The 56,197-nt window shown below is 63.3% G+C and carries 56 protein-coding genes (2 of these 56 cut by a window edge); 23 read left to right on the forward strand and 33 right to left on the reverse strand.

The window, feature by feature from the left end:
- The 4 genes from LMJ30_RS08135 to leuA form a co-directional block, all read left to right on the forward strand.
- Positions 1 to 746, forward strand: partial view of a diguanylate cyclase gene (locus tag LMJ30_RS08135; RefSeq protein ID WP_229431842.1) — the 3' portion only. It extends 166 nt beyond the left edge of the window; the window shows 746 of its 912 coding nt (coding positions 167-912); its start codon lies beyond the left edge, outside the window; its stop codon occupies positions 744 to 746.
- A gap of 60 nt (positions 747 to 806) precedes the next feature.
- Positions 807 to 1,667: an EamA family transporter gene (locus LMJ30_RS08140; RefSeq protein WP_229431843.1), complete on the forward strand. Its 861-nt coding sequence runs from the start codon at positions 807 to 809 to the stop codon at positions 1,665 to 1,667.
- A 74-nt stretch (positions 1,668 to 1,741) separates the two neighbouring features.
- Complete coding sequence (locus LMJ30_RS08145; protein WP_229431844.1) at positions 1,742 to 2,269, forward strand: M23 family metallopeptidase; 528 nt, start codon at positions 1,742 to 1,744, stop codon at positions 2,267 to 2,269.
- Between the two features lie 370 nt (positions 2,270 to 2,639).
- A complete protein-coding gene (gene leuA / locus LMJ30_RS08150; protein WP_229431993.1) occupies positions 2,640 to 4,331 on the forward strand; it encodes a 2-isopropylmalate synthase in 1,692 nt (563 codons plus the stop codon).
- A 6-nt stretch (positions 4,332 to 4,337) separates the two neighbouring features.
- On the opposite strand, the gene LMJ30_RS08155 is transcribed toward leuA, so the two are convergent.
- Both LMJ30_RS08155 and LMJ30_RS08160 read right to left on the reverse strand, forming a co-directional pair.
- On the reverse strand, positions 4,338 to 5,465 hold the full coding sequence (locus LMJ30_RS08155) for a branched-chain amino acid ABC transporter substrate-binding protein (protein WP_229431845.1): 1,128 nt from the start codon (positions 5,463 to 5,465) through the stop codon (positions 4,338 to 4,340).
- The gene (locus tag LMJ30_RS08160; protein WP_229431846.1) at positions 5,462 to 6,682 is read right to left on the reverse strand and encodes an MFS transporter; all 1,221 of its coding nucleotides are present in this window, start codon (positions 6,680 to 6,682) and stop codon (positions 5,462 to 5,464) included. The genes LMJ30_RS08155 and LMJ30_RS08160 overlap by 4 nt, the downstream gene beginning before the upstream one ends.
- 187 nt (positions 6,683 to 6,869) lie before the next feature.
- Here LMJ30_RS08160 and LMJ30_RS08165 point away from each other — a divergent pair, with 187 nt between their 5' ends.
- The 3 genes from LMJ30_RS08165 (at position 6,870) to LMJ30_RS08175 (ending at position 9,919) form a co-directional block, all read left to right on the forward strand.
- Positions 6,870 to 7,847, forward strand: a complete 978-nt coding sequence (locus LMJ30_RS08165; RefSeq protein ID WP_229431847.1) for a tripartite tricarboxylate transporter substrate binding protein BugD — start codon at positions 6,870 to 6,872, stop codon at positions 7,845 to 7,847.
- Between the two features lie 97 nt (positions 7,848 to 7,944).
- Complete coding sequence (locus tag LMJ30_RS08170) at positions 7,945 to 8,406, forward strand: tripartite tricarboxylate transporter TctB family protein (protein WP_229431848.1); 462 nt, start codon at positions 7,945 to 7,947, stop codon at positions 8,404 to 8,406.
- Between the two features lie 10 nt (positions 8,407 to 8,416).
- Positions 8,417 to 9,919 carry a tripartite tricarboxylate transporter permease gene (locus LMJ30_RS08175; protein WP_229431849.1) on the forward strand — a complete coding sequence of 501 codons (1,503 nt, stop codon included), beginning with the start codon at positions 8,417 to 8,419 and terminating at the stop codon, positions 9,917 to 9,919.
- A gap of 16 nt (positions 9,920 to 9,935) precedes the next feature.
- Here the strand turns inward: LMJ30_RS08175 and LMJ30_RS08180 are convergent, their stop codons facing one another.
- Positions 9,936 to 10,685, reverse strand: coding sequence for a ferritin-like domain-containing protein (locus LMJ30_RS08180; RefSeq protein WP_229431994.1), 750 nt, complete (start codon positions 10,683 to 10,685; stop codon positions 9,936 to 9,938).
- A 203-nt stretch (positions 10,686 to 10,888) separates the two neighbouring features.
- On the opposite strand from LMJ30_RS08180, the gene LMJ30_RS08185 reads away from it, so the two are divergent.
- Complete coding sequence (locus LMJ30_RS08185) at positions 10,889 to 11,272, forward strand: hypothetical protein (RefSeq protein WP_229431850.1); 384 nt, start codon at positions 10,889 to 10,891, stop codon at positions 11,270 to 11,272.
- Between the two features lie 18 nt (positions 11,273 to 11,290).
- On the opposite strand, the gene LMJ30_RS08190 is transcribed toward LMJ30_RS08185, so the two are convergent.
- Positions 11,291 to 12,193, reverse strand: a complete 903-nt coding sequence (locus LMJ30_RS08190) for an alpha/beta fold hydrolase (protein ID WP_229431851.1) — start codon at positions 12,191 to 12,193, stop codon at positions 11,291 to 11,293.
- A 78-nt stretch (positions 12,194 to 12,271) separates the two neighbouring features.
- On the opposite strand from LMJ30_RS08190, the gene arfB reads away from it, so the two are divergent.
- On the forward strand, positions 12,272 to 12,670 hold the full coding sequence (gene arfB / locus LMJ30_RS08195; protein WP_229431852.1) for an alternative ribosome rescue aminoacyl-tRNA hydrolase ArfB: 399 nt from the start codon (positions 12,272 to 12,274) through the stop codon (positions 12,668 to 12,670).
- Between the two features lie 33 nt (positions 12,671 to 12,703).
- Here arfB and LMJ30_RS08200 read toward each other — a convergent pair whose 3' ends face one another.
- The 3 genes from LMJ30_RS08200 to LMJ30_RS08210 form a co-directional block, all read right to left on the reverse strand.
- A complete protein-coding gene (locus LMJ30_RS08200; RefSeq protein WP_229431853.1) occupies positions 12,704 to 14,671 on the reverse strand; it encodes an LTA synthase family protein in 1,968 nt (655 codons plus the stop codon).
- A gap of 128 nt (positions 14,672 to 14,799) precedes the next feature.
- Positions 14,800 to 15,204 (reverse strand): YkvA family protein, encoded by a 405-nt coding sequence (locus LMJ30_RS08205; protein ID WP_229431854.1) that lies wholly within the window; start codon positions 15,202 to 15,204, stop codon positions 14,800 to 14,802.
- 91 nt (positions 15,205 to 15,295) lie between these two features.
- Complete coding sequence (locus LMJ30_RS08210; RefSeq protein ID WP_229431855.1) at positions 15,296 to 16,435, reverse strand: DUF2382 domain-containing protein; 1,140 nt, start codon at positions 16,433 to 16,435, stop codon at positions 15,296 to 15,298.
- Positions 16,436 to 16,719: 284 nt separating this feature from the next.
- Between LMJ30_RS08210 and LMJ30_RS08215 the strand changes: the two genes are divergently transcribed.
- Positions 16,720 to 17,079, forward strand: coding sequence for a hypothetical protein (locus LMJ30_RS08215; protein ID WP_229431856.1), 360 nt, complete (start codon positions 16,720 to 16,722; stop codon positions 17,077 to 17,079).
- 29 nt (positions 17,080 to 17,108) lie between these two features.
- Here the strand turns inward: LMJ30_RS08215 and LMJ30_RS21860 are convergent, their stop codons facing one another.
- On the reverse strand, positions 17,109 to 17,852 hold the full coding sequence (locus tag LMJ30_RS21860) for a winged helix-turn-helix domain-containing protein (protein ID WP_371872988.1): 744 nt from the start codon (positions 17,850 to 17,852) through the stop codon (positions 17,109 to 17,111).
- Between the two features lie 404 nt (positions 17,853 to 18,256).
- Positions 18,257 to 18,616: a hypothetical protein gene (locus LMJ30_RS08225; protein ID WP_229431857.1), complete on the reverse strand. Its 360-nt coding sequence runs from the start codon at positions 18,614 to 18,616 to the stop codon at positions 18,257 to 18,259.
- Positions 18,617 to 18,991: 375 nt separating this feature from the next.
- Here LMJ30_RS08225 and LMJ30_RS08230 point away from each other — a divergent pair, with 375 nt between their 5' ends.
- Entirely contained in the window at positions 18,992 to 19,615 is a 624-nt protein-coding gene (locus tag LMJ30_RS08230; protein WP_229431858.1) for a head GIN domain-containing protein, read from the forward strand.
- An 83-nt stretch (positions 19,616 to 19,698) separates the two neighbouring features.
- Here the strand turns inward: LMJ30_RS08230 and LMJ30_RS08235 are convergent, their stop codons facing one another.
- Both LMJ30_RS08235 and LMJ30_RS08240 read right to left on the reverse strand, forming a co-directional pair.
- Positions 19,699 to 21,189: an alanine/glycine:cation symporter family protein gene (locus tag LMJ30_RS08235; RefSeq protein ID WP_229431859.1), complete on the reverse strand. Its 1,491-nt coding sequence runs from the start codon at positions 21,187 to 21,189 to the stop codon at positions 19,699 to 19,701.
- A gap of 88 nt (positions 21,190 to 21,277) precedes the next feature.
- Positions 21,278 to 21,634, reverse strand: a complete 357-nt coding sequence (locus tag LMJ30_RS08240) for a YybH family protein (protein WP_229431860.1) — start codon at positions 21,632 to 21,634, stop codon at positions 21,278 to 21,280.
- A gap of 133 nt (positions 21,635 to 21,767) precedes the next feature.
- On the opposite strand from LMJ30_RS08240, the gene yghU reads away from it, so the two are divergent.
- Positions 21,768 to 22,610 (forward strand): glutathione-dependent disulfide-bond oxidoreductase, encoded by an 843-nt coding sequence (gene yghU, locus LMJ30_RS08245; RefSeq protein WP_229431861.1) that lies wholly within the window; start codon positions 21,768 to 21,770, stop codon positions 22,608 to 22,610.
- Positions 22,611 to 22,619: 9 nt separating this feature from the next.
- Here the strand turns inward: yghU and LMJ30_RS08250 are convergent, their stop codons facing one another.
- Complete coding sequence (locus LMJ30_RS08250) at positions 22,620 to 24,866, reverse strand: heavy metal translocating P-type ATPase (RefSeq protein WP_229431862.1); 2,247 nt, start codon at positions 24,864 to 24,866, stop codon at positions 22,620 to 22,622.
- 86 nt (positions 24,867 to 24,952) lie between these two features.
- On the opposite strand from LMJ30_RS08250, the gene cadR reads away from it, so the two are divergent.
- Positions 24,953 to 25,405, forward strand: a complete 453-nt coding sequence (gene cadR / locus LMJ30_RS08255; protein ID WP_229431863.1) for a Cd(II)/Pb(II)-responsive transcriptional regulator — start codon at positions 24,953 to 24,955, stop codon at positions 25,403 to 25,405.
- 39 nt (positions 25,406 to 25,444) lie between these two features.
- On the opposite strand, the gene LMJ30_RS08260 is transcribed toward cadR, so the two are convergent.
- The 3 genes from LMJ30_RS08260 to LMJ30_RS08270 form a co-directional block, all read right to left on the reverse strand.
- Positions 25,445 to 25,951 carry a T6SS effector amidase Tae4 family protein gene (locus LMJ30_RS08260; RefSeq protein ID WP_229431864.1) on the reverse strand — a complete coding sequence of 169 codons (507 nt, stop codon included), beginning with the start codon at positions 25,949 to 25,951 and terminating at the stop codon, positions 25,445 to 25,447.
- Positions 25,948 to 26,322: a Rap1a/Tai family immunity protein gene (locus LMJ30_RS08265; RefSeq protein ID WP_229431865.1), complete on the reverse strand. Its 375-nt coding sequence runs from the start codon at positions 26,320 to 26,322 to the stop codon at positions 25,948 to 25,950. Before LMJ30_RS08265 ends, LMJ30_RS08260 begins: the two co-directional genes overlap by 4 nt.
- A 331-nt stretch (positions 26,323 to 26,653) precedes the next feature.
- Positions 26,654 to 27,223, reverse strand: a complete 570-nt coding sequence (locus LMJ30_RS08270) for a zinc-binding dehydrogenase (protein ID WP_229431866.1) — start codon at positions 27,221 to 27,223, stop codon at positions 26,654 to 26,656.
- A gap of 251 nt (positions 27,224 to 27,474) precedes the next feature.
- Between LMJ30_RS08270 and LMJ30_RS08275 the strand changes: the two genes are divergently transcribed.
- Positions 27,475 to 28,683: a hypothetical protein gene (locus LMJ30_RS08275; RefSeq protein WP_229431867.1), complete on the forward strand. Its 1,209-nt coding sequence runs from the start codon at positions 27,475 to 27,477 to the stop codon at positions 28,681 to 28,683.
- A 65-nt stretch (positions 28,684 to 28,748) separates the two neighbouring features.
- A complete protein-coding gene (locus LMJ30_RS08280; protein ID WP_229431868.1) occupies positions 28,749 to 29,171 on the forward strand; it encodes a hypothetical protein in 423 nt (140 codons plus the stop codon).
- Between the two features lie 313 nt (positions 29,172 to 29,484).
- Here LMJ30_RS08280 and LMJ30_RS08285 read toward each other — a convergent pair whose 3' ends face one another.
- The 15 genes from LMJ30_RS08285 to LMJ30_RS08355 form a co-directional block, all read right to left on the reverse strand.
- A complete protein-coding gene (locus LMJ30_RS08285) occupies positions 29,485 to 30,609 on the reverse strand; it encodes a zinc-dependent alcohol dehydrogenase family protein (protein WP_229431869.1) in 1,125 nt (374 codons plus the stop codon).
- 33 nt (positions 30,610 to 30,642) lie between these two features.
- Positions 30,643 to 31,395 (reverse strand): SDR family oxidoreductase, encoded by a 753-nt coding sequence (locus LMJ30_RS08290; RefSeq protein WP_229431870.1) that lies wholly within the window; start codon positions 31,393 to 31,395, stop codon positions 30,643 to 30,645.
- A gap of 10 nt (positions 31,396 to 31,405) precedes the next feature.
- The gene (locus LMJ30_RS08295) at positions 31,406 to 32,839 is read right to left on the reverse strand and encodes an aldehyde dehydrogenase family protein (protein ID WP_229431871.1); all 1,434 of its coding nucleotides are present in this window, start codon (positions 32,837 to 32,839) and stop codon (positions 31,406 to 31,408) included.
- Complete coding sequence (locus LMJ30_RS08300; RefSeq protein ID WP_229431872.1) at positions 32,836 to 33,534, reverse strand: ABC transporter ATP-binding protein; 699 nt, start codon at positions 33,532 to 33,534, stop codon at positions 32,836 to 32,838. The genes LMJ30_RS08295 and LMJ30_RS08300 overlap by 4 nt, the downstream gene beginning before the upstream one ends.
- Position 33,535: 1 nt before the next feature.
- Entirely contained in the window at positions 33,536 to 34,279 is a 744-nt protein-coding gene (locus LMJ30_RS08305; RefSeq protein WP_229431873.1) for an ABC transporter ATP-binding protein, read from the reverse strand.
- Complete coding sequence (locus tag LMJ30_RS08310) at positions 34,276 to 35,301, reverse strand: branched-chain amino acid ABC transporter permease (protein ID WP_229431874.1); 1,026 nt, start codon at positions 35,299 to 35,301, stop codon at positions 34,276 to 34,278. The genes LMJ30_RS08305 and LMJ30_RS08310 overlap by 4 nt, the downstream gene beginning before the upstream one ends.
- Positions 35,301 to 36,206: a branched-chain amino acid ABC transporter permease gene (locus tag LMJ30_RS08315; protein ID WP_229431875.1), complete on the reverse strand. Its 906-nt coding sequence runs from the start codon at positions 36,204 to 36,206 to the stop codon at positions 35,301 to 35,303. Before LMJ30_RS08315 ends, LMJ30_RS08310 begins: the two co-directional genes overlap by 1 nt.
- A 7-nt stretch (positions 36,207 to 36,213) precedes the next feature.
- A complete protein-coding gene (locus LMJ30_RS08320; protein WP_229431876.1) occupies positions 36,214 to 37,524 on the reverse strand; it encodes an ABC transporter substrate-binding protein in 1,311 nt (436 codons plus the stop codon).
- Positions 37,525 to 37,714: 190 nt separating this feature from the next.
- On the reverse strand, positions 37,715 to 39,127 hold the full coding sequence (gene citF / locus LMJ30_RS08325; RefSeq protein ID WP_229431877.1) for a citrate lyase subunit alpha: 1,413 nt from the start codon (positions 39,125 to 39,127) through the stop codon (positions 37,715 to 37,717).
- 110 nt (positions 39,128 to 39,237) lie between these two features.
- Positions 39,238 to 39,945, reverse strand: a complete 708-nt coding sequence (locus LMJ30_RS08330) for a class I SAM-dependent methyltransferase (protein ID WP_229431878.1) — start codon at positions 39,943 to 39,945, stop codon at positions 39,238 to 39,240.
- A complete protein-coding gene (locus LMJ30_RS08335; protein ID WP_229431879.1) occupies positions 39,942 to 40,766 on the reverse strand; it encodes an HpcH/HpaI aldolase/citrate lyase family protein in 825 nt (274 codons plus the stop codon). The genes LMJ30_RS08330 and LMJ30_RS08335 overlap by 4 nt, the downstream gene beginning before the upstream one ends.
- Before the next feature lies 1 nt (position 40,767).
- Positions 40,768 to 42,135, reverse strand: coding sequence for an MmgE/PrpD family protein (locus tag LMJ30_RS08340; protein ID WP_229431880.1), 1,368 nt, complete (start codon positions 42,133 to 42,135; stop codon positions 40,768 to 40,770).
- 21 nt (positions 42,136 to 42,156) lie between these two features.
- A complete protein-coding gene (locus tag LMJ30_RS08345) occupies positions 42,157 to 43,335 on the reverse strand; it encodes a CaiB/BaiF CoA transferase family protein (RefSeq protein ID WP_229431881.1) in 1,179 nt (392 codons plus the stop codon).
- Positions 43,336 to 43,344: 9 nt separating this feature from the next.
- Positions 43,345 to 44,505: an acyl-CoA dehydrogenase family protein gene (locus tag LMJ30_RS08350; protein WP_229431882.1), complete on the reverse strand. Its 1,161-nt coding sequence runs from the start codon at positions 44,503 to 44,505 to the stop codon at positions 43,345 to 43,347.
- Between the two features lie 18 nt (positions 44,506 to 44,523).
- Positions 44,524 to 45,390: an HTD2 family dehydratase gene (locus LMJ30_RS08355; protein ID WP_229431883.1), complete on the reverse strand. Its 867-nt coding sequence runs from the start codon at positions 45,388 to 45,390 to the stop codon at positions 44,524 to 44,526.
- Between the two features lie 143 nt (positions 45,391 to 45,533).
- Here LMJ30_RS08355 and LMJ30_RS08360 point away from each other — a divergent pair, with 143 nt between their 5' ends.
- On the forward strand, positions 45,534 to 46,442 hold the full coding sequence (locus tag LMJ30_RS08360) for a LysR family transcriptional regulator (protein ID WP_229431884.1): 909 nt from the start codon (positions 45,534 to 45,536) through the stop codon (positions 46,440 to 46,442).
- 24 nt (positions 46,443 to 46,466) lie between these two features.
- On the opposite strand, the gene LMJ30_RS08365 is transcribed toward LMJ30_RS08360, so the two are convergent.
- Positions 46,467 to 47,354 (reverse strand): CPBP family intramembrane glutamic endopeptidase, encoded by an 888-nt coding sequence (locus LMJ30_RS08365; protein ID WP_229431885.1) that lies wholly within the window; start codon positions 47,352 to 47,354, stop codon positions 46,467 to 46,469.
- Positions 47,351 to 47,845, reverse strand: coding sequence for a MarR family winged helix-turn-helix transcriptional regulator (locus LMJ30_RS08370; protein ID WP_229431886.1), 495 nt, complete (start codon positions 47,843 to 47,845; stop codon positions 47,351 to 47,353). The genes LMJ30_RS08365 and LMJ30_RS08370 overlap by 4 nt, the downstream gene beginning before the upstream one ends.
- 253 nt (positions 47,846 to 48,098) lie before the next feature.
- On the opposite strand from LMJ30_RS08370, the gene LMJ30_RS08375 reads away from it, so the two are divergent.
- The 7 genes from LMJ30_RS08375 to fahA all read left to right on the forward strand — a co-directional run bounded on the left by LMJ30_RS08375 (position 48,099) and on the right by fahA (position 55,502).
- A complete protein-coding gene (locus LMJ30_RS08375) occupies positions 48,099 to 48,572 on the forward strand; it encodes a hypothetical protein (protein WP_229431887.1) in 474 nt (157 codons plus the stop codon).
- 50 nt (positions 48,573 to 48,622) lie between these two features.
- The gene (locus LMJ30_RS08380; RefSeq protein ID WP_229431888.1) at positions 48,623 to 49,441 is read left to right on the forward strand and encodes a helix-turn-helix transcriptional regulator; all 819 of its coding nucleotides are present in this window, start codon (positions 48,623 to 48,625) and stop codon (positions 49,439 to 49,441) included.
- Positions 49,442 to 49,586: 145 nt separating this feature from the next.
- A complete protein-coding gene (locus LMJ30_RS08385) occupies positions 49,587 to 50,939 on the forward strand; it encodes an MFS transporter (RefSeq protein WP_229431889.1) in 1,353 nt (450 codons plus the stop codon).
- Positions 50,940 to 50,950: 11 nt separating this feature from the next.
- Positions 50,951 to 52,648 carry an FAD-dependent oxidoreductase gene (locus tag LMJ30_RS08390; protein ID WP_229431890.1) on the forward strand — a complete coding sequence of 566 codons (1,698 nt, stop codon included), beginning with the start codon at positions 50,951 to 50,953 and terminating at the stop codon, positions 52,646 to 52,648.
- Positions 52,649 to 52,666: 18 nt separating this feature from the next.
- Positions 52,667 to 52,846, forward strand: a complete 180-nt coding sequence (locus tag LMJ30_RS08395) for a hypothetical protein (RefSeq protein ID WP_229431891.1) — start codon at positions 52,667 to 52,669, stop codon at positions 52,844 to 52,846.
- Between the two features lie 23 nt (positions 52,847 to 52,869).
- A complete protein-coding gene (hmgA, locus tag LMJ30_RS08400) occupies positions 52,870 to 54,165 on the forward strand; it encodes a homogentisate 1,2-dioxygenase (protein ID WP_229431892.1) in 1,296 nt (431 codons plus the stop codon).
- 17 nt (positions 54,166 to 54,182) lie between these two features.
- The gene (gene fahA, locus LMJ30_RS08405) at positions 54,183 to 55,502 is read left to right on the forward strand and encodes a fumarylacetoacetase (RefSeq protein ID WP_229431893.1); all 1,320 of its coding nucleotides are present in this window, start codon (positions 54,183 to 54,185) and stop codon (positions 55,500 to 55,502) included.
- Between the two features lie 36 nt (positions 55,503 to 55,538).
- On the opposite strand, the gene LMJ30_RS08410 is transcribed toward fahA, so the two are convergent.
- A protein-coding gene (locus LMJ30_RS08410; protein ID WP_229431894.1) for a bifunctional diguanylate cyclase/phosphodiesterase crosses the window boundary here: on the reverse strand, positions 55,539 to 56,197 show its 3' end. 2,050 nt of this gene lie beyond the right edge of the window; 659 of the gene's 2,709 nt are visible here — the last part of the coding sequence; its start codon lies beyond the right edge, outside the window; its stop codon occupies positions 55,539 to 55,541.

Genomic DNA, 56,197 nt, shown 5'->3' on the forward strand with positions numbered 1-56,197 from the left:
ACGTGATGATGCCGGACATGGACGGCTACGAAACGCTGCGCCGGCTGCGCGAAGACCCGCAGACCGCGCACATCGCCGTGATCTTCATTTCCGGGCTGGACCGGCCGGAGGACGAGGCCAATGGCCTGAGGATGGGCGTGGCCGACTACATCGCCAAGCCGTTCAATTCGACGGTGGTGATGGCGCGCGTGGCCCTGCACCTGCAGGTGGTGCGCCAGCGGCGCATGCTGGAGCGGCTGGCGCACGTGGACGGGCTGACCGAACTGGCCAACCGCCGCCGCTTCGACGAAGTCTACGAGGCCGAATGGCTGCGCGCCTCGCGCAGCAAGCGCCCGCTGTCGCTGGCCCTGCTCGATATCGACGGCTTCAAGCTGTACAACGACCATTACGGCCACCCTGCCGGCGACCGCGCTTTGCGGGCGGTGGCGCGCACGGCGGCCAACGGCATGCGCCGCCCGGCCGACCTGGCCGCGCGCTACGGCGGCGAGGAACTGGTGCTGCTGATGCCCGATACCGACGCGGCCCAGGCGCAGCAGGTGGTGTGCGGGATTTGCAACGAGATCGGCCAGCTGATGATCGAGCACGCGGCCTCGACAGTGGCGCCGATGCTGACAGTCAGCGTGGGCGGCGCCACCCTCGTCGACCCCGGTGCGGAAACCGCGTCCGCGATGTTCGAGGCCGCCGACGAGCACCTGTACCAGGCCAAGCAGGCCGGCCGCAACCGGATCGTGTGGCGGCAGGGGTAGATGCCTTTATAATGTTTCTGAAGAAGCTGTTTTCAGACAATCTCCAGAAAGTTCCTCCCTTTGCTTCAATCAGACCGCGACGGCATCCTGCTGCCTTCCCTTGCGCTGCTCGGCGGCCATATCTCCGTCAATCTCGGCGCTGCGGTTGCCAAGAACCTGTTCCCGCTGATCGGCGTCGAAGGCATCACCGCTTACCGGGTCGGGGTTTCCGCCCTGCTGCTGCTGGCGATCTTCCGCCCATGGCGCTCGCCGATCACCAGGCGCGACGCTGGCAACCTGCTGATCTACGGCACCGTGCTCGGGCTGATGAACCTGTTGATCTACCGCGCCTTCGACCGCATTCCCATCGGCATCGCCGTGGCGATTGAAGTCACCGGGCCGCTCAGCGTGGCGCTGCTGTCGTCGCGCCGCCCGCGCGATTTCCTGGCCTGCGCGCTGGCCGCTTTCGGCCTCTACCTGCTGCTGCCGTTCGACGGCGGCCCCGGCCAGCTCGATCCGGCCGGCATCGCCTATGCGTTTGGCGCCGCGCTGTGCTGGGCGCTCTACATCGTGTTTGGCAAGCGCGCCTCAGCCTTGCGCGGCGGCCAGGGCGTGGCCTGGGGCATGCTGGTTGCGTCGCTGTTTACGGTACCGCTTGGCATTGCCTACGCGGGTGTATCGCTGCTCGCACCGGCCATTGTGCTGACCGGCATCGCCATCGCGGTGCTCTCCAGCGCCATTCCTTACTCGTTGGAAGTGCTGGCTCTGCGCGGCTTGTCGCAGGGACTGTTCGGCATGCTCAGCAGCGCGGCCCCGGCCATCAGCGCGCTGGCCGGCTTTGTCATCCTTGGCGAGATCCTCAGCGCAACCCAGTGGCTTGCCATTGCCTGCATCGTGCTGGCCTCGGCAACCAGCGCCTGGTCGGCCCGTATCAGGAAGTAAATCATACTGGCGGCACAAGATTGCGCTACGGCTTATGATTCCGGTTCCTGAAGAGGTTCCGTATGCGTGCTGTGATGCGATTACTGCTGTTGGGCGTGCTGCTGGTGATCGCGTATGCGTTCGTCGGCCCCTACATTGACGACGCGATCTACGCGATCCGGCTGTCGTCCATGCCCGCGCCCGCGCTTGTCGAGGTCCCCGTGCGCGGCGTCAGCCGCAAGCAGCTGCGCGACACCTGGCAAGCAGCCCGCAGCGGCGGGCGCAAGCATGAAGGCATCGACATCTTCGCGCCGCGCGGCACGCCGGTGCATGCGGCCACCGAAGGCATTGTGATGCGGGTAGGCACCAACCGGCTGGGCGGACAGGTGGTGTGGGTGCTCGGCCCGGGCGGCCAGCGCCACTACTACGCGCACCTCGACCGGTTTGCCGACCTTGCGCGCGGGGCGCGGGTCAGGCCTGGGACCGTGCTGGGCTATGTCGGCAATACCGGCAATGCTGCGGGAACGCCGCCGCACCTCCATTATGGTATCTACGGCCCGGGTGGCGCGATCAATCCCTACCCGGTGCTTCGTCCTGTGGACGAAGGGCAACTGAAAGCTTGACAGGAACGCCGCCATTCCTTAAAGTCAAAGCAATGTCATCCCAACTGCACCTGTCGACTTCCCTGCCGCATGCCAGCGCCCTAGCGCTGGCAGCACGACTACTACGCGCTTAATTGCCGCCGTTTGCGTCCGGCCCTGCCGGTCTCTCAGTAGTTTCAGGAAAGTTGTACCGATGTCTGCCACCTTCAAATCCACTCCGTCGTTTTGCTGCTCCGCCTCCTGCGCGGTTGCCGTCGTTCGCGCGCACTTCCTGCTGCTGCTAAAGCTACCGATCGGTTGCCGGGCCTAGCGTTACGTGGCCCGTCCGGCAGCCTTCGCCACCGCGCGCCGTCCCCGGCACTTCCGTACCGCACTACCCAGGAGCCACGCAATCATGTTGAGCAACCCCGCCGCCAAATACCGTCCCTTCCCTGCCGTCCAGATCAAAGACCGCACCTGGCCGTCCCACACCATCACCCGCCCGCCAATCTGGATGAGCACCGACCTGCGCGACGGCAACCAGGCGCTGATCGAGCCGATGAGCCCGGAGAAAAAGCTGCGTTTCTTTGAGATGCTGGTCAAGATCGGCCTCAAGGAAATCGAAGTCGGCTTCCCGTCGGCCTCGCAGACCGACTTCGATTTCGTGCGCATGCTGATCGATGAAAAACGCATCCCCGACGACGTCACCATCATCGTGCTGACCCAGGCGCGCGAGGAGCTGATCCGCCGCACGGTGGACTCGGCCGCTGGCGCCAGGCGCGCTGTCGTGCACATCTACAACTCGGTGGCGCCGGTGTTCCGCCGCGTGGTGTTCAACATGTCGCGCGAGGAAATCGTGCAAATCGCGGTCAACGGCACGAAACTGGTGAAGGAACTGGTCACAGCGCATCCGGAAACCGACTGGGGCCTTGAATATTCGCCGGAATCGTTCTCGACCACGGAACTGGACTTCTCCAAGCAGATCGTCGACGCGGTCAGCGCGGTGTGGCAGCCGACGCCGGCCAAACCGATGATCGTCAACCTTCCCTCGACAGTGGAAGCGAGCACGCCGAACGTCTACGCCGACCAGATCGAATGGATGTGCCGCCACCTGGAGCGGCGCGAGTCGCTGGTCATCAGCGTGCACCCGCACAATGACCGCGGCACCGCCGTCGCCGCCGCCGAGCTGGCCGTAATGGCCGGCGCCGACCGGGTCGAAGGCTGCCTGTTCGGCAACGGCGAGCGCACCGGCAACGTCGACCTGGTGACCCTGGCGATGAACCTGTACACCCAGGGCGTGCATCCGGGACTGGATTTTTCGGACATCGATTCGGTGCGCCAGCTGGTCGAGGAGTGCAATGAGCTGCCGGTGCACCCGCGCCACCCCTACGCCGGTGAACTGGTGTACACGGCATTCTCTGGTTCGCACCAGGACGCCATCAAGAAAGGTTTCGCGCGGCAAGAGGCCGATGCGATCTGGGAAGTGCCTTACCTGCCGATCGACCCGGCCGACCTCGGCCGTAATTATGATGCGGTGATCAGGGTGAACAGCCAGTCCGGCAAGGGCGGCATCGCTTACCTGCTGGAACAGGAATACGGCCTGGAATTGCCGCGCCGCCTGCAGATCGAGTTCTCACGGGTGGTGCAGGGCCAGGCCGACGCCAGCGGCCGCGAGATCGCCGCCGCCGACATCCACGCCCTGTTCGCGCGTGAATACCTGGAGCACGAGGCGCCTTACCGCTACCTGTCGCATTCGATGACGGAAAAAAGCAGCGGCGCCGGGCGGGTCCAGGTCAGCGTGGCGGTGGTGCACGAGCAGGTGACGCGCACCCTGCCGGGAACCGGCAACGGCCCGATCGATGCGTTTGTGAATGCCCTCGGCATCGACATCCAGCTGATGGATTACCACGAGCATGCCATCGGCTCGGGCGCGGACGCGCGGGCCGCGTGCTACGTCGAGCTGCGCGTCGCCAATGGCCCGACCTTGTTTGGCGCCGGCATCGACAGCAACATCGTCACCGCGTCGTTCAAGGCGGTGCTGTCGGCGGTGAACCGGCAACTGGCGGCATCGGAGCAGGCCGAGCCGCCAGCCATGGCTGCGTAAACCGTTTTACTTGGTCACCGCCAGCATCGTGCGGTGGCCGGACTTGAAGGTGTATAAGGTCAGCGTGCCGTCGCGGATGTCGCCGTGCTGGTCGAAGGCAACCGGGCCGGTGACGCCCTTGTAGCGGATCTTCGCCAGTTCCGGCAGGTACTTCGCCGGTGCGGTGGAACCTGCCTTGGTCATCGCGTCGGCAAAGGTCATCACCGCATCGTAGGCGTACGGCGCGTTGATCTGCACATCGATGCCAAAGCGCTTCTTGTAGTCGGCGCGGAACTTGTCCAGGGCCGGCTTGCCGGCCGCCTCGACGCCGCCCGCCTCGGCACAGACAACCTGGCCGTCGGCCATGGCGCCGCCCGACAGCTTGACGATCTCGTCCGAGCAGATGCCGTCGCCGCCCATCATTTTCGCGTTCAGTCCAAGCTGTTTCATCTGCCGCAGCATCGGCCCGGCCACGGCGTTCATGCCGCCGAAGAAGATGAGGTCGGGCTTGGTGGCGCGGATCTTGGTCAGGATGGCCGTGAAGTCGGTGGCCTTGTCGTGCGTGAACTCTTTCGCCACCACCGCCGCCCCGCCCTGCTGCTTCAGGCCCTTGACGAACTCGGTCGCCAGGCCCTGGCCGTAGGCGGTGCGGTCGTCGACCACGGCAATGCGGCGCGCGCCCATCTCCTTGACCGCATAGCGTCCCAATGCGCGGCCCAGCTGCATGTCATTGCTCACCACGCGGAAAGTCGTATTGAAGCCCTGCTGGGTGTACTTCGGGCTGGTGCTGGAATGCGAAATCTGCGGAATGCCGGCCGAGTAGTAGATCTTTGACGCAGGAATGGTGGTTCCCGAGGTCTGGTGGCCGACGATGGCGTTGACTTTGGCGTCGACCAGGCGGTGCGCCACGGCGGTGGCCTGCTTCGGATCGCCGGCGTCGTCTTCCGCGACGAGCTCGAAGCGCACCTTCTTGCCGCCGATGACGGGCTTGCGCGCGTTCAGCGCTTCGATCGCCATGCGGGCGCCGTTTTCGGTGTCCTTGCCGAAGTAGGCAACCGGCCCGGTGGTGGCGCCGACGTGGGCGATTTTAACGACTTCCTGTGCCGACGCCACACTGGCGACAGACAGGGCAACAACAGTGGTGAGCTTCTTCATTCTGTCCTCTTTAATAAATTCGTGCGTGACTGCAGCAGTTCAAGCGAAAAATACCCCAGGCTCGCGAGCGGGAAACACAGGCCGGCGACCAGCACGCCGCGCCAGCCCCAGGCCGCAAACACCCAGCCGCCCAGCGCCGAGCCGAGCGCGCCGCCGGCGAAAAACAGCGCCATGTACAGGCCGTTCAGGCGGCTGCGCACCTCGGCGCCAAGCGCAAAAATCGTCCGCTGTCCCAGTACCAGGTTGGCCGCCACGCCCATATCGAGGATGATCGAGGCCAGCGCCAGCACGCCAATGGTCAGCACCTTGCCGCCGCTAATGGCCAGCGGCAAGATAAACGCCAGCACCGCCAGCGACAGCGCGGCCGCGGTGGCCACGCGGGTATGCCCCTGGTCGGCCAGGCGGCCGGCAATCGGCGAGGCAACGGCGCCCGCCATGCCAACCAGCGCAAAAATCGCAATGCCGGTTTGCGACACCTCCAGCCCCGGTCCGGCCAGGGCCATCGGCACCGTGGTCCAGAACAGGCTGAACGCGCCGAACATGCCGGCCTGGTAGAACGCGCGGCGGCGCAAGGCAGGCGTGGCCGCCAGCAGCCGCACCATGGACCGCAGCAGCGCCAGGTAGGCGATGGGCGCGGCCGGCATGCGCCTTGGCAGGCGCCGGCTCAGCACCAGCGCCAGGGCGGCCATCGCCAGCGCGCCCGCCACGAAAATCGCTTGCCAGGCAAAGTGGTCGGCGACCAGGCTGGCGGCCGGGCGCGCCAGCATAATGCCGATCAACAGGCCGCTCATCACCTTGCCCACGACCTGGCCGCGGGTTTCCTCGCGCGACAGGTGGGCGGCGTAGGGCACCAGTACCTGGGCGGCAACCGAGCCCAGCCCGATGCACAGCGACGCGGCCAGGAACACCGCGCCGCTGGAGGTGGCCGCGGCAGTGGCCAGGGCCAGCGCGCTGGCTGCCAGGGCCAGCACCACCAGGCGGCGGTTTTCCAGCAGGTCGCCAAGCGGAACGATGAACAGCAGGCCCAGGCAATAGCCGGCCTGGGTCAGCGTGACGATCAGGCCGGCCGCTCCCGGCGACAGGCCGGTGGCCGCACTGATCGGCCCCACCAGGGTCTGCGCGTAATATAGGTTGGCAACAATCAGCCCGCAAGCGAACGCCAGCAAACGAACCATGCCGGCAGAAATGTCCGGCTGGCCGGCAGGCGCGTCGCGCATGGAAACTCCGATAATGTGCAATGCAACATGATATCGCAACAAAAGAATGCAAGTTGAGCGCCGACGTAATCTGGCCAAACTGCGGTTTTCCACAGTTGCACATGTATCTATTAGCTGGTACAACAACCCCTGCGTCCGGCAGCGCCGAACGCCCATACTTAAAACAGAGCTTAGAGGAAGACACCCGATGAAACTTACACTTTTGCGCGCGGCCGCTTGCCTGGCGTTATTCGGCAGCGCCGCACTGGCCCACGCCCAGACCTATCCGACCAAGACCATCACGATGATCGTGCCGTTCGCCGCAGGCGGACCGACCGATACGGTGGCGCGCCTGGTGGCCCAGTCGATGGGTACCAAGCTCAAGCAACAGATCATTATCGAAAACGTCGGCGGCGCCGGCGGCACCATCGGCGCGGCGCGCGTGGCCAAGGCGGCGCCGGATGGCTACACGCTGTTCCTGCACCACATCGGCCAGTCCACCGCGCCCGGCCTGTACCGCAAGCTGAGCTACAACGCGATCGACAGCTTCGAGCCGATCGGCCTGATTACCGACGTGCCGATGACCCTGGTGGCGCGCAAGGACTTCCCGGCCAAGGACATGAAAGAGTTCCTGGCCTATGTGAAGGCCAACAAGGCCAAGGTCACCTACGCCAACGCTGGCGTCGGCTCCGCCTCGCACCTGTGCGGCATGCTGTTCATGACGGCTATCGGCACCGACCTGACCACCGTTCCTTACAAGGGCACCGGCCCGGCGATGAACGACCTGCTGGGCGGCCAGGTGGACTTCATGTGCGACCAGACCACCAACACCACCAGCCAGATCAAGAGCGGCAAGATCAAGGCCTACGGCGTCACGACCAAGACGCGCCTGGCCTCCATGCCTGACCTGCCGACCCTGAACGAGTCCGGCCTGGCGGGCTTTGACGTGGCGGTGTGGCACGGCCTGTACGCGCCAAAGGGCACGCCGAAGCCGGTCATCGACGCCCTGGCCGGCGCCCTGCAGGTGGCGCTGAAAGACCCGGTCGTCAAGCAGCGTTTTGCCGACCTGGGCACCGAGCCGGTACCGGAAGCCAAGGCCCGTCCTGAAGCCCTGCGCGCGCACCTGAAGTCGGAAATCGACCGCTGGGGCGCGATCATCAACAAGGCAGGCGTGTACGCGGACTAAACTGGTTTCCCGCACAAGAAACAAGCGGCCCATGGCGCCGGCCCTGTTCAAGGGGCCTGCGCCATGGGTGACTACAAAAAGCAATAAGGGGACTGCAGTGCCATCATTCATTCGCCATCCAAAGGACTTTTGGACCGGCATCATCTTTCTATTCTTCGGCCTTGGCGCGATCATCATCGGCCAGGATTACGAAATGGGCACCGCGGGCCGCATGGGCCCTGCCTATTTCCCGAGCGTGCTCGGCGGCCTGCTCGCCTTCGTCGGCGTCATCGCCGTGGTGCGTTCCTTCCTGCGCCCCGGTGAAGCGATCGGCAAGTTCTACATCAAGGAACTGGTCATCATCCTGTCGGCGGTGCTGCTGTTCGGCTTCCTGATGCGCGGCGCCGGCCTGGTGCCTGCGGTGCTGGTGATTGTGCTGCTGAGCGCATTTGCGAGCGCCAAGTTCCGCCTCGCCGAGGCGGCGATGCTGGCCGGCGGCCTGGCGATTTTCGCGGTGGTGGTCTTCGTCAAGCTGCTTGGCTTGCCGATGCAGGCCATCGGTCCCTGGTTTGGTGGATAAGTAGAAAAACATGGAAATTTTAGCTAACCTTGGCCTTGGCCTCGAAACCGCATTCACCCTGACCAACCTGATGTACTGCCTGATCGGCGTGTTCGTCGGCACCGCCGTCGGCGTGCTGCCCGGCCTCGGCCCGATCGCCACCATCGCGATGCTGTTGCCGGCCACCTTCGGCCTGCCGCCGATTTCGGCGCTGATCATGCTCTCAGGTATCTACTACGGCGCCCAGTACGGCGGGTCGACCACCGCCATCCTGGTCAACCTGCCCGGAGAGTCCTCCTCGGTGGTGACAGCGATCGACGGCTACCAGATGGCGCGCAACGGCAATGCCGGCAAGGCGCTGGCCACGGCCGCGCTGGCCTCGTTCTTTGCCGGCACCGTCGCCACCATCCTGCTGGCGCTGTTCGCGCCGCCGCTGGCTGACCTGGCGCTCAAGTTCGGCCCGGCGGAATACTTTTCGCTGATGGTGCTTGGCCTGGTCGCCTCGGTCGTGCTGGCCAGCGGCTCGCTGCTGCACGCGATCGGCATGGTCATCCTCGGCCTGCTGCTCGGCCTGGTCGGCACCGACGTCAATTCCGGCGCCCAGCGCTACACCTTCGACATGCCGCAGCTGGCCGACGGCATCAACTTCGTGATCGTGGCGATGGGCATGTTCGGCATCGGCGAGATCATCCGCAACCTGGAGCATGACGAAACCCGCAACCTGGTGATGAAGAAGGTGTCCGGGCTCATGCTCAACAAGGACGACTTCAAGCGCATCATCGCACCGGTGCTGCGCGGCACCGGCCTCGGTTCGGCCCTCGGCATCCTGCCGGGCGGCGGCGCCATGCTGGCGTCGTTTGCCTCGTACTCGCTGGAAAAGAAAGTGTCGAAGAACTCGGCGCAGTTCGGCAAGGGCGCGATCGAAGGCGTTGCCGCGCCGGAGGCGGCCAACAACGCCGGCGCCCAGACCTCGTTCATCCCGATGCTGACCCTTGGCATTCCGTCGAATCCTGTGATGGCCCTGATGATTGGCGCCATGATCATCCAGGGCATCCAGCCAGGACCGGCAGTGATGACCGAGCAGCCTGCGCTGTTCTGGGGCCTGATCGTCTCGATGTGGTTCGGCAACCTGTTCCTGGTGGTGCTGAACCTGCCGATGATCGGCCTGTGGGTCAAGATGATCATGGTGCCTTACCACCGCCTGTATCCGGCCATCCTGATGTTCTGCGCGATCGGCGTGTTTAGCCTGAACAATGCGGAATTCGACGTCGGCCTGATGGCCTTGTTCGGCCTGTTCGGCTACATCTGCGCCAAGCTCGATGCGGAGCCGGCCCCGATGCTGCTCGGCTTCATTATCGGGCCGATGATGGAGGAATACCTGCGCCGCGCGCTGCTGCTGTCGCACAGCGACCCGATGGTATTCGTGCAGCGTCCGATCAGCGCGACCATGCTGGGCATGGCCGTGGTGGCACTGGCGGTAGTGATGCTGCCTGCGCTGCGCAAGAAGCGCGAAGAAGCCTTCCACGAAGAGTAAGACCGCGCTGGCCAGCTCAGTCCAGGCTGGCCAGTTCCGATTCGGTAAAGCCGGCAAGGCGGCGCGCCGCGATGTTGAACGGTCCCTTCAGCGCCGGGGCGCGATAGCGCGCCGCCAGGACATCGTAGGTGGCGCGCGGTTCCAGCGCGCGCTGGCCGCACAGGTAGACATACCAGTGATTGCCGATCGCAACATGGCCGATTTCATCTTCCAGGATCCGGTCAAGTATCCTGGCAGCCGCCATGTCGCCCGCCTGCGCCAGCTTGGCGCGCAGCGGCGGAATGGCGTCAAGGCCACGCGCTTCCAGGGTGCGCGGCACCAGCGCCATGCGCGCAACGATGTCGCCGCTGGTCTTCTCGACCATTTCCCACAAGCTGTCGTGCGCGCAAAAATCGCCGTAGCCGTAGCCAAGCCCCTGCAGGTGCGCCGATAGCATCGAAAAGTGGATTGCCTCTTCGCGCGATACCCGTAGCCAGTCCGTATAGTAGCCAGCGGGCATGCCAGCGAAGCGCCAGAGCGCATCGAGGGCGAGGTTGGTTGCATTGAATTCGATGTGGGCCAGCGCGTGGATCAGCATTGCCCGCCCTTCCAGGGTTGCCATGGAACGGCGCCCCACCAGGCGCGGCGGCACCAGTTCGGGCCTTGCCGGGCGCCCGGGAATGGTGGCGCCAGCCTCGATGGCTGCGTCGGGATCGAGCGCCAGCGCTCCCGCTTTCCACGCCGCGGCCATGGCCGCCACCTTGTCGGCCTTGACGGCCGGATCCATTTCGAGCAAGCACTGCAGCGCACAGGCGCGAAGTTCACTACCAGACATTATTTATATTCAAGAGTTGCGCACACGGGATTATCGGCTACATTGCCCGTTTCGGGTAAGACGCCGTGTTCTTTGCCATAATGGCAGGACACACTTCGGCCCACCCAAGGCCGTCAAGGGCACCTGAACCAACCACGACTGCGAAAAGGGAAAGTATGCCTAAGAACACCTTACACGCGCTGACCAGGGCCTTGCGCGACCTGCACCGCAGCCTGGTTGAAGTGGAGCGGAACAATTACGAACGCGAATGGGGGCCCGTCGGCGACGGCGGCCAGTTGCTCCAGCTCTTGACCAGGCACCCTCAGTTCGACTGGCTGCGCCAGCTCAGCGAATTCATCGTCGAGATCGATGAGCTGGCAGACCAGCAGGTCGTGACGGACAGCGACGTGCGCGCCATCGCCAGGCAGGCGAACGCCCTGCTGTCCGTATCGGAGGACGACGGCAGCGTTTTCGCGCGCCGTTATGTGGCCCTGCTGCAGGATCATCCGGCGCTGGTGATGGCCCATGCCACTGTCCGCCGGGTGCTGGCGGCGCCGTAAGCGGCTGGCGCGCGCCGCTCAACCTGCATCTCCTGCAAGGAATGGCAAGGCGCGGGCCAGCAGGCGGTCTGGGGCTTCCTCCGGGATATAGTGGCCGCACGGCAGCGCCTCGCCAGACACATCGCTTGCCACCTGGCGCCATTCCGCCAGCGGGTCGAAGCAGCGCTGCACCACGCCCTGCGCGCCCCACAGCACCAGCAGCGGCATCGGCAGGCGCTGGCCGCGCTCCAGGTCCGCCCTGTCATGTTCGAGGTCGATGGTGGCCGAGGCCCGGTAGTCTTCACACAAGCCATGCGCCGCGCCAGGCAAGGCCAGGCAGCGCTGGTATTCCAGCAACGCACGCGGGTCGAACGGCGCCAGGCCGGCGCTGCGGCTGCCCATCACATCGCGCACGTAAGCAGCCGGGTCGGCCTCGATCAGGCGTTCCGGCAACGGCGCCGGCTGGATCAGGAAGAACCAGTGCCAATAGGCGCGTGCGAATGCTTCGTTCGTCTTGCCGTACATGGCGAGGGTCGGCGCGATGTCGAGCAGCACCAGGCGCTGCACGGCGTGGGGATGGTCGGCCGCGAGCCGGTGCGCAACCCGCGCGCCGCGGTCGTGCGCCAGCACGCGGAACTGCGCGAAGCCGAGCGACCGCATTACCTTGAGCATGTCCGCAGCCATGGTGCGCTTGCTGTAGCTGGCGTGCGCGGGGTCGCCGCCGGGCTTGGACGAGTCGCCATAGCCGCGCAGGTCGCAGGCGACGACGGTAAACCGTTCGCACAGCGCGGGCGCTACCTTGTGCCAGATGACATGGGTTTGCGGATGGCCGTGCAACAGCAGCAGCGGTGGTCCGTTGCCGCCAATGGCGGCATGAATGTGCACGCCAGGCGCGACCGGCACCAGCGACGTGCGGAATCCGGGAAACAGTTGGGTTGTCACGTGCGTGGCTCCGCAGGGTTTATGATGCGTGCACCAAGGCTCCAATACACACAGGTAAGTTTAATTCTATCAGGCATGATGACTGTCACGATCAACCCAGCAGAAGTCGAATTTAGCGCCATCCGCGCGCAGGGGCCGGGCGGGCAGAACGTCAACAAAGTGTCGTGCGCCGTGCACGTTCGCTTTGACATCAATGCCTCTTCGCTGCCGCCCGCGGTCAAGGCGCGCCTGCTGGAGCTGCGCGACGGGCGGATTACCCAGGGCGGCGTGGTGGTGCTGAAGGCCCAGCAGTCGCGCAGCCTGGAGCAGAACAAGGAAGATGCGCTGCGCCGGCTGCAGGCGCTGGTCGACAGCGCCGCCGAGGCGCCGCTGGTGCGCAGGCCGACGCGGCCGACGCGCGGATCGCAGCGCCGCCGTCTCGACGAGAAAACCCGCAGCGGGCAGGTGAAGGCCTTGCGGGGCAAGGTCAACGAGTAAATCATTGCCGCAGCATCGCAGCGCCAGGCCCGGCTATTTAGCCAGCTTGTAGCGCTGCTCCCGGTACAGTAGCGATGGCAGGATCACGTGCGCCATGGCGGTATCGACCTGGGCGGCGGAGGGCTTGCCGGGCGCCATCGCCAGCCTTCCGCTGGCCGCGTCGTAGCTGGCTAGCAAGGCGCCCTTCCCTGGCTGCAGGATGGTTGCTGCGGTTCCTTCCAGCCAGGCGAAGTAGTTGCCGAACTGGAGCAGCGCGCGGCCCGGCGTGGTACTGTCGCGCGCAAAATCGCGGCCGATCATCGGATGCTGGCTTGACACGCCGATCAGCGACAGCAGCGTGGGCGCCAGGTCGATCTGGCTTGCGATGGTCGAAATGCGTTTTGGCGTGATGTCTGCGCCGAGAATCAGCCCGGGAATGTGGAACTTCTTGATCGGGACCAGGCTGTTTCCATACACGCGGGTGTCATGGTCGGACACAATCAGGAAGATCGTATCCTTCCAGTAGTCCTGCTTCTTCGCCTCGCGGATGAACTTGCCCAACGCGAAGTCGGCATATTTAACGGCATTGTTGACCGTCGCTTTCTGCGTATCGTGCAAGGCAATGCGCCCGTCCGGGAACTCGAAGGGCTGGTGATTCGACGAGGTAAAAATCAGGCTGAAAAAGGGCTTGCCGCCCTGGTGAAGGCTGTTCAGGCGTTCGAGTGACTTGTCGAACAGGTCCTCGTCCGACGCGCCCCAGCTGCCCTCGAACGCCGGCGACATGTCGCTGCGGTCGACCACCCGCTGGAAACCGTTACCGGTGAAGAAGCTGCGCATATTGTCGAAATGCGCCTCGCCGCCGTAGACAAATTCGGTCGCATAGCCTTCCTTGCCAAGGCCGAGCGCCAGCGTGTAGAAGTTTTGCTGGGCCATCGACAGCTTGACCACGCTGCGCGCCGGGGTTGGCGGGTATCCGGCCACTACCGCTTCGATGCCCCGCACCGAGCGGGTGCCGGTGGCGTACAGCTGCTCGAACCACCAGCCGTCGTGCTTGAGCTTCTCGAGTTCCGGGGTGACGCCGATGCCGCCGAGCGACTCGACAAATGTCGCACCCAGGCTCTCTTGCAGCACGATCACCAGGTTCAGCGGCCGGGCGCGCTGCACTGCCGCTTGCTGCCAATGGAGGGTCGGCAAATCTGCCGAGGTAAATTCGGCGTCCCTCAGCCAGGGCGCCGATTTCACCGTCTCAAAAACCTTCTCGCGCGGGAAGGCGCCGTAGATCTCGGACGAATTCGCCTCCTTGCGCATCGACAGCAGCGCATCGAGCACGGCCCACGGCGAATTGATGACCAGCGAATTGACCATGGCGTCGCCGGTGATGGCAAACAGCGCCGGATTGGCCGGGCGGTGCGCGGTGGTGGAGCGGATCTGGAAGGCCACCAGCAGGAGGACCAAAGGCCAGGTCAGCAATAAACGTTTGGCCGGCCAGGCCACCGAGCGGTCGGCTGCGACGCGCAGTACATAGAAGATCAGAACGCCCAGCAGCACGGAAAAGCCGATGGCGGCGATCACGGTCAGGCGGAAGCCGCCCCACAGCATCGACAGCACTTCTTTCGGGTTCAACAGGTATTCGATGAACAAGCGATTCGGCCGCACATCGAACTGCGTGATGAACTGCGGCGACGACAGTTCCATGAAGACGATCAGCAGCAGGGCAATGGTGGCCCACGACGTGAAAACGATCTTCAGGGTCCGCGCCGGCAACGCCCACGTTAATGGGAGCATCAGCAAGACGGGAATCACGGAGAGATAACCCAGCAAGATCAAGTCGGCGCGCAAGCCCTGCAGCATGACATTGACCAGCATGCCGGTCGCCTCGACCCGCTCCCACTGCCACCCGACCAGCGCCAGGCGCGACAACGACAGCGCCGCCATGCCAATAAGGGTCATCTGCAAGAAGATCGCGTACGGGCCGGCCCATTGAAGGCGCCGCCCGAGCCAGTCGGCTGAATTCTTTATCACGTGATGGACACTTGAATACGGTTGGCCAACGTCACTACTTACCGTTTTGGCGTGACGGCGAAGAGAATATACATGTATGCACGTTGTCTGTGTGATACCAACCGGAAATTTTTTTATAGCCGGGGATGCTAGGCGCGCGCGAACCAGGGAGCCGCCCAGTAATGCCATATCGCCCACCCGGAACCCAGCCAGATTGCAATGACCAGGGCAGCGCCGAGATAGCTGCGTGGTTTCTTGCCTTCGCGCGCCATCCACTCGTCGGCGCGCAACCGGCAGGCCTGGAACACGTCCTCCGGTATCACCCTGATCGCCAGCCAGATCAGGGCCGGCAGCAGCAGGGCGTCATCCAGGTAGCCCAGCACGGGAATAAAGTCGGGAATCAGGTCAATAGGGCTGAGCGCGTACCCGACAACCACGATGCACAGCACCCTGGCCAGCATGGGCGTTCCTGGATGCTTGTAAGCGAACCACAGGACCACGGCTTCCCGTTTGACCGACCTGGCCCAGTTGCGGATTCGTTCCTTGAGTGACATCGCTCATCCTTGATGTTCCGTACCGGTGGTTGAGTCGAAAAAAGGGCGCTCCACGCAAATGGAACGCCCTTTTTCCGGTCTGGCCGGGGAATTAGTCAGTCAAACGATTCCAGCCATGGCGGACGGCAGCCTTGATGCTTTCCCAGATCGAGCCAGGATTGCGCTGAGTCCAGTCAGAGCGAAGATCGGTTTCGACATCCTCCCATGGGCGGTCGCGATATAGTTCGTTTCGGCGCATCTCGCTGCCGTACCTATACGCTGGCGCGATATCGTCATACGACTTGCCCGAACTTGCGAAGTTGCTGTTCCAGTGCGAACGATAATAATCGTCATCATTGGAGCCGGCCAGCTTCTCGACTTCGACTTCAGTATGGCGAAGCGTGTCGCGGATGTGCTCTTCACGGTTGGTGACTTCCTTGCCGATCGTGACTTCCTCGACCACGCGGGCCGATTTTTGCACCACCGCTTCTTCTGCGCTCTCGCGCATTTCGATCGTCGTATCCTTGAATGCGCGGACGTCAGCCGGATCGATTGGCTGGTCGACGGCGCGGCGCTGCACCGACACATGCTCTTCGCGCAGGCTCAGGTCTTCGCTCACTGGTTCCTCGACGACATGCGAGAAGATGCGCACGCCGCCGCGCTGGACTTCGCGCTTGCCGATCTTCAGTTCTTCACGCATGACCGGGATTGCCTGGGTATCGGTCTCGGCGAACTGGCGCGAGCTGCCGGTGGACGTGCCCTGCGACGACATGGTGCCGCTCCCCATGGACGCGCCGCTGCCGGACTGCATCGACATCGACTGCTGCGAGGTTTGCTGCGCGCCGCGCGCCATGGCCGCCGAGCGCATATCGGAGTTGCCGCCCATCGGCATATCGTGATGCTCGTCGATATCGATCGGGCCGTGTGCCTCGACCACGTCTGCCGCGCGTTCGACTTCAGGTTCGCTTTGTGTCGTCACGGTGAGCACGCAGTTGCCGCGCGATACAGCGTCCGAGTACATCGAAGAGCGATCGCTGGAGTCGCTGCCGAACAAGTCGGCGAAGAAATTCTTGATGCTGTCGCCAAAGGACTCATCCTCATCGGTCCTCGTTGCCGAGGTGGTGGCGCCGGTGCGCAAGGTGTCATTGGACAGGCGTACATCGGAGCGGCTAAAGCCGGAAGCCAGCAGGTCATCCATCGCCTTTTGGGCGTCGGTGCTGTTATCAAATACAGCGACTAGGGTATGTTGCATAGTATGGTTCCTCCAGATTAGTTGATGTCCGCAAGACACTGACCATTCTAGTGCCCGATATCGCGAGCACCGTCAGATCACACCGCGCCCGGCCGTAGGACCAGAACCCATCGGAATACAACTATTGGAAAAGTGCGCCAGCTCCCGCCTTGGTGCAAGCCCTGCATGGCCGCACTGTGTCAGATGAAATATTCGCGCCGGCTGCCGACATGAGGGCGCCACATTCGCGGATCATCCTCGGTCCTGCAATGCTGGATTCGATTTGCCACGAACAGGAGAACATCATGAAATTTCATTCCGCCCTCAAGGTGCTGGCCTTGCTCAGCGCCGCGGCCTTTTCCCCGTCAAGCATGGGACAGCATGCGCCGGCCAACGCCAACGTCCCGCCGCCAACCGAGGCTGCCGGACCGGGCAGCGCAGCGCCGCAAAAACAGCCGCCGCCAGCGGTGCCGGCGCCCACAAGAAGCGTGGCGATGCAGGTTGGAGATACCCGTGGCGCGGCGACCGGGTCGTCCGCGACGGTTGCACGCCAGCCCTCAATCGCAGGGCGCAGCCGCGATGAGGTAAGGGCCGAGGCCGTGGCTGCAGTGAGGCATCATCGGGCGACGCTTTCCGTGGACCTTGACATGCTAGACGGCAAATAGCCGGTGCCTGGCCGCGCCGTGTCCCTGGCTTAATGAATGATATCGACCGCAGCATTCAATGCGTACCCGGCCCCGCGCGCGGTATGGATCAGGCCATCTTGCAGGCATGCCGATTCGAGCTTCCTGCGCAAGCGGCCGACCTGGACATCGATGGCGCGGTCGTACACCTCGGCGCTGTGGAGGCGGGACAGGTCCAGCAATTGTTCGCGCGATAGCACACGCTGGGGTGCGGCGAGGAAAGCCGTTAGCAGGTGGAACTCTGCATTGGTCAGCGCAATGACCTTACCGTCCGGCGCCACCAGCCGGTGCAGCCAGACGTGCAGTTCGCAACCGGCAAAGCGATACGCCCTCACCCGCGCGAGGCCTTGCGCCACCGACTGATGGGTGCGCGAACGGCGCAGCAAGGCGCGTATCCGCGCAAGCAGTTCGCGCAAGGAAAACGGCTTGCCCAGGTAATCATCGGCGCCCAGTTCCAGCCACAGCACGCGGTCGGCTTCTTCATTACGCCCGGTAATGACGATGATCGGAATGTCGCAATGATCGCGCACGCGGCGCACCACCAGCATGCTGTCCTCATCCGCGAGTTTCGGATTGAGGATCAGCACGTCGAAGGTTTCGCGTTGCAGGGCATCGGCAAGGCTGGGTCCGTCAGGCATCGTGCTGACAAGAATTTCATTCTCAGTGAGATAGTTTGTTAATGCCGCGCGCGTACCGCTATCGCCGTCAACGATTAATGCATGAACTGGCGAGGTCACGGTCGGAAGCGGCGTCACGATGTTCTCTCAGTCAGGTAAATGCTACCGCAGCCGCGGCGCGTGGTAGTCGCAGCGATACTAGCGGCCTCTACGTACTGTGACACATTTCTATGCACTTCGCATAGGCGAAAGTATGTCAGATGACACAAGGCTTAGACAATCCATGCGAGTGTTTTTAACACGCACCGAAACGTTCTATTTGGGAACCAGGTCGGAGAAGTCCCACGCGCATCCATCCGGTGTACCTACCTCATCGACGCATCACCTGCATTAAGATGAGCTATGCACGATGGCTAACGAGGAGTTTTATATGCGTAAGATGATCATGATGGCGTTGGCAGGCTACTTCTGGCGCAAGTTCAGCGCGCGCGGTGTCAAGCAACGTACCGGCAAGGCCATGCGGCGCTGGTAGCAGCGCGGGCTTACTCGTGCCGGCTGGGAATGTCGCGCACGGTCAGGTCGATTGACTGGCCGTGGGCGCCATATCCTTTCGCACGCAAGATACTGGCCGCCAGTTCGCTCTTTCCGAGACGCTCAGCGAGCGCCTCGAGGACTTTCGCATCCCCGCGCTGCACGGCATGGACCATCACTGTGCGCCACCGTGTAGCGCTCATCCGTTCGGCGCTGCTGCGGGCGATCGATATCTTTCCCTGGGCCGGGTGCATATACAGCTCCCCACAAATCAGGTGCCAGCGCTTCTGCTTGGCCCGCTGTACTTTCCGGGCCTCGCGCACCCTGTCCTCAGCCAGGTCGGCGAGTGTTTCCAGTATGTTCTTACTCATGCTATCCCTTCAATCTCTTGCTTTCCTTGCAGGCTGCGCCAACGGCTTATGCCAAGATCGCGTTACCCCAGGTCGGTGCAAGTACTGATGACGCCACGGTAGTTCCCCAGCGTGGTTTCAACGAATGTCGCAAAGTTAAAACTTTCCGCGTTACAAATTCCAAACGGCAAAGTCTACTACGATCGGGGCATCCGCGCGATTGAAGCGAACTCAACCGTATCGGCATATCCAGGAAATTTAATTGCGATAGATGCAATCATTTACTCACTACCGAACCGTTTGCCCTGTGTTTTCTGCAGTTCATCGCAAAAGCATGGACCGAAAAATGGCGCTGGATAGAATCCATGCATACCTTATCAACCCGGAGAAAAACCCATGCTGCGTCCAACCCTCGCCCTTCTTCTGTGCCTTGCATCAGTCACCGCGCACGCCGACGAACAGACCCGCAACGTAGGACAGTTCAAGAAGATTGCGATCTCGGGACCGATGAACCTGATCGTCGATGCGGGCAAGCCTTTCGCGGTTTCCGTCCAGGGCGACGCCAAATTCATCAACCGCGTTACCACCAAGGTCGTCAACGGTGAGCTGCGCATCGGCATGAGTGACGACGGGAACAAGAACGTCAGGAAGCACGACCGCATCGTCATCTCGATGCCGTCCCTATCCGCATTTGAAGGCGAAGGGGCGGGCCTGGCGCGGCTAAACAACATCCAGAGCGACCGCCTCGATGTAGACTATGCCGGCGCCGGCAGCCTGGTCATTAATGGCAAGGTGCGCCACCTGCGCATTGAAGCCGAAGGCGTTGGCGAGGTCGATACCAAAGCGCTGATCGCGCAGGAAGCGGATGTCAGTTTTGAAGGTATCGGCGCAGTGTCGATTCATGCGAGCGAAAAGCTGACGGCCAATGTCGAAGGCATGGGCAACCTGACGTACTACGGTAACCCGCGCATCGTGAATAAATCGGTGTCGGGTATTGGCAGCGTCACCGCTGCGCGCTGATATTCGGTTCTCAACACGGCCACAATGACAAACGCCCCTGGATTCCAGGGGCGTTTTTTCGTCGCTATAATGCCGCGATTTTTTTAGCTGCCAACTTTCAAGGCCGCCTTGCCATCGGCGCCAGCCATCGATTCCAGGCGCTTGGCCGCACGCACTTTCCAGTAATCTGCATTATCGATGCCCATCGCCACGGGGTCGAATTGCGGGTCCAGGCCAGCGGCTTTCTGCGCTTCGTAATCGTTCAGGCACTTGAAGGCCACGTTCCGCAACAGCAGGATCGCCACCAGGTTCAGCCAGGCCATCAAGCCCACGCCAATGTCGCCAAGCGCCCAGGCCATATCCGCCGTCTTGACCGTGCCATACACGGTCGCGATCATCATGGCGACCTTGAGCGCAAACGTCAGCCAAGGACGATGCACCTTGCGGTTGATATAAGCGATGTTCGTTTCGGCGATGTAGTAGTACGCCACGATCGTGGTGAAGGCAAAGAAGAACAAGGCGATCGCCACGAACACCGAACCGAAACCTGGCAGTGCGTTCTCGAGCGCGGTCTGCACGTAACCCGGCCCTGCCGCCACACCCTGAACGCCGGTGTAAATTGCCTTGCCGCCGGCGCCTTCAACATTGTATTGGCCGGTAATCAGCAGCATGAATGCGGTGGCCGAGCACACCAGCAAGGTGTCGATATACACCGAGAAGCCTTGCACGAGGCCTTGTTTGGCCGGGTGCGTGACCTCGGCGGCGGACGACGCGTGCGGTCCGGTGCCCTGCCCCGCTTCGTTCGAATAGACGCCGCGCTTCACACCCCACTGGATTGCCATGCCGATCATGGCGCCAAAACCGGCATCGAGGCCAAACGCGGAGCTGAAGATCAGCTTGAGCACGCCCGGCAACTGGTGCAGGTTCAGGAGAATCACCACGCAGGCGACGATGATGTAGCCAAGCGCCATGAACGGGACGACGATCTCGGCGAAGGTAGCGATGCGCTTGACGCCGCCGAAAATGATGAAGCCCAGTGCGATGGCAAGAATGGCAGCGGTGACATTCGGATCAATGCCCATCGCAGTTTGCAGCCCTGACCCGATCGAATTGGCCTGCACGCCTGGCAGTAACAAGCCGGTCGCAAAGACGGTAGCGATCGCAAAAATCCAGGCATACCATTTCATGCCCAGGCCTTTTTCGATGTAGAAGGCCGGACCGCCGCGGTACTGGCCGTTGATCGGCTCTTTATAGACCTGGCCCAAGGTGGACTCGACAAACGCCGAGCTGGCGCCCAGGAAGGCGACTGCCCACATCCAGAATACCGCGCCAGGTCCGCCAAACGTAATGGCGGTGGCCACGCCGGCGATATTGCCGGTTCCGACCCGGCCTGCCAGCGTCATTGTCAGCGCCTGGAACGACGATACGCCCTGGTCTGACGCCTTACCATCGATCATCAGGCGGGTCATTTCACGCGCATGCCGCACCTGCAGGAATCGCGAGCGGATCGAAAAATACAGCCCGGCGCCAAGGCATAGCGCGATCAGGGCCGGGCTCCAGATGATCCCGTTGATGGTATTGACTAATTCTTGCATATAAAAATGTCCCCTAAATATGAGGCCGTGACAATGACTGTCTGCCTTCTCAGACCGCGATTATAAACAGATGAGCTGACCTGATGTGCTATTTGAAAGTCCACGACGAGCACACGAACAGATAGCTTCCGTCCGGCTGCTGCGACAGGATGTCGATGACCGAGTGTTTTTCGCCATGCCTGCCGGTCGCCGTTGCGGTGGCGTGGGCAATCGGCGGGAAAAAGAAAAACTTACGCGGAGTCATGCGCGGCTTGTCGCGCTCCTTTTGCGGGAGCATTGCGCTGTAATGCTTTGCGATCGCTTCACGGCCCTGCAAGCGTTGGCCGGCCGGAAGGAAAATGATGCCATCCTCGGCGTATAGCGAAGCCAGACGGCCGGCGTCTGCCGCCTCGTAGGCCTCGACCCATTGTTGTACGGTTTCCCTGAGCGGCTCTGGAATTTCCACGGCACCCCCCTCGTTCAATATGTTTGCCCGTTGCTTGACGAGCCGATTGTACGCGAGCCCGGGCGTGGGGCCGCCTGTGCCAAATCGCGGCTCCGGCTAGAATGTTCCAGATTATTGGTTAAAGGAGATATTGATGACTGATCAAGCCAGGTATGTTCCGCCAGCTGTCTGGGTTCCGCCAGCCTCATCCGGCGGCACGTTTGCGAACATCAACCGCCCGGTGGCCGGCGCAACCCATGAAAAGGTACTCCCGGTCGGCAACCATCCGATCCAGCTCTATTCGCTGGCGACGCCCAATGGGGTGAAGGTAACGATCATGCTGGAAGAACTGCTCGCGCTCGGCCATTCCGGCGCCGAATACGATGCCTGGCTCATCCGTATCAACGAAGGCGACCAGTTCTCAAGCGGCTTTGTGGAGATCAACCCAAATTCGAAGATACCGGCGATGGTCGACCACAGCGGCGATACACCGCAGCGCGTGTTCGAGTCCGGTTCGATCCTGGTGTATCTCGCCGAGAAGTTCAACGCCTTCCTGCCGACGGAAACAGCGGCGCGCACTGAAACGCTCAACTGGCTGTTCTGGCAAATGGGCTCGGCCCCCTTCGTGGGCGGCGGTTTCGGCCACTTTTACGCCTATGCGCCCGACAAGCTCGAATATCCGATCGACCGCTACGCGATGGAAACCAAGCGCCAGCTGGATGTGCTCGACCGGCAACTCGCCACCAACCGCTTCGTTGCGGGCGATGAGTACACCATCGCCGACATGGCGATCTGGCCGTGGTACGGCGGCATGGTGCGCGGAGAACTGTACGACGCGGCGGGGTTCCTGTCGGTGCACGAGTACAGGAACGTCAAACGCTGGGCCGATGAGATCGGCGCACGCCCTGCGGTTATCCGCGGCCGCAAGGTCAACCGCGTGCGCGGCGAACCGGAAGAACAAGTTCCCGAGCGCCACGACGCCGCGGATCTAGACTGAGACGAAGGACTAGTCCAACCCGGCATCGGCTTGCTGCGGCAACGGCGCCTCGCGAAGCAGCCGCAGCCCGTTAAACACCACCAGCAGGCTCGCGCCCATATCCGCAAACACCGCCATCCACAGGGTGGCGGTACCGGCAAGCGCCAGGATCAGGAACACCAGCTTGATCGACAGCGCGACGATAATATTCTGGCGCAGCACCGCCGCGGTCTTGCGGCTGAGGCGCACGAAAGTGGCGATCTTGCGCAGATCGTCATCCATCAGCGCTACGTCCGCCGTCTCCAGCGCTGTATCGGTTCCCGCCACGCCCATGGCGAAACCGATGCTCGACCTGGCAAGCGCCGGCGCGTCGTTGATGCCATCGCCCACCATGCCGACATGCCCGTAGATCGCCATCTCCCTGTTGATGGCTTCCAGTTTTTCTTCAGGCAGCAGGTTGCCATGCGCTTCGTCGATGCCGACGTCGCGCGCAATGGCCGCGGCGGTGAGGGCATTGTCGCCGGTGAGCATGATGGTGCGGATACCGAGTGCATGCAGTTCCGCAATCGCCTGGCGGCTTGCGGTGCGAACCGTATCGGCAACGCCGATGACGGCCAGCGGCGTGTCCTGGCTGCTGACCACGACCGCGCTCTTGCCTTCCGCTTCGATCAGGTTAAGGACCTCCTCCATCGCCGGGGTGCAAATGCCCAGCTCCTCCTGCAGCCGATGATTGCCAAGGTAGTAGTCCTTGCCTTCGATGCTGCCGCTGGTGCCGCGTCCGGCAAGCGCGTTGAAATTGGCCACCTCATGCAAGGGAAGCTGCGCATGCGTAGCGGCCCAGTGGCGGCTGATCGCGGCCGACACCGGGTGACCGGAACGCGCGGCAAGCGAAGCGGCGATGCGCATCCAGTCCGTGTCGCCGCCTTCGAGCGGCACCGTATCGGTGACGGACGGAACGCCCTGCGTAATCGTGCCGGTCTTGTCCAGTGCCAGCGCACGCAGCTTGTGGCCCTCTTCAAGGTAGGCGCCGCCTTTGATCAGGATGCCGGACCGGGCTGCCGCAGCCAGGCCGCTCACCACCGCCACCGGCGTTGAAATGACCAGCGCACATGGGCAGGCAATCACCAGCAGGACGAGCGCCTTGTAAATCCAGGGCAGCCAGTCGAAGCCATACGCCAGCGGTGGCACCAGCATGACGCCGAGCGCCGCTGCGAACACGATCGGTGTGTAGACCCGGGCGAAACGGTCGACAAACCGCTGCGTGGGCGCGCGCGATCCTTGCGCTTCCTCGACGGCGCGGATGATGCGCGACAGCGTTGAATTGGTTTGCAGCGCGGTGACCCTGTAGACGAATGAGCCCGCCTCGTTGACGGTGCCGGCAAAGACCTGGTCGCCGCTCTCCTTTGTGACAGGCATGCTTTCACCGGTAATTGGCGCCTGGTTGACACTGGATTGGCCTTCCTCGAGGATTCCATCGAGGGCGATCCGCTCGCCCGGGCCCACGCGCACCTGCGCCCCGATGGCCACGCCCGCGGCATCGACCGACAGCCATTGGCCATCGTCCTGCCACACGGTCGCTTTATCGGGTGTCATTGCCATCAAGCCCAGAATCGCATTTCGCGCCCGGTCCAGCGACATCGCCTCGATGGCCTCGGCGAGCGCGAACAGCGCCATCACCATGGCCGCTTCAGGCCACTGCCCGATCAGGACCGCGCCGGTAACTGCAATCGTCATCAGGGCGTTGATGTTGAGATTGCCGTTACGTAGTGCAATCCAGCCCTTCCTGTACGTGGATACCCCGGTCAGCAGGATAGCGGCGAGGGAAAGTGCGATCGCCAACGGCGAGATGTCCGAACCGGTGGTCCACGCGGCGGCTTCCGCGGCGGCGGCAAGGACTACGCCAGCGCCAAGTTTCAGCCATTTGAGCTTGCTGCCTTCATGAACGGCCGCGGCTGCATCTTTTCCCGGGCCCTCTTCCCCGAGCGGCACTGCATCCATCCCGATGGCAAGAAGCGCTTTCATCACCACGTCCTGCGAACCGGTGTGGATGACCGTCAGGCGGCGTTGAAGGAGGTTGAAGTGCAGGCCCGACACCTCCGCCAGTCCTGATAACTTGTCGCGGATAAGTGCTTCTTCCGTCGGGCAATCCATGTTCTGGATAGAAAACGATGAGCCGATTCCCGCAGGGTCTGCCATCGGGGTGTCCTGGTCGATGGTGGCCGTCGAGGCTGCGCTGGCACAGCTCTTACTGCAGCATTGCGTGTCGGTTGAGGTCATTCGCGTGATCCCGGTTAAGTGTATAGTTGCATTACACACCCTGTAGTCGCTACAGGGTCAAGCACATACGGCCGGGATTGGTAAATATGGCAGGCAACTTCAAAATTGGTGAACTGGCGGATCGTACGTCATGCCAGGTTGAAACCATTCGCTACTACGAGCGCATCGGCATGCTCGCCCCGCCCATGCGCTCGTCCAATAATTACCGTACCTACGGGGAGGCCCACGTCGAGCGGCTGCTGTTCATCCGGCATTGCCGGGCGCTAGACATGACCTTGGACGAGGTGCGCGTACTGCTCAATTTCAGGGACAAGCCGGACGAGGACTGCGACGGCGTCAACGAGCTTCTCGACAAGCATATCAACCATGTCGTCGACCGGATTGCCTCGCTGACCGCTTTGGAAACCCAGCTTCGGCAGCTGCGGGGGCGATGCAGCGCAGCGGACTCATCCAAGGCCTGCGGTATCTTGCACGCCTTGTCTGAACCTGTGCCTGCCGCATCTGGCGCGGTAGGCAATCCGCTGGGTCCGCACTGCTAACATTGAAAAGAAAGCCTGGGCGTGCCACAACTGGCTCTTTTAGCGCAGCGGCCAAAACCAGATTTTGTTCTTGGGCCCAAAGAAGCATGCGCCGGCACATTGAAAGTAGCCGTTGGCACTCGCCTTAATGATGTCAATGTGGCCCTGGGCTCCCGCGAGCGGAAGTATCTCGCCAAAGAAGAACGCGGCGACGCCCTTTCGCCGCCCGATCCCGCTCCTCGCGGCCTCTTCAGAAGCGTACCGCTCCGGCGGCCCCCACATCTCAGCCAGGTGCTCCGCCAGCTTCCTCATACTTGGCTCGATTCGCTTTCCCTTGTGGACCCCTTTATTGATTCGGAGGCCACCCTTTCGCAACGCCAAACCAGCCTTCGTGACGGCGTAGCTCAAGCGAATCGCACAGGTGTTTTCGTACTCGGCCTTGTTCGTCAATTCACCTATTCCTAGTTCCTCATATAGTTGTGCGCGGGGCATACTCTTGGATGGATAGGCAACTTCAAGCGCAGCATAGGTCGGCCTGTGTCCTCCGCTAACGGCAATTGGTTTCACGGCTGTCCTCCTTTTCCAGGTTTGCACGGATAACGCCTGCTCAGCTCATCGAGTAACAGCGGGGCAGCATTTTTCTTGAGCTCACGGGCCGAACGGGTTGCCTTGATAGACGATGCAAGTTCGATGTTCAACTCATGCGGGAGAATGGAGCCAGTAAAGCACCAGATGCTCCCTTGGGTCGCATCCTTCACTCCGTTTACGTAGCTATGGGTCATGTCGCGCTCGATGTAATCAATATCGGTGGACTGCGCTTTTGACAGCTTGCCGACCACCTGTTCCCCCGTCATCGCATTGAATGGGTACACGTACGGGCCCGCATGAACTGACAATGGGAAAAAGATTGCAGTAACAATCCAGCTGCGACTACTCATCATTGCGCTCCAGTGTTTCGAATAGAGCTGCCCTTGGGTACGGTGCCGCTTGCCTCACTGCCTGGTGAGCACAACTACCCCATAGCGTTGTCAAGGCGGCTCGCAAGCCATTTGTTGAGATGACTATTTCCAGGACAACCAAGTGGGGCAACATTACCGAGACCCGGTTCTGCCACTGCATTTCGCTCAACACCGCGCGTAGGAGCGGCCAACGATTGTCCAAAAAGACACCAAAGGTGGGCATTCCTCGGATGTGCAGCAGGGCCGGATCCGTGCCACCGACCTCGACGTAAGCCTGCCGAATATCGTACAGGTATGGCATTGCCCGAAATTAGAAAGAACGTGCGCGCGAATCGTCATCCATGCATACGCCCAGGCTGCAGATATCGCCGCCGTGGAGGACGACATTGCAACAGCGATGGCTGAAGGTGGCACCCGGACAGAGGGAGCGTAATGCGGCGATATCATGCGCGATCCAATTACTGTGCGTTTGCGCGACCGAGCCGCGAGCAACGTCATCATTGTAGGTATCGCTATCACATCGCCATTGCGTGATCGCAACCAAGACGTAGCTTGACCCTGCGGTCACCGTCATGCCGCCGCGCCGCGTCATGCGGTAAGCCGCTTCCATCGCATGCACCGATCCGGCCATCTCGAACGCGTAGTCCACGTCGCCGCCAGTGAGGGCTTTGACTTTATCGATCGCATCCGGGTCGCGGGCATTCACCGTTGCGGTCGCGCCGAGCGACCTGGCGCCTACGACCTTGCTGTCATGCAGGTCGATGGCAGTGACGTGGCGTGCGCCGGCCGCCAGCGCCCCCAACATGGCGCACAGCTCCACCCCGCCAAGGCCGAGAACGGCGACGGTTGTGCCCGCCTGGACGCGCGCCGCGTTGATCATCGCACCGACGCCAGTGTGCACCGAGGTCCGATAACGGGGCCTCGCGGAGCGAAGAGAGGAATTTACGCGGCAATGGGCGGCACGCACGTTGGACATCGCACAACGTCCCCATCAGTTATTCCTTTCATACTTTTGCATTCTTAATCACTTTTGTATATTTTCTCGGGAAAAATATGAAAAATCGAATAGCCGAAGTAGTAGGAATGTTGACAATAACATGGGGTGCCAGCTGCGCTGCCCAGACTACTCCCATGCCGGCGACGGTGACGGTTTGCACGGACATAGACGTTAAGACTTGTAAGGTTGCGACGCTTCCGGCGAAGGCCGGCCATGTTCTCCATATTGTCCGAGGCAACTGGGTTTCTCCTGTGACCGCCACTGCAAGCTGGGTGGCATTCACGCGAACCCACGCCAGCCTTTGCTACATGGGTTCTAAGACTACCGCTCTAGAGTGCTTCCCGATCCGCGCCTACGCACCGAAGGATGCAGATATATCATTCCGCGATATGGGCAGTGGTCTGAAAGCGATGGTATACATGCGACAGCCCGGCGCCACGCAGCCCACCGAGGATTTCTATCGTTCTGTAGACATTTTCAATCGCGCATTGCACACTGTCGCCCAAGAAGTGCAGGAGCACGCGAAGAACGCGTACCACTCAGCGGTAGCGGCGGCGAATGCTCGCAATAGTGCCGACGGCGTCGGCGCGGGGGGCGATAAAGGCGGGGGCGTGCATACCGTCAACAACAATGGTGACGAACAAAATCCGTGCACCGAGGGCGAAGAATGCAGGTATCTTCCCAAGGAGGATGACGGAGGTTATCACGGTGGTAGCGAGGCGACTTGGGACTCGCCGTCAGATCATTGGGAATATGACACTGGCTCGTGGACTCCTGCAACAAACGTAGCGGCCGACCAGGAAGATGAATGGAATTATCAGAAAGTAACTATCGGGCCACCGGAAAGTGAGCCTGAATCGGGCAATACTTTTTTTCCTCCGTTTAACTACGAATGGCAGACTGCGCCAGAGGTTGAACCTGATCTCCCTCCCTCCACTGCCCCCATTTCAGTCGTTGAGATAAAGCCACCGACGTGCGTCTACAGTCCGTTAGGGTTGGTTTGTACGGCACCACGACCCGCTCCGCTACCTCTCGACCCTGCGGATCAGTTCACACCGCCGCGCCCTTGGAACCCTTCCATCCCCACGTGGAACTTTTGCACCACGTTTGGCATCTTTTGCGCAGACAATGATCGGGGCGAAGGATCAACGCAAGACGGCAAGACTTATGATGAACTGGTTCAAATTTGCTGGGAAATTAGCGAGGTCGAGAACGAACAGTGCACCGCTCAAGAGAAAATGGGCGCCGACTATCGAACAGTTCGTGCCTGCCGTGAGCGCGTAGCAGAGCGCCACGCCGCGTGTCTGACTACAGCCCGAAATGTTGGCAAAGATGCACCCTAGTAGAGTGTCAGTATGCTGAAACGGGGAGATCGACTCCCCTCACTTCACACAATTGCGGAGGAAAAATGCAAATACCATACATGGCGATTTACGTAAACGATAAGGGCGAGTTAGTAATGAGCCACGTCATGCGATCAGATGGCGACCCGCTTGACGTGGAGCGACCGCTCAAGGAACTTAGCGATCGCGGATTAGACGAGGCGTCGAAGGGGATTGGCAGAGTGGTGCTTGCCACAATGGCAAACTGGTATCCTCAAGAGTTGGATAAGTATCCTGCGCTAATAATCCCTTACGATGAGGAGGGCGATATGATCCTCATTACGTCCCTAATTAGCAAATCGATTCGAGACAAAACCAGAGTCCACTTTGCCAGCATCGACGCGCTTATCGCCGAAGTAGTGCGGGAAAAACCGGAGCTGGCGTCAAAGAGCAGCACGATTGCCGGGTGGGCGCACGTTCGGTCAATGATAGAAAAACGAAGCGTTTAACTCCTTGCGGCTCGCTTGCAGTTGTTGGGCCGACGCACAATGTAGCCGTCCCGATCCACGCAAGCGTAGAGATGTCAGCCAACTTCATGAGGACATTGCTGCGGCCCGACGACAGACCGCAGCAGTTCTACCTGTCGCCCCATGTCAGGCAGCGGTGGTGAGTAAGGGCGCGCAGAGATCGACGTTACACCATCCGCTGCGGTACGATGTACTGGTGCAGCGCATAGTTGAAGAAGTGGCGGCAAGAATCTGCAGCATGAACGTATCGCCGCCTTAGGGAAGCGTTCCGACGCGTACCCGTCCGGCTCAAGGTTCAAAACACAATCAGGTCCCGCAAGCTTTCGCCCGCATCGAGCCGGTCAAACCCACGGTTAATGTCGGACAGCGCCAGGCGCTCTCCCATCAGGCGGTTGATGGGCAGCTTGCCGGCTTGGTAAAGGCCGATGTAGCGCGGGATATCGCGCGATGGCACGCATGAGCCGATGTAGCTTCCCTTGACGGTCCGCTCTTCGGCTACCAGGCTCACCTGCTGCAACGGCCAGTTATGCCCCGGAGGCGGCAACCCTGCGGTCACGGTCATGCCGCCGCGCCGTGTCATGCGGTAAGCCGCTTCCATCGCTTGCACCGAACCGGCCATCTCGAACGCGTAGTCCACGCCGCCGCCAGTGAGGGCTTTGACTTTATCGATCGCATCCGGGTCGCGGGCATTCACCGTTGCGGTCGCGCCGAGCGACCTGACTACTTCGAGCTTGCTGTCATGGAGGTCAATGGCGATGACATGGCGTGCGCCGGCCGCCAGCGCACCCAGCATGGCGCACAGCCCCACCCCGCCAAGGCCGAGAACGGCGACGGTTGTGCCCGCCTGTACGCGCGCCGTGTTGATCACCGCACCTACCCCGGTCAGTACCGCGCAGCCGAACAGGGCTGCTTCAGCCGGGTCGATGTCGGCGTCGATCCTGACGCATGAGTTGCGCGACACGACCGCATGGTCCGCGAAGGCGGATACGCCGACGTGGTGGTTGATGTCGTGCGCGTGCTGGTGGATGCGGCGCGCGCCCGACAGCAAGGTGCCCTTTGCGTTCGATTCAGCACCCGGCTCGCACAGCGCCGGCCGGCCTTCCGCGCACGGCATGCAATGCCCGCAACTTGGCACGAACACCAGCACAACCTGGTCGCCAGGCTTGAGGTCGGTGACGCCCTCGCCCAATTGGACGACTTCGCCTGCCGCCTCGTGCCCCAGGGCCATCGGGACTGGCCTCGGCCGTACGCCGTTGATGACTGACAGGTCCGAGTGGCAAAGGCCTGCCGCCTTGATCTTGACCAGCACTTCGCCCGGGCCGGGCGGATCGAGGTCGAGCTCTTCGATCTTCAGTGGCTGGCTTTGGGCGAAAGGCGCTGAAGCTCCTACTTCATGCAACACGGCTGCGCGGATTTTCATGACTGATTTCCGAAAAATAGAAAGGTGTGAGGCTCAGATGACGCGGCCGCCATCGACAGGCATTTCGATACCAGTCAGGAATTCCGACGCGTCACTGGCGAGGAAAACGGCAACGTTCGCCACGTCATGCGGTTCGCACAGACGGCCAAGTGGGATGCTCGCGGTGAAGCGCGCGCGGTTCTCCGGCGTATCCGGCACGCCCATGAAGTCGGCCAGCATCGCGGTCGCTCCCATCACCGGGCAGATTGCATTCACGCGGATGCCGTCCGGCGCCAGTTCAACCGCCATCGACTTGGACAGCATGTTGGCCGCTCCCTTCGATCCGTTGTACCAGGTGAGGCCAGGACGGGGACGAATGCCCGCCACCGAGCCCACGTTAAGGATGACGCCCGCCTTGCGCTCACGCATCAGCGGCACCACGGCCTGCGCCATGTGGTACAGCGATTTCACGTTGACCGCATAAATCCGGTCGAAGGTTTTTTCATCGACATCGAGCATCGGCTGGTTGCGGTGGGTTGCGCCCGCGTTGTTGACCACGATGTCCGGCACGCCGAAGCGGTTAACGCAGTGCGCCACGGCGGCGCGCACCTGTTCGGCGTTGGTGACGTCGCATGCGACTGCGCTCGCGTTGGAGCCGAGTTCTTCAGCAAGCGCACGTCCAGCGTCGTAATTCAGGTCGGCGATCACGACTTTTGCGCCTTCCGCAATGTACGAGCGGGCGATTCCGGCGCCGAAGCCGCTGGCGGCGCCGGTGACGATGGCAATCTTGCCTTCGAGTTGGGGCATGGTGTTCTCCTTAGTTATAGAATTGGACGATGGTCTTGGTGGTGCTCATCTCTTCGAGCGCGAGGAAACCTTTTTCGCGCCCGTGACCACTCTTTTTCATGCCGCCGAAGGGCAGCTCGACGCCGCCCCCGGCGCCATAGCAGTTGATGAACACCTGCCCGCTCTGGATCCGCTGCGCCATGCGCGCCTGGCGGCCGCCGTTCTCGGTCCATACCCCGGCAACCAGTCCGTATTCCGTCGCATTGGCCAGCCGTACCGCGTCTTCTTCATCCGTGAATGGCATGGCCGTCAGCACCGGTCCGAACACTTCCTTGCACGCCAGGTTGTGGTCGCGCGGCACCGCGCCAAACAGGGTTGGCTTGACGAAGTAGCCGCCGGCCGGCAGGCCCGGCGCCAGTTGCGCTTCGGCCACCACCGGAATGCCCGAAGCAACCGAGTCGGAGATGAAGCCGCTCACACGCCCGTGCTGCTTGCTGTTGATGATCGGCCCGCAATCGAGGTCCATCTCCGGCGTTCCCACCCTGATCGCCGCGAATCCGGCGCTGACCCGTTCCATCACCTTGTCGTAGATGTCTTGCTGGATCAGCAGGCGGCTGCCGGCCGAGCAGGTTTGCCCGGCGTTCTGCACGATCGCCTTGACGATGGCCGGCACCGCCTTGTCCAGGTCGGCGTCGTTGAAGACCACCTGCGGCGACTTGCCGCCCAGCTCCAGCACACAGGGCACGCTGTTTTTGGCGGTGGCTTCCTGCACCATCACGCCCACCTCCGGCGAGCCGGTGAAGGTGGCGAAGTTGATGCCGGGGTGGGCAGTCAGCGCGGCGCCTGCCTCATGGCCATAGCCGGTCACAATGTTCAGTGCGCCTGGCGGCAGGCCCGCTTCCTGGGCCAGCTCGCCGAGGCGGATAACGCTCAGGCAAGCGTCTTCGGATGGCTTGAGCACCGTCGCATTGCCCATCGCCAGCGCCGGGGCCAGGGTGCGGCCGAACATCTGGGCCGGATAGTTCCACGGAATGATGTGGGCGGTGACGCCATGCGGCACCCGCACCACGCTGACGTTGTAGCCATTCAGGTAGGGAATCGTCTGGCCGTGCACCTTGTCGGCAGCGCCGCCGTAGAACTCGAAATAGCGCGCCACCGCGGTGATGTCGTTGCGTGCCACGGTCATCGGCTTGCCGGTGTCCTTCGCCTCCAGCTGGGCCAATTCTTCGTTGTGCTTCAAGATCAGTTCGCCAAAGCGTTGCAGGATGCGGCCGCGCTCGGTGGCAGTCAGGCGCCCCCAGGCGCCGTCCAGCGCGCGCTGCGCCGCCTTGACGGCCAGGTCGATGTCGGCCGCGCGCCCGCGCTCGATGGTGGTGAACTTGTCGCCGGTGCACGGGTTGATCACGTCAATGGTGCCGCCTTCGACCGGCGTTACCCATTTGCCTTCGATTAACAGGGTGCTCATGTGATGCTCTCCAGGTTGGAATGGTGATGGGGCGCCGTCTCTGCGGGGACGAGTTCGCCGCGTTCAAGGGTCAGGGTCGCGTCCGGCAAGTCGCGCAGCAGGCTGCGGTTCGACTCCGTGACGACCACGCATAAATCGGGGTCCAGGTCGCGCAGCTTGCGCAGCGACTCGGCGTACTGGCCGGCCAGCACGGGCGCCAGGCCCTGGAAAGGCTCGTCGAGCAATACCAGGCGCGAGCCGGCCATCAGGGCACGGCCGAGCGCGACGATCTTGCCCTGGCCGCCAGACAGCGCGGCGCCGGAACGCGGCAGCATTTCCTTCAGCTGCGGCACCACGGCCAGCACCTTGTCGAGCCGGCGCGCAATCTCGGCCTTGTCCAGGTTTAATACCTCGCACGGCAGGCGCAGGTTTTCTTCCACGGTGAAGGTGGGGAACATCACCCGGTCTTCCGGCGCGTAGCCGATGCCGAGCGCGGTGCGCTTGTATGGCGGCACGCCGGCCAGGTCGGCGCCGTCGCACAAAATGCGCCCTTCCGACAGCGGCACCAGTCCCATGATCGCGCGCAGCAAGGTGGTTTTGCCGGCCCCGTTGCGCCCGACGATCGCCAGCAGGCTGCCGGGCATGAACTCGGTGTCGATCTGGCGCAGCACCGGAATGCCGATGATCCGCGCACTGATCTTTTCTAGCTTGAGCATGTCATTCTCCGATCACGTTCTTGCGGATCATCGGGTCGGCCAGTACCTGCGCCGGCGGGCCGTCCGCGGCCACCTGCCCCGATATCCACGCCGCCACGCGGGTGGCGTAGCGGGTCACGATGTCGACGTCGTGCTCGACGAAGATGGCGCTGACCTTGCGGTCGTCCAGCGCCGCCATGATGGTTTCCATCAGGCCGTGCTTCTCCTCGGTCGACACGCCGCTGGTTGGCTCGTCGAGCACCAGCAGCTTGGGATTGAGGATCAGCGCCATCGCGATATCGAGCAGCTTGCGCTGGCCTTCGGGCAAGGATTCGCACAGCTCGTCACCACGTTCGCGCAGGCCGACGATGTCCAGAACGTGTTCAATTTCGCTTTCCGGCACCGACTTCGCTAGCGGACTCCACAGGCCGAGCCGGCCCAGCCTCCCGGCAGCGGCCAGGCGCACGCAGTCACGCACCGTGTGCTCCAGGAACAGCTGGGGCAACTGGAACGAGCGCGCCAGGCCGCGCCGCACGATGGCGCGCGGCGCCATGGCGGTGATGTCGTGGCCGTCGAACCGGACCTTGCCGCTGTTAGGCCGGATCAGGCCCGTGCAGATATTGATGAAGGTGGTCTTGCCGGCGCCGTTCTGGCCGATCACCGCCAGGCGTTCGCCTTCATGCAGCGAAAAGTTAATGTTATCGGCGACCACCACGGCGCCGAACGACAGCCGCAGGTCGGTTGTTTGCAACAGGGGCGCGCTCATGGCCGGCCTCCTTTCTTGTGTCGGGTCAGCAGGCCCGAGATGCCGCGCGGCGCGAAGAACACCATCACGATCAGCACCACGCCCAGCACCAGGTTGGACATGCCGATCATGTAGGCGCCGGCGAATACCTTGACGAATTCAAACACCGCCGCACCGAGGAAAGCGCCCACCGGATGCCCTACCCCGCCCAGGATGGAGATGAACACGATCTCGCCGGAGCGAACCCAGTAGCCCATTTCAGGCGTTACCAGGCCTTGCGTGATGGCGAAGATGGCGCCCGATAACCCGCACAGCGCTGCCGACAGCACGTAGCCGGTCAGCATGACGCGGTAGGCCGAGATGCCAAGGAATTCGAGCCGCGTTTCGTTGGTCTTGATGGCCGACAGCGCCTGGCCAGAGACCGAATTCAGGTAACGGTGCACCATCAGGCCGAGCACCAGCGCGAGCAGCACCACCGTCACCAGCAGTGCGGTTTCGAACTCGGCCCGCTCAAGCTGCATGCCGAGGAAAGTCGAGCGCGCCAGGCGCATGCCGTCGGTACCGCCGGTCAGCGTGAAGAACTTGCCCAGCACCGCGAACAGCACCATCGACAAGGCCAGGTTCAGCATGCCGAAGAAGATGGCGCGGTAACGCACCACGAAGGCGCCGATTACCAGGCCCGACACGGCGCCGACCAGCGTACCCAGCGCGATCAGTACTGTGCTGTCGAGCGCCGGCCAGGCGCGCGAGGTAAAGGCAACCGCATAACCGGCTGCGCAGGAGAACATCGCGTGGCCGAAGGACATCTGCCCGGCCCGGATCAGCACCGACACGCCAAGCGCGGCGATACCGAAACAGGTCGCGATGATGATCGCCGTCTTAATCCAGGGCATAAGCACCGGCAGCACCAGTGCCAGCACCAGCAGTACGATGGCGGCGATCGCCGGCCTGGACAGGCCGCCGCGGGCTCGCACGGGTGCGGGCCGGGCTTTTTCCGGCGCCGGCATTGCCGCCGGCGCCATTCTTGCGTGGGACTTCGACATCACACCCTCCTCGCTTGCGCGACCGAAAACAGCCCTTCGGGCTTGAACAGCAAGACCAGCACCATGATCAGGTACGGCACCAGTACTTCGATTTCCGGCAACAGGTAGACGGCGAACGAACGCGCCAGGCCGATCAGGATGGCGGCAATCAGCGCCCCCTCGATCTGCCCGAGGCCGGCGGTGGCAACCACCGCAAACGACAGCACGATCATTTCCGCGCCGCTGCCTGGCACCCACGACGTGGTCGGCAGCGCCAGGGCCCCGCCCAGCGCACCGAGGATGGAGCCGACCACGAAGGTGAACAGGCAGATGCGCTTGACATTGATTCCCATCGCCATCGACACCTCGCGGTGATGGGCGACCGCGACAATCTGCTTGCCCATCCGGCTGTACTTGAGGAAGGAGCGCAGCGCGATAAAGATCAGGATCGCGGCCCCAGGCAGCACGAACAACTGGTAGCGCGTGTAGGTAATGCCGATCACGTCCACCACGCCGAGGTAATCGACAATGGCGGAATACGAATACGGCTGGACACCGAAGATCATGCGCTGCAAATCCTCGAAAATCATGAAAGCGGCAAAGGTGACCAGCAGCTGCAGCATCGGTTCCTTGTCGTAGATGCGGCGCAGCAGGCTCACTTCCATGGCGGCGCCCAGCAAGGTGCCGACCAAAATGGCGGCCAGCAGGAGCACCGCCAGCGACCATGCGGGCGGCACGCCGGCGGCAGCCACCCACAGGCCGATGCTGGCGGCGACGTAGCCCCCGAACGCGTACAAGCTGCCGTGCGCCATGTTCAGGATGCGCATGACGCCAAACACCAGCGTCATGCCGAGCGCGACCAGGAACAGCAAGGACGCGTACGACACGCCATCCATGATCGCCAGCATGAAGAGATCAATGTTCATCACACTCTCACTTAACTGCGGGGAACGCCTTGATGGAGGCATCCTTCATGATGGCCGGCGTCAGCGTCTTGACCCAGTCCGGCGACTTCTTGCCGACTGGCGCGGTGACCAGTCCGCCCGGGTAGATCACCATCTTGTCGATCACCGGGAACGGATACGCTGCCGTCTTCTTGGCGACGCCTAGCAACTGGTCTTCCAGGCCCTGGCCGTCCTCGCGGATCACAACCGATCGGGTCAGGCCGCGGAATTTCAGGCCGTGCATCGAGTCAGCCAGCTGCTCGGTGGTCGGCCACTGGCCCTTGGCGCCAGCGATAGCCTTGTCGTAGTTGGCAACGACCGCGTCGATGGCCTGGATCATGTGGTGCACCGAGTAGATCGGGTAAGCGCCGGTCTTGGCCTTGAATTTCTGGGCAAAGTTCTTGAGCTTTGGATCGTCCTTCAGCTCAGGGTGCAGGAAGTAATGGTCGCCGCGCGCGCCGATGATGGCGCCGTCAGGCACGATGGTGCCCAGGCGTTCGAGCGAGCTCTCGGCCAGCGGCAGCACGAACAGCGAGTTGCGGGTCAGGCCGCGCTGCGCGGCCTGGCGCACGAAGGTGTCGAGGTCGCCGCCCCACGAGGTTGACAGGATCACTTCAGGACGCAATGCCTGCAGGCGGCTGACCTCGGTCGAGAAATCAGTGGCGCCAAACTTCGGGAACAGCTCGGCGACGATCTTGGTGTCCGGCTTCAGCGCCAGCAGGGTGTTGCGGAACAGTTCCCACGAGTCGCGTCCATACGCGTAGTCCTGGTTGACCACGGCAATGGTCTTGAAGTTCGGACGGGTGCGCAGCAGGTACATGACCGTCGCGACCATTTCCGCGGTGGCATTGGCCTGTGTACGGACAACGTAGCGGTAGCGCTTTTCCTCCAGCACCTTTTCAGTGCCGCAGTCCCACATGACGTTCAGCACCTTGAGATCTTCAGCGACCGGCGCGACGATGTTGCAGTTGCCGCTGGAAATAGCTGCCAGCATGATCTTGACGCCCTGCTCCTGCACCACGCGGCGGTACTCGGACAGGAACTTGTCGCCGCCGACGCCCTCGTCAATATAGACCGGCACAATCTTCGCACCCTTGATGCCGCCGGCCGCGTTGATCTGCTCGATATACATGTCTGCGGCCGCCTTGGCCGGCACACCGAACACCGACGCCGGCCCGGACAGGAAGGTGGTGATGCCGATTTTGATTTCAGCGGGTTTGCCGGCCTGGGCCATGGCCGAGGCGCTGAACAGCGACGCGGCCGCGAATGCGGCGACGCGGATTGCTTTTGACGAAAACATGTCTTCTCCAAGATTGGGTCGGGCGCGAAACGCCGTGTCCGACTGGTTAGAATGCGAAACCTTCTGTGAGGCCTGGCCGCTCCAATTGCTGCTTCTACAACACGATTTCATTCTAGGACCGTCCCGATAGCGCCACAATCTGCATTTTCTGAAGGGGGGTGCCGGTTCTGGTGTAGGCCCCGTCCCATTGCTACGACACCATCCGCACAACGTCGAGTACCGTGCCGTCCCGGTACTCGACGACCGCGACAATGCGCGCCTCGCCCGACGGACGTTGCGGCTCACGGGTGGCGCGCGCCTCGGCCAGTTCCTTCAGTTCGCCGATGCTACGCAGTTGGATTCCGGACGCCCGCAGGCGTTCCAGCAAGTCGGGCCGCAGCGGACTTACCGCAACGCCTTCGTCGGTCACCAGCACGTCCACGCTTGCGCCAGGTGTCGTTACAGTGGTCACCCGGCCGGTGACCTTGGCGTAGCCGCCCGCGTTCAGCTTCGTTGTGACGATGGACAATTTAGCGCCCGCCGCCGTATCGGCATGCCCCCCGGAACCGCCCATAATCATCCCGTCGGACCCGGTGGTAACGTTGACGTTGAAGGCCAGGTCGATCTCGGTGGCGCCGAGGATCATCACATCGAGCTGGTCGACCACCGCCCCGCGCCGGTGCGGATTGGCGTACAACGAGGCCGACATCGGCTGGTGGCAAGGGTTGCGGCGAAAGGATTCGACCGCTTTCAGGTCGAAACACTGGACGTCGAACAGGGTCCGGAACAAGCCCGCGTCGAGCATGTCGACGATGTATCCGGTAATGCCGCCAGACGCGAAGCTACCCTGCACCCGCCTATCCTGCATCAGCTGCTTGAGTTCGGCGGCCACCGCAAGCGAAATGCCCCCGGCGCCGGTCTGGAACGAGAAACCGTCGACCAGCAGGCCAGAGGCGGCGATGACCTTGCTCGCGCTCCTTGCGATCTCCAGGCCGACCGGGTCGGTCGTGGCGCGCGTGGTGCCGGACAGGATTCCTGCCGGATCGCCGATCGACGGCACCTCGACCACATAATCGACATGGTCCTGGCTGATGGCGATCGGGCACGCGGGATAGGGAACCAGGTTGTCGGTAACGGCAACCACGCAGACCGCGAAATGGGCGTCGGCCACCGCGTAGCCGAGGGTGCCGCAGGCGGACTTGCCCGCCACCCCATTGATGTTTCCAAGGTTGTCGGCTGTCGGCGCCGCGATGAAGGCCACGTCAATACGCAGTGCGCCGGACTCGATGCTACGCGCGCGGCCGCCGTGGGTGTGCATGACGGCGGGACGCCGGAGCATGCCGCGCGTTACGGCGTGGGCCACCGGGCCGCTCATGTAGGCAGTGTGTATGCCGCTGATGACGCCTGTGCGAATATGTTCGACCAGCGGTTCGTGCACGGCAAACAGCGAGCTGGCCGCCACCGTGATATCGCTGAAGCCCATGCGGGCGATCTCGTCCATGACCATGTTCATGACATGGTCGCCGTTGCGCAGGTGGTGGTGGAACGAGACGGTGCCGCCGTTCTTCAAGCCGGACGCCGCGATTGCCGCGCGCAGGTCAGGCATCAGCTTCTGAGTTGACACAGTTTCCCCCAGCTCCAGTTATCGCAGGTCGTTCCCGCGAAAGCGGGAACCTATAGAACATATGATCCAAGGTGCTATGGATCCCTGCCTTCGCAGGGACGACGTTAGCTTTACAGCCGCTCCAGCAGATCAACCCGGAACGGCGCCAGGAATTGCGTCCCGCGTTCCGCCATATGGGCCTCAAACCTTGCGCGCACTTCATCAAGCAGCCCGGGCGACAGGCGGTGCTCGGTATGGGTCACCTGAATCACCTTCTGCTCAAACTCGTCAAAACTCCGGTACCGAACCTGCGCGCGGAAGAATGTCTGCGACACCAGCCTGAACAGTCCGGCGCCGACCGCCTCGCGTGTTGCGGCAAATGCTTCTTCACGCACGCGCTGCTCGTCGTGGAACAAACGCAAGATCTCGTTATAGTCGCCGCCGAAGATCGGCTCGGAGATGTACACCAGTCCGCCCGGCCGCAGCACCCGCCGGATCTCGGCAAAGGCTTCCGCCAGCAGGTGGATCGGCACATGGTGCAGCGACTTGAACAGGAAGACTGCATCGAAAGCGGCATCGTCGGCAGGAATGTCTTCCGCCCCGCCCAGCGCGAAGCGCACCGACGGCAAGTCGTCCACCCGGAGATTAAGGTCATGCTGCACCCGGTCCACTTCCAGCGCGAGAATGGCGGTAAATTTTCCGCTCGCTGCAAGCAGCCGGGTCTGGCGTGCCGTCCCGCACCCCAGTTCCAGCGCCCTCGCCCCGGACAGCGGCAGGCATTCGATCAGTACGCGCTCGTCCAGCACCGCCCCCGGATCATCCTGCGCAATCACCATCATGGCTGGTGGCGCGCTGCCTGGCGCGCGGCATCTTCAAGCATCTGTTGGGCAACCAGTATTACGGGGCGGTCGACCATCTTGCCATCGACCGCCACCGCGGCGCCGTTCGCATTTTCCGCAGCAGCAAGCACTCGGGTGGCCCAGTCGGTTTCTGCAGTGGTAGGCGCGAAGCCGGCGTTGACAATGGGCACCTGCCTCGGATGAATGCACAGCTTGCCGCCGAAGCCGAGGGAGCGCGCGAGGCCGGTATCTTCGCGCACCGGGCCGATGTCGTCGATCGCAACCGTGACGCCGTCGACAGGCGCCTGGATGCCGGCAACCCGCGACACCAGCACCAGCTGCGAGCGGAAGTACAGCAATTGTTGGTGGCCTTCCTTGATGCGCAGGTCGACACTGAAGTCGATCGCGCCGAACACCAGCCGCTCAACCCCTGGCGCGCGGGCCAGGTAAGGGGCATTCCACAGGCCAAGCGCGCTTTCAATCAGCGGCAATATCTTCGTGGCGCCAGCGACCCGGATGGCAGCCAAGTCAGCTGCCTGCTCCGCCTTGGGCAGCACGATGCCGGCCACGCCGGGCAGGCCGCACAGGGCCAGGTCGTCACGGAACCATTCGCTGTCCGCGCTGTTGACCCGCACCAGCACCTGATGCGCGGGAGAGACCCAGGACGCCAGCGCCTCGCGCGCGGCGTGCTTGTCCGGTGCGGGCACCGCGTCTTCGAGGTCGACGATGACGGCATCGGCCCCGGCCGCGCATGCCTTGGCAAAGCGCTCGGGGCGATTGCCCGGCACGAACAGGTAGGAACGGGCTGGCGCGCCGGTCATGTCAGTCTCCGCGCGGCAGCAGATTGCCGACGACAGGCTCATCGGCGATGTGCCAGATGCGCTCGAACGCGGCGCGCATTTCCAGCGCGGTCGCGCCAGCGCCAAATGCGGCCAGGCGCAAGGCCTTCTGCTCCAGCTCGTCGCGGCTGAGCGTGTTGCCCGGGTCGCCCTTCGGCTCGTCGACGCGGCCTTCCAGCACGCGGCCGTCAGTCGTCGCCACCGTGACCTTGCCAATCCAGCGGGCCGGGTAGGCGGTATCGACCTCGCCATCGAGCTTCATCGTCACTTTTTTGCGGAAGGCGGCAATGCGCGGGTCGTTGTAGGCGGTCTCGAATTCCTGCAGGCCGGCGCTGCCGAACTGCGCGATCAAGCCCAGCACGGTGCCCATCGAAAACTTCGCCTGGTGCACCGTCTGCGGGTTGACCACGGGGCCCAGCACGTCGATGGCGCCCTGGTGGACGTGCGCGGTGACGCTGGCGACCTGCTCGGTGCGCAGCTCGTGCCGGGTCATTACCTGCAACAGGGCGTCGGCCGCCGGGTGCGTGTGTCGGCACGAGGCATGGAACTTGAACGAGGTTTCCGCCAGCGTCCAGCGCTCGCCCAGCCGGTCGGTCAGCCTGGCCGGGTCGGCATCGCTCGACATACCGGCCGCCATGCCCTGCTTGCCTTCGAGGATGCGGCGGGCTCCGGTGAAACCATCACTGGCAAGGTAGGCCGACATCAGGCCGTCCCCGGCCGCTTTCGCCGTATGCAATTGCTTGGAGTCGGCGGCGTCGCGCAGGAATTCCCACAGGCCGGCCGCCTGTGTGCCCGCCGAACCGAACGCATGCAGCATCTGTTCTGGCGTCAGTTTCAGCAAGCGCCCCACGGCGGCAGCCGCGGCGACCGTGCCTGCCGTACCCGTGGTGTGGAAGATCCGGTAATGTGAGCGGCCAAGGAATTCGCCCACCCGGATGCCCACCTCGTAGCCGGCCACCGACGCGGTAAGCAAATCACGCCCGCTGGCCTCGGTCGCTTGCGCCACCGCCAGCACGGCCGGAAACACCACCGCGGCAGGATGGAACACCGAGCCGTTGTGCACGTCGTCCTGCTCGGCGAAATGGGATGACGCCGCATTGACCATCGCAGCGAACAGCGGCGTGGTGCCGCGGCGCGAGATCAGCACTTCGGACTTGCCCTCGGCTGGGCCCATCAGGCGGGCAAACGATTCGATGGCCTGCACCGGGCGCCCGGTTTTGCCCGCCAGGGCCGAGCCGAACCAGTCGAGCAGCAGGTCTTCGGCGCGCCGCATCACGGGCGCGGGAATGTCTTCAAAGCGCAGTTTGGCGGCGAATGCGGCCAGGGTTGCGCTTGGGTGGTCGTCGTTCATTAGCTGGTGTCCTTGTTGTGTTCAGACCGCGCGCTGTGTGTGCAGCCGGGCGATGTCGTCGCTGCCGTAGCCGATGCCGGCGAGGATGGCGTCGGTGTGCTGGCCCAGCGCGGGTACCGGGTCCATGCGCGGTTCGTAGGTATTGGGCACGCCGGGCGGCAGCAGCGCCGGCATCGCGCCAGCAGGGCTGCCGACTTCCACCCAGCGATGGCGCGCCGCCAGTTGCGGATGGTTCCACAGGTCGTGCATGTCGTTCATGTGGGCGTTGGCGATCTGCGCGGCGTCCAGTCGCGCGATGACCTGTTCCGCCGTCAGGGTGGAAAACACCTCGCTGATGATGGCGCGCAACTGGTCGCGCGCCGCGGTGCGGGCGGAATTCGAAGCAAACTTCGGGTCGGTCGCAAGCTCTGGCTGCAGCAGCACCTTGGTACAGAACAGGCCCCATTCCCGCTCGTTCTGCAGCCCGAGCATGACCACCTTGCCGTCGCCGGCCGGGAAAGGCCCGTATGGATAGATGGTCGCATGCGCCGCGCCCGCCCGTTGCGGCGGCGCTGCGCCGTCCATCGCGTAGTACAGCGGAAAGCTCATCCATTCAACCATGCTCTCCAGCATGGACACATCGATGTTGCAGCCCTGCCCTGTCCGCCCGCGCTGGATCAGCGCGGCAAGGATGTTCGAGTACGCATACATGCCGGCGGCGATGTCGGAAATCGAGCAGCCTGCTTTTGCGGGCTCGTCGGGGGTGCCGGTAATCGACAGGAAACCGGATTCGCTCTGGATCAGCAGGTCATAGGCTTTCTTGTCGCGGTAAGGGCCGTCGGCGCCGTAGCCCGAAATGTCGCACACGATCAGGCGCGGATAGCGCTCGCGCAACGCCTCGTACGACAATCCCAACCGCGCCGCGGCCCCTGGCGCAAGGTTTTGCACCAGCACGTCCGCGCCTGCCAGCAGCTTGTCGAGGATCGGGCCGGCCTCCTCATGTTTGACGTCCAGGCTCAGGCTCTCCTTGGAACGATTGGTCCAGACGAAGTGCGAGGCCAGGCCGCGCGCGCGCTCGTCGTAGGCACGGGCAAAGTCGCCCACGCCGGGCCGCTCGACCTTGATGACGCGCGCGCCCAGGTCGGCCAGCTGGCGGGTGCAGAACGGCGCGGCAATCGCGTGTTCCAATGTAATTACGGTGATGCCATCCAATGGGCGCATGATGTCTCCTCAGAACGAGCGCGGCATGCCGAGCACGTGTTCCGCCACATAGGACAGGATCAGGTTGGTCGAGATTGGCGCCACCTGGTACAGGCGGGTCTCGCGGAACTTGCGCTCGACGTCGTATTCGCAGGCAAAGCCGAAGCCGCCGTGGAACTGCAGGCAGGCGTTGGCGGCCTCCCATGATGCGTCGGCCGCCAGCATCTTGGCCATGTTGGCCTCGGTGCCGCAGGGCTGGTGGGCGTCGAACAGCTCGCACGCCTTGTAGCGCATCAGGTTGGCCGCCTCCAGGTTGACGAAGGCCTTGGCAATCGGGAACTGCACGCCCTGGTTCTGGCCGATTGGCCGTCCGAACACGATGCGTTCATTGACGTACTTGGTGACCTTGTCGATGAACCAGTAGCCGTCGCCGATGCATTCGGCGGCGATCAGGGTGCGCTCGGCGTTCAGGCCGTCGAGGATGTACTTGAAGCCCTTGCCCTCTTCACCGATCAGGTTCTCGACCGGGATCTCCAGGTTTTCGAAGAACAGCTCGTTGGTTTCATGGTTCACCATGTTGAGGATAGGCTGCACGGTCAGGCCCTTGCCGATTGCCTCGCGCAGGTCGACCACGAAGATCGACATGCCTTCCGATTTCTTTTTCACCTCGGCCAGCGGCGTGGTGCGCGCCAGCAAAATCATCAGGTCGGAATGCTGGACCCGTGAAATCCACACCTTCTGGCCGTTGACCACGTACCGGTCGCCCTTGCGCACGGCCGTGGTGGTGATTTTGGTGGTGTCGGTGCCGGTGGTCGGCTCGGTGACGGCCATCGATTGCAGGCGCAGCTCGCCGCTGGCGATCTTGGGTAGGTAGCGTTGTTTCTGCGCCTCCGAACCGTGGCGCAGCAAGGTTCCCATGTTGTACATCTGGCCGTGGCAGGCGCCCGAGTTGCCGCCGGCGCGGTTGATCTCCTCCATGATGACGGAGGCTTCGGTCAGCCCGAGGCCCGAGCCACCGTATTCCTGCGGGATCAGTGCGGCCAGCCAGCCGGCGCTGGTCAGTGCGTTGACAAACTTCTCGGGGTAGCCGCGGGCCTCGTCAACCTGGCGGAAGTATTCGCCCGGGAATTCGGCGCACAGGGCGCGCACCGCGTCGCGGATGTCTTCGTAGGAGTTTGGATGGAGTGGCATCAGTGTCTCGTCGAATATTTAGTTATCGGAAAGCGTGGCTTCGGCCTGCATGGCCAGTTCACCGCGCATGTTCTGGGCCCACAGCTGTACGGTGCGGCCGTCGGGATCGAGGCGCCCGCACACGGTGAACGGCTCGGTGTCGAACAGCGTGCCAACCGATCGGAAAGAGAAGGCGCTCATGCGCGCCTCGGGCATATGTCGCTGCAGCAGGTCGGCCAGCAAGGTGGCGATCAGCGGGCCATGCACAATCAGGCCCGGATAGCCTTCGACTTCCGTGGCATAGCTGCGGTCGTAATGGATGCGGTGGCCGTTGAAGGTCAGCGCCGAATAGCGGAACAGCAAGACCGGGTCGGGCGTCACGGTGCGGGTCCAGGCGGCGCCTCCAGGCGCGGTCTTTGGCGCAGGGGCGGCCGCGCCTGGCTGCGGGTAGGCGCGGTAGACGATGTCATGCTCTTCGGTAACGCAGGTCTTGCCTGCCTGGGCCAGCTCATGCATCACCGTCACAAAAGCCAGGTCGCCGCTGGCGCCGGTCTTGGCGCTCACGCTCTGCACCCGCGAGGTGCGGGTGGCATCCTGCCCGATGGCGAGCGGCGCGGTGAACGTCAGGCGTCCGCCAGCCCACATGCGGCGCGGCAACGGAACCGGCGGCAGGAAACCGCCGCGCTGGGGATGGCCGTCCGGCCCCAGTTCGGATTGCGGGGCCGCCGTCCAGAAGTAAATCCAGTGCCACAACGGCGGCAAGGCGGACCCTTGCGTGAAGGAGAACGGGCGGTCCACGGTTGCCGCCAGCGCATCCGCCTGGCGCGCGTCGATCCGCGCGTCGGCGGATTCTGTGTTGCCTACCCACTGCTGCAACAAAGCGGAATCGAAAGCATCGGAGATCATGATGGCGGCATAATTAATTGGAACGATTCCAGTGTGTTCCAGCCGGCGTATTGCCACAATCTGCATTTTTTGAAGGGGGGGTGCGATTTCGATGAAGCGTGCACTTGGCGTTAGAATCGATGTACTGAATAGGAAATCGACTTATGCTGTTTGACCTGACTGACCTGCGTTTATTCATCTTTGTTGCGGAACTTAAGAGCCTGACCCGCGCCGCGGAGCGCATGCACCTGTCGCTGGCGGCGGCCAGCAACCGGGTCAAGGAACTGGAGTCGCGCTTCGGCATGCGCCTGCTGTACCGCGAGAACAAGGGCGTGATGCTGTCGCCCGCCGGCGAGACCCTGCTGGCGCACGCGCAGCAGTTCATGCAGCAGCTCGAACGGCTGAAAAGCGATATGCAGCAGTACAACAACGGCATCAAGGGGCACATCCGCATCTTCGCCAATACCACGGCGGTGACTGAATTCATGCCGCAGGTGCTGGGAACCTTCCTGACTGCGCATCCGCAGGTCAATGTCGCGCTGGAAGAGCGGCTGAATCACGACATCCTGCGCGGGGTGCAGGAGGGAACCGCGGATATTGGCGTGGCCGCTGGACCGGTCCAGGGCCAGGGTGTCGAGATCATCAACTTTTCGACCGACCGCCTGGTGCTGGCCACCTCGCTCGACCATCCGCTGGCGAAGGCCGGCACCGTCTCGTTCGCCGAAACGCTGGAATATCCGCATATCGGCCTGCACGAAGGCAGCACCTTGCAGCACTTCCTCAACCGGGTGGTGTCGGACACGGGCGAACACCTGAACCTGCGCATCCAGGTCAGGGGTTTCGATGCGATGTGCCGGATGGTGGAGTCGAATGTCGGGATCGGCATCCTGCCGCAGTCGGCGGGGCTGCGGCACAGCCAGTCGATGAAACTGGCGCTGGTGGAACTGCGCGACCCGTGGGCGGTGCGCGAACGCAGCGTGATCGTGCAGAAGCTTGAAACCTTGCCGGCCTATGCGCGCGAACTGGTGGAATACATCAGGGGAAGCCAGGTAGACGCGAGCCAGGCAAAGTAAGCCAGGCTCGCGCAGCAGCAAACGCTATGCCTCGGGCAGCGAAACCCGGCGCTTCCTGGATGCCATAAAGTGGCCCCGTCCGTGCGCCATCCGTAAAAGCCAGCCGCCGATCACCACCAGGGTAAGTAAAGTGAGCACGGACGCTTCGAGGCCGTAAGCGCCGCCAGTCAGCCATTCGGGGCCGGTCAGTTTTCCGATCAAATAGCCGGTGCTTTCGTTGCCAGAAACCGAGATCGAAAAGATCGAGCCCAGCGTGTAGTTCCACGCGACGTGGATGCCGATGCAGAGCCAGAGCCGGCGCGTCAGCAGGTAGGCGGCGGCAAAGAAGGCGCCTGCGACAACCGTATTGGCGATTGCCAGGACGCCCGCCCCTTCGCCCGGAATATGCGCGAGCCCGAACAGCAGCGCGGAGATTGCGATGGCAGGCCAGCTTCCGAGCGACTCCTCGGTAATGCGGAAAATGATGCCCCGGCCAATCACTTCTTCGATCACGCCTACAAACATCATGACGGCAAGCGGCTGCATGAGCTTCATGGTCCAGTCATTCAATCCGGTCACCTCGTACACGCCGGCGGCATACAAGATGCCAATCTCGGCGGCCACCATCGCGGCGCCGATCAACAGGCCCGCGCCAAACTCCGGCAACGCGTTGAAGCGCGACAGCTCGGCCGCCGGCCGCTTTTCGACGTAGCGCACATAGGCCCAGTAGGTCAACAGGACGCCCAGTGCGGCGAGCAACTCAGGCCAGATGATTCGCGCTTCCTTGCTGGCGATTGCTTTTGCCAACGAAAACACCAGGCCGGCAGACGCCACAACGAGCAGCGACGCAAGGACGATTTTCGTCAGCGGAAAGTTCAGCAGGCGGTTTCCCCAGCCTTTTGGCGCCGGTACGGGTTGGATCATTGTTGTCATGTCTTCTTTCCCTTTTGCGTTGTGGAGCTTTGATTGAGGCGCGCCCTTGCTTCGGAAATGCGCACACCGAATGGTTTTTTCTCGAGTGCCAGGATCGCTTCGTCGAGGATTGCTGACAGCGGCACGGTCAGTTGAGCGTCGAGGCCGTCGGCTGCCGCCTTCGTCGCCGCCCAACGAGATTCCAGCTCCGGCATCAGGTCCTTTCCATGCCGGCTCAACCTCACGAGGCGCTGGCGCCCATCCGCGCCGGGTTCGACGCTGACCAGCCCGTCCTTCTTCATCAGGTTCACCGTTTGCGTCGCCGCCGGCTGCGTGATGCCGGCAGATTCGGCGATCTGGCCAATGCTGGCGGTCTCTAACTGCTTCAGCGCACGCATGACGGGCGTGTAGCGCGGGCGGTAATCGAGGCCGCCGTCTTTGTACTGCTGCGCCACGTCGCCGTCCAGAAGGTCGATGAGATGGCGGAGCTGGGTTCCGAGTCCTTGTTTCATGAGGCGATAGTATCACATTTCCATAAGCGCTTATATACTTTTTCCCCGGCCGGCGGTGCCCGTTACTGTCGCGCTTCTTTACATTTTCCACGCCGCCGCGTCGGCGACGTCCCCGTGGCAAGCGCAAGTTATTGATTTTAAAGACGTGGCACAGTCCCTGCTTATCCATCAATTCGAAGTAGGCATATTCCTACAAAAGCTTAGGCAGTCAGCTGGCGGCCATGACTGTCCAACCAAGTTCTGCGGAGACAGGATGAGCACTTATGTCTACATAGCCCTTGAGGGGCTGCGCACATCGCCGATATCGGAAGAAGCGTGGGTCTGGGCGGCTCAGCAATGCGATGAACTGGTGGTGGAACCCGCCAGGGCGGGCGTGCGCAGCCCTCAGATTGTCCGGCTGAAATCGGACAGGCGAGCGACCGTCCGGCTGGACCGTTTCGGCATCGCCGCAGCGAAGGACCCATCGCGCGAGCTGATCTCGGCCATGTTCAAACTCGCTTCGGCTTTGAACGCAGATGTCTACAGCGAGCGCTTCCACAGGTACGCGTCGACCGATGACTGGATGAGGCGCAGGCAAGCGCACCGGCGCACTTTTGACAAGCAACGCGCGTACAAGGAAAGACAGCGCGAACGGCTTTTTCAGTTTGCGCTGGGGTGCGCTTTATGCGCGGCATCGACTCTCGCTGGTTTCCTGTTGGGCAGCCTGTACCTGTTCCTGCGCGGCTAGCCGGTTTGTGCTAGCCTGAAACGGTATGCATCTCCCTTCCAGCCCTGGCCATGCGCTACTGGTCCATTGACCGCCCTGCTCCCAGCCCCCTGCTCGACCTGTCACGGGTTACCGGGCTGGTGGCCGCGATCGGCCATGCGGACAACACCACCTTCGCCGCCGAGGTCCTGAAGACGCTGGCGGAACCGGCCACGATCTCCCAATGCACCGTGTTCGCCTATGAATTCGGCAACCGGCCGCGCACCGTGTCGGTGGCCGACCACCGCGGCGGGCGCTTCTTGCGCGATGTTGCCGATGTCTACTCGCGCCACTACTACCTGCTGGACGGTAACCAGCGCGTGATTTCGTCCGCGCCGCAAGCCAGCCCGGGATCGTCGCTGATCATCCACCAGCAGACCAGCGACGACATCGAGAACGCGGGCTACCGCGCGGCCTGCTACAGCGATCCGCAGGTGTGCGACCGCTTGTCCCTGATGGTGCAGCCCGCCGAAGGCATCTGGTTGTCCGTCAACCTGTACCGCGACCGCACCTATGGCAATTTCGAGCCAGGCGAAATTGCGCTGGTGGAGGCGCTGGCGCCGCTGATCGGCCACGCCGCGCGCCACCACTATGTCATGCATGGGCAGAACCAGCTCGGCATCCCCCAGCTGATGCTGGCGCGCGTGCGCCGACTGTGCCCGTCGCTGGCCAAGCGCGAGCTGGACGTCGTGCGCGGCGTGCTGGAAGGCCGCACCGCCGCCGAAATCGCCGACCTGATGGGCATCAAGCCCGCCAGCGTCATCACTTACCAGAAGCGCGCCTACCAGCGCCTCGGCATCTCCAGCCAACGCCAGCTGTTCGCCCTCTGCCTGTCGACCGACGCACCGTAAACGCCAGGCTTTGTACCCAAAATGGGGACAGACAGTCGGCATGGCGATCCGCATACTCGGTTAAAGACGACAACAAAAACAAGCGTCAGGTTAAGCAGCCATGTTCGTGGCGGCTCCAACTCAACCGCATCGCAGGAGACCCAGCATGCCACCGGTGACAACATTAATCCAGGCGCCAGCCAGCGGCGCTACCCACCAGCAACTCGACCTCGAACAGCAGGTCATCGGCAAGGTGTCGCGCCGACTGCTGTGGTTTATCTTCCTGCTGTTTGTGTTCTCCTTCCTCGACCGCATCAACATCGGCTTCGCCGCGCTGACAATGTCGGCCGACCTTGGCCTTACCGCCACCCAGTTCGGCCTGGCCACCACCCTGTTCTACATCGCCTACGTGGCGTTCGGCATACCGAGCAATATCGCGCTGGCGAAGGTCGGCGCGCGGCGCTGGATCGGCACCATCATGATCGGCTGGGGCCTGGCCTCCACCGCGACGATGTTCGCCACCAGCCCCGAGACGCTGTACATCCTTCGGATCCTGGTGGGCATTACCGAAGCAGGCTTCCTGCCCGGGATGCTGCTTTACCTGACCTTCTGGTTCCCGCCCGCCTACCGTGCCCGCGCCAATGCCTTGTTCATGATTGCGATGCCGGTCACCGCGGCGCTGGGATCGGCCGTCTCGGGCTACATCCTGGAGCTCGACGGCGCGATGGGGCTGAAAGGCTGGCAGTGGCTGTTCATGCTGGAAGGCCTGCCGTCGTCGGTGCTCGGCCTGGTCGTGTTCTGGTACCTCGACGACAAGCCGCAAGACGCCAAATGGCTCAGCGCCGCCGAGAAAAGCACGCTGGAACGCAGCCTGCAATCGGCCCGCAAACAGCCACCGCGCGCCGAAGCCGCCGCGCCCGAGCGCAGCCTGTTCGCCGAGCTCACCTCCCCGGCCGTCGTCAAGTTCGGAGTTGCCTACTTCTGCCTGGTGAACACGCTGGCGATGGTGGCCGTGTGGACGCCGCTGATCGTCAAGAGCTTCAGCGCCGGCGCCAGCAACCGCACCATCGGCCTGCTGGCGGCAATTTCCCAGGTGGTGACCATCATTGCGATGATCTGGTGGGGCCGCCGCTCCGACCGCAAGCAGGAGCGCCGCTGGCACCTGGTCATCCCGATGCTGGCCTCGGCCGCCGGGTGGATGTTTACCGCCTTGTCCGCCGACCCGGTGGTGCAGATGCTCGGGGTCTGCATGGCTTCCGCCGGCTCGTACACCGCCATGTCGATCTTCTGGACCACACCGGACCAGGCCCTGAGCTGGAAGGCGCAGGCGATCGGCATCGCCGTCATCAATGCAGCCGGCAACGTCAGCTCCGCGATCAACCCGGTGGTGGTGGGCTGGATCAAGGACGCGACCGGCAGCTTTACCGGCGGCCTGTATTACGCCAGCGCGCTGCTGGTGGCCGGCACGGTGATCGTGCTGATGCTGCCGATCGGCGCCCGCCAGAAAACCGATCACTGAAGGAAGATACGATGACTATGGAATTTGCACCCTACCCGTTCACTGCCCGCCAGTACCCGGCCCGCATCCCCCCGCAGCAGGCGGGGCGCGATGCGGTACGCCACAAGGTGGCGATCGTTGGCGGCGGGCCGGTCGGCCTGTCGACTGCCCTTGGCCTTGCGCGCCAGGGCATCGCGTCGGTACTGATCGAAGCGGACGACTCGGTCTGCCAGGGCAGCCGCGCCATCTGCATCTCGCGCCGCAGCCTCGAGATCATCGAACGCCTCGGCGCCCTCGATGGCTTCCTCAAGACCGGCCTGCCGTGGACCGGCGGACGCAGTTTTTACCGCGACACCGAGGTGCTGCACTTTACGATGCCGCAGGACGACAACCAGAAGCTGCCGCCGATGGTCAACCTGGCGCAGTACCACATCGAAGAATTGCTGCTGGAAGCCGCCGAAAAACACGCTGGCCTGATCGACATCCGCTGGCAGACCCGCGTCACCGGGCTTGAACACAATGCGGCTGGCGTCACGCTCAGCCTCGGCACACCCGAAGGCGACTACGCGCTGGAGGCCGACTGGCTGGTCGCCTGCGACGGCGGGCGCAGCACGATCCGCGAGGCGATGGAACTGCCGCTGCGCGGCGCCAGCTACGAGGGCCGCTACATCATCGTCGACATCAGGCTTGACAGCGAGCGCCCGACCGAGCGGCTGGCCTACTTTGACCCGCCATGCAATCCGGGATCGACGGTGCTGGTGCATAAGCAGCCGCACAATGTGTGGCGCATCGACTACCAGGTGCAGGACGGCGAGAACGCCGACGAAGCGGTCAAGCCCGAAAACGTGCTGCCGCGCGTGCAAAGCCTGCTCGACATGATGGGCGAGCGCGGCGCGTGGGCGCCGATCTGGATCACGATGTACAAGGCAAACGCACTGACGCTGGAACACTACCGCCACGGGCGGGTGATGTTCGCCGGCGACGCCGCGCACCTGGTGCCGATTTTCGGCGTACGCGGCGCCAATTCGGGCATCGATGACGCCGACAACGTCGCGTGGAAGCTGGCCTGGGTGGTCAAGGGCCTCGCAGACTTTAGCCTTCTCGACAGCTATTCGAGCGAGCGCGTCGCCGCAACCCACGAGAACCTCAGCTACGGCACCAAGAGCACCGAGTTCATGGCGCCGCCCTCCTTCGCCTTTGAGTTGATGCGCACGGCGGTGCTGGGTCTCGCTGAAAAGCACGCCTGCGTGCGGTCGCTGATCAACCCGCGCCAGAGTTCCGCCATCACCTACACGGAATCGCCCCTCAACGTCGCGGACCAGGAGGTGTGGCGCGCCGGCCCGGCGCCAGGTGCGGTGCTGCCCGAGTGCCCGCTCACCGTGTTTGATGAAGCGAAGGGAGTCCCGGGCCACCTTACCGGCCTGCTGGGCACCGGCCTGACGGCGCTTTGCTTCACCGCCGACGCCAGGGTGCCGAAGAAACTGTCCGCGTTCGCCGACACCATGCGCGCAACCGGCGTCCAGCTGGATATGGTTCCCATCGCGGTGGAGCGCCCGCTCGACCCGACCTCGCGCTGCGCCTGGGACGACACCGGCCGCGCATTCGGCATGTACGGCGCTTCGGTGGGCAGCGTCTACCTGGTGCGCCCCGACGGCCATGTCCTCGGACGCTGGCAGGCGCCGGACGCGGGCCAGCTGACCGCAGCGGTCGGGCGCCTGTTGCATCCATAACCGAATAAAGGAGCTCTCATGAACGACAGCGAACTCGATGCCGTCTACACACGGCTTTGCAAGACCATGACCCAGCTGGGCGCGGACAAGTCGCCCCTGTTCCTTGCGCGCTTCGCGCTGCTGGCGATCGGCCAGATCGGCGATCCCGATACCGCGGCGCGCCTTGTCGACGATGCCGCCGAGGGCCTTGGCCAATGATCGGCCCATCAGGAAAAACCACCATGACGCTCAGTTACCAGTCCGGCTTCGGCAACGAGTTCGCCACTGAAGCGCTGCCGGGCGCGCTGCCAGTCGGCCGTAACTCGCCGCAGCGCGCGCCCTACGGGCTGTACGCCGAACAGCTGTCGGGCACTGCCTTCACCGCGCCGCGCCATGCCAACCGCCGCTCGTGGCTGTACCGGATCCGTCCCGCCGCCGTGCACGGCCCCTTCCAGGCGGTGCAGATCGGCCGGGTTGTCAGCAGCTTCGACGAGCTGCCAGTCTCGCCCGACCAGTTGCGCTGGGACCCGCTGCCCCTGCCGCATGGCCCGACAGACTTCCTCGAAGGACTGGTGACAATGGCCGGCAACGGCAGCCCCGCCGCCAACGCCGGCTGTGCGATCCACCTTTACGCGGCCAACCAGTCGATGGAGGGCCGCTACTTCTACAACGCCGATGGCGAACTGCTGATCGTGCCGCAGCTTGGCGCGCTGACCATTGCGACCGAACTTGGCACGCTGCAGGTCGAACCGCAGGAAATCGCTGTGATCCCGCGCGGCGTGCGCTTCCAGGTAAAGCTGGACGGACCGGTGGCGCGCGGCTATGTGTGCGAGAACTACGGTGCGCTGTTGCGCCTGCCCGACCTGGGCGTGATCGGATCGAACGGCCTGGCCAATCCGCGCGACTTCCTGACGCCCGTGGCGTCGTATGAGGACCGCGAAGGCGACTTCGAGCTGGTGGCCAAGTTCCAGGGCCGGATGTGGCGCGCCGCGATTGGCCATTCGCCGCTGGACGTGGTCGCGTGGCACGGCAACTACGCGCCGTACAAGTACGACCTGCGGCGCTTTAACACCATCGGCTCGATCAGCTACGACCACCCTGACCCGTCGATCTTCCTGGTGCTGCAGGCGCCGAGCGACACGCCGGGCGTGGATACGCTGGACTTCGTGATCTTCCCGCCGCGCTGGCTGGCAGCTGAAGATACCTTCCGCCCGCCCTGGTTCCACCGCAATTTCGCCAGCGAGTTCATGGGACTGATCCACGGCGCCTACGACGCCAAGGCCGAGGGGTTCGCGCCCGGCGGGGCGTCGCTGCACAACTGCATGAGCGGCCACGGCCCCGATGCCGAGACCTTCGGCAAGGCCAGCGTGGCCGACACCAGCCGCCCGCATCATGTGACCGATACGATGGCCTTCATGTTTGAAACGCCGTCGGTCATCCGCCCGACCATTCACGCGCTGGAGTCGGCACAGCTGCAAACCAGCTACGCCAATTGCTGGCAGGGGCTTGAAAAGCGCTTCGACCCGCGCCAGCGCTGAAACTACAAGGAGCATGCATGTCACTACTGAACGAGACCCACGCACCCGAACTGCGTAGCTGGGTCGCCTCGGCCAACGAGCCAGGCACCGATTTCCCGATCCAGAACCTGCCGTTTGCAGTATTTCGCAGGGCAGGCACGGAAGAATTCTTCCGTGGCGGCGTCGCGATTGGCGACCAGATCGTGGACCTTGGCATGGCCGCCAGCCGTGGCGCGCTGTCGATCGATGCCCTGCCGTTTGCGGCGGCGTGCGGCGCCAGTTCGCTCAACCGTTTCATGGCGATGGGGCCAGGCGCGTGGAGCAAACTGCGCCTTGCCCTCAGCCGCGCACTGCGCACCGGCGCGCCGGAACGTGAGCTGCTTGGCGCCTGCCTGGTGCCGCAGTCGCAGGCGGAGTACACCGTCCCTGCGAAGATCGGCGACTACACCGACTTCTACACCTCGATCCACCACGCGACCAGCGTGGGCAAGCTGTTCCGGCCCGACAGTCCGCTGATGCCCAACTATAAATGGGTCCCGATCGGCTATCACGGGCGCGCCTCGTCGATCCAGGTGTCGGGCCAGGAATTCAGGCGGCCGCTTGGCCAGACCATGGCGCCGGGTAAAACGCAGCCGGACTTCGGGCCGTGCCAGCGCCTCGACTACGAGCTGGAGCTCGGCATTTATGTCGGCACCGGAAACGAGTCGTGCACGTCGGTGCCGATGGACCAGGCCGAGTCGCATGTATTCGGCCTGTGCCTGCTGAACGACTGGTCGGCGCGCGACGTGCAAGCCTGGGAGTACCAGCCGCTTGGGCCCTTCCTGTCGAAGAATTTCGCCACCACCGTCTCGCCGTGGATTGTCACGCTCGAAGCGCTGGCGCCTTACCGCGTGCCGTTCGCGCGGCCGGAGGGCGATCCGCAGCCCTTGCCCTACCTGGATTCTGCGGCCAACCGTGCTGGCGGCGCGTTCGACGTACAGCTCCAGGTGCTGCTTGAAACCGAACGGATGCGCGCGGCCGGCGCCGGGCCTGCGCAGCTGTCGGCCACCAGCTACCGGCACGCTTACTGGACAGTGGCGCAGCTGCTGGCGCATCACACCGTCGGCGGATGCAACCTGCAGCCGGGCGACCTGTTTGGCAGCGGAACCTTGTCGGGACCGACGCCCGACCAGGCGGGCGCGCTGATTGAGCTGACCTCCGGCGGCAAGGAGCCATTGCGCCTGCCCGATGGCGACACCCGCAGCTACCTCGTCGACGGCGATACGGTGATCATGCGCGGATGGTGCGAGCAAGCTGGCAGTGCGCGTATCGGGTTTGGCGAGTGCCGGGGGACTGTGCTGCCGGCCATGGAAGCTTGATGCGTCGTTCCCGCAAAGGCGGGAACTCGTCATTCATCACAGGGCAGGCTCAGTATGGGTTCCCGCTTTCGCGGGAACGACGGAGGACCTGAGCCCCTGCTCCAGCACGGCGGGGATGTCGGCTGCCGGCATCGGCCGCGCCAGGTAGTAGCCCTGCACCTCATTACATCCCAGCTCCTGCAGGATGCACAGCTGCTCGGCCGTCTCGACGCCTTCGGCGACCACCGACATCCCCAGCGCATGCGCCATCGAGACGATCGCCTGGAAAAACACCCTCCCCTCGCGCGAGTTGCCCAGCTCGGACGTGAACGCGCGGTCCACCTTCAGCACGTCCATCTTCAGCTTCTGCAGTTGCGACAGTGACGAGTAGCCGGTGCCGAAATCGTCGACATGCAGCTTCACGCCCAGCGCCCGGATCGCGCCGAGTTCCGCCAGCACGTCTTCCTGCTCGCCCATCATCGCCGACTCGGTGATTTCCACTTCCAGCAAGCTGGCAGGAACCTGGTGCCGGTCGAGGTAGACCGCAAGCTGGCGGTGCACCTCGCCACGCGCGAACTGCTTGGGCGAGACGTTGATCGACACCGGCACCACCGGCAATCCCTGGCGCCGCCACGCGTCGATCTGGCGGCAGGCCTTCTCCATCACCATTTCGCCTATCCGCAGGATCAGGCCTGTCGTCTCGGCCATCGGGATGA

The organism is Massilia agrisoli, assembly GCF_020831365.1.
Lineage (GTDB): Bacteria > Pseudomonadota > Gammaproteobacteria > Burkholderiales > Burkholderiaceae_D > Telluria_A > Telluria_A agrisoli.

Bases quoted from the DNA above. Each gene is read 5' to 3' on its own strand.
- LMJ30_RS08285 (WP_229431869.1), bottom strand. From the start codon at position 30,609: ATGAAAATCCGCGCAGCCGTGTTGCATGAAGTAGGAGCTTCAGCGCCT.
- LMJ30_RS08335 (WP_229431879.1), bottom strand. From the start codon at position 40,766: ATGACCGGCGCGCCAGCCCGTTCCTACCTGTTCGTGCCGGGCAATCGC.
- LMJ30_RS08215 (WP_229431856.1), top strand. From the start codon at position 16,720: ATGAAATTTCATTCCGCCCTCAAGGTGCTGGCCTTGCTCAGCGCCGCG.
- LMJ30_RS08290 (WP_229431870.1), bottom strand. From the start codon at position 31,395: ATGCCCCAACTCGAAGGCAAGATTGCCATCGTCACCGGCGCCGCCAGC.
- LMJ30_RS08270 (WP_229431866.1), bottom strand. From the start codon at position 27,223: ATGATCAACGCGGCGCGCGTCCAGGCGGGCACAACCGTCGCCGTTCTC.
- LMJ30_RS08235 (WP_229431859.1), bottom strand. From the start codon at position 21,189: ATGCAAGAATTAGTCAATACCATCAACGGGATCATCTGGAGCCCGGCC.
- LMJ30_RS08345 (WP_229431881.1), bottom strand. From the start codon at position 43,335: ATGCGCCCATTGGATGGCATCACCGTAATTACATTGGAACACGCGATT.
- LMJ30_RS08385 (WP_229431889.1), top strand. From the start codon at position 49,587: ATGCCACCGGTGACAACATTAATCCAGGCGCCAGCCAGCGGCGCTACC.
- fahA (WP_229431893.1), top strand. From the start codon at position 54,183: ATGTCACTACTGAACGAGACCCACGCACCCGAACTGCGTAGCTGGGTC.
- LMJ30_RS08305 (WP_229431873.1), bottom strand. From the start codon at position 34,279: ATGAGCGCGCCCCTGTTGCAAACAACCGACCTGCGGCTGTCGTTCGGC.
- LMJ30_RS08375 (WP_229431887.1), top strand. From the start codon at position 48,099: ATGAGCACTTATGTCTACATAGCCCTTGAGGGGCTGCGCACATCGCCG.
- LMJ30_RS08350 (WP_229431882.1), bottom strand. From the start codon at position 44,505: ATGCCACTCCATCCAAACTCCTACGAAGACATCCGCGACGCGGTGCGC.
- LMJ30_RS08155 (WP_229431845.1), bottom strand. From the start codon at position 5,465: ATGAAGAAGCTCACCACTGTTGTTGCCCTGTCTGTCGCCAGTGTGGCG.
- LMJ30_RS08355 (WP_229431883.1), bottom strand. From the start codon at position 45,390: ATGATCTCCGATGCTTTCGATTCCGCTTTGTTGCAGCAGTGGGTAGGC.
- LMJ30_RS08210 (WP_229431855.1), bottom strand. From the start codon at position 16,435: ATGCAACATACCCTAGTCGCTGTATTTGATAACAGCACCGACGCCCAA.
- LMJ30_RS08205 (WP_229431854.1), bottom strand. From the start codon at position 15,204: ATGTCACTCAAGGAACGAATCCGCAACTGGGCCAGGTCGGTCAAACGG.
- LMJ30_RS08265 (WP_229431865.1), bottom strand. From the start codon at position 26,322: ATGAGTAGTCGCAGCTGGATTGTTACTGCAATCTTTTTCCCATTGTCA.
- LMJ30_RS08340 (WP_229431880.1), bottom strand. From the start codon at position 42,135: ATGAACGACGACCACCCAAGCGCAACCCTGGCCGCATTCGCCGCCAAA.
- LMJ30_RS08370 (WP_229431886.1), bottom strand. From the start codon at position 47,845: ATGAAACAAGGACTCGGAACCCAGCTCCGCCATCTCATCGACCTTCTG.
- LMJ30_RS08160 (WP_229431846.1), bottom strand. From the start codon at position 6,682: ATGCGCGACGCGCCTGCCGGCCAGCCGGACATTTCTGCCGGCATGGTT.
- yghU (WP_229431861.1), top strand. From the start codon at position 21,768: ATGACTGATCAAGCCAGGTATGTTCCGCCAGCTGTCTGGGTTCCGCCA.
- LMJ30_RS08295 (WP_229431871.1), bottom strand. From the start codon at position 32,839: ATGAGCACCCTGTTAATCGAAGGCAAATGGGTAACGCCGGTCGAAGGC.
- LMJ30_RS08300 (WP_229431872.1), bottom strand. From the start codon at position 33,534: ATGCTCAAGCTAGAAAAGATCAGTGCGCGGATCATCGGCATTCCGGTG.
- LMJ30_RS08185 (WP_229431850.1), top strand. From the start codon at position 10,889: ATGCCTAAGAACACCTTACACGCGCTGACCAGGGCCTTGCGCGACCTG.
- LMJ30_RS08330 (WP_229431878.1), bottom strand. From the start codon at position 39,945: ATGATGGTGATTGCGCAGGATGATCCGGGGGCGGTGCTGGACGAGCGC.
- LMJ30_RS08275 (WP_229431867.1), top strand. From the start codon at position 27,475: ATGCCGGCGACGGTGACGGTTTGCACGGACATAGACGTTAAGACTTGT.
- LMJ30_RS08365 (WP_229431885.1), bottom strand. From the start codon at position 47,354: ATGACAACAATGATCCAACCCGTACCGGCGCCAAAAGGCTGGGGAAAC.
- LMJ30_RS08175 (WP_229431849.1), top strand. From the start codon at position 8,417: ATGGAAATTTTAGCTAACCTTGGCCTTGGCCTCGAAACCGCATTCACC.
- LMJ30_RS08180 (WP_229431994.1), bottom strand. From the start codon at position 10,685: ATGGATCCGGCCGTCAAGGCCGACAAGGTGGCGGCCATGGCCGCGGCG.
- LMJ30_RS08165 (WP_229431847.1), top strand. From the start codon at position 6,870: ATGAAACTTACACTTTTGCGCGCGGCCGCTTGCCTGGCGTTATTCGGC.
- hmgA (WP_229431892.1), top strand. From the start codon at position 52,870: ATGACGCTCAGTTACCAGTCCGGCTTCGGCAACGAGTTCGCCACTGAA.
- LMJ30_RS08380 (WP_229431888.1), top strand. From the start codon at position 48,623: ATGCGCTACTGGTCCATTGACCGCCCTGCTCCCAGCCCCCTGCTCGAC.
- LMJ30_RS08360 (WP_229431884.1), top strand. From the start codon at position 45,534: ATGCTGTTTGACCTGACTGACCTGCGTTTATTCATCTTTGTTGCGGAA.
- LMJ30_RS08225 (WP_229431857.1), bottom strand. From the start codon at position 18,616: ATGAGTAAGAACATACTGGAAACACTCGCCGACCTGGCTGAGGACAGG.
- cadR (WP_229431863.1), top strand. From the start codon at position 24,953: ATGGCAGGCAACTTCAAAATTGGTGAACTGGCGGATCGTACGTCATGC.
- LMJ30_RS08390 (WP_229431890.1), top strand. From the start codon at position 50,951: ATGACTATGGAATTTGCACCCTACCCGTTCACTGCCCGCCAGTACCCG.
- LMJ30_RS08145 (WP_229431844.1), top strand. From the start codon at position 1,742: ATGCGATTACTGCTGTTGGGCGTGCTGCTGGTGATCGCGTATGCGTTC.
- arfB (WP_229431852.1), top strand. From the start codon at position 12,272: ATGACTGTCACGATCAACCCAGCAGAAGTCGAATTTAGCGCCATCCGC.
- LMJ30_RS08280 (WP_229431868.1), top strand. From the start codon at position 28,749: ATGCAAATACCATACATGGCGATTTACGTAAACGATAAGGGCGAGTTA.
- LMJ30_RS08320 (WP_229431876.1), bottom strand. From the start codon at position 37,524: ATGTTTTCGTCAAAAGCAATCCGCGTCGCCGCATTCGCGGCCGCGTCG.
- LMJ30_RS08310 (WP_229431874.1), bottom strand. From the start codon at position 35,301: ATGTCGAAGTCCCACGCAAGAATGGCGCCGGCGGCAATGCCGGCGCCG.
- LMJ30_RS08250 (WP_229431862.1), bottom strand. From the start codon at position 24,866: ATGACCTCAACCGACACGCAATGCTGCAGTAAGAGCTGTGCCAGCGCA.
- LMJ30_RS08315 (WP_229431875.1), bottom strand. From the start codon at position 36,206: ATGAACATTGATCTCTTCATGCTGGCGATCATGGATGGCGTGTCGTAC.
- LMJ30_RS08395 (WP_229431891.1), top strand. From the start codon at position 52,667: ATGAACGACAGCGAACTCGATGCCGTCTACACACGGCTTTGCAAGACC.
- LMJ30_RS08230 (WP_229431858.1), top strand. From the start codon at position 18,992: ATGCTGCGTCCAACCCTCGCCCTTCTTCTGTGCCTTGCATCAGTCACC.